Source organism: Desulfopila inferna, assembly GCF_016919005.1.
Classification (GTDB): Bacteria; Desulfobacterota; Desulfobulbia; order Desulfobulbales; family Desulfocapsaceae; genus Desulfopila_A; species Desulfopila_A inferna.
The window spans coordinates 345,313-402,983 of sequence record NZ_JAFFQE010000004.1 but is presented as its reverse complement, the minus strand read 5'-3'; the positions used below and the strand labels follow the sequence as shown (position 1 = coordinate 402,983).

Genomic DNA, 57,671 nt, shown 5'->3' with positions numbered 1-57,671 from the left:
ATCGCCAAAACCTATACGAACCCCATCGATCTCACAATACTGCCAATTCTCATAAACCTTCAGATGCTTGCAGCCGACAACGCAGGTCTTTTCCAGCCGGACGGCCACTACGGAGGCATGGGAGGTCTGGCCGCCGCGTGAGGTTATCAGACCGTCGGCCATATTGATCACCTTGACATCCTCCGGCACGGTATCTTGACGGAACAGGATGAGCTGACTTTCGGGGTCGGTACGGCGCAGCTCCCGAATATTTCCTTCGGAAAACACGGCCCGGCCCGACAGAGCGGATCCCGAAACTCCTACACCCTTGCCGAGCAGATATTGCTCGAAATCCGGCGTCTCCACGAAAACGTTGAGACGCTCCTTCTTCTTGATTGTTATCATATCCCGGGTCTGCAGAAGATACAAGTCATCCGGGGAAGCTCCTTCGAAGGTGAATTCTATCTCCTGGGGATTCCAACGCTTTTCATAGACCAGATCTCTGGCGATAAGAAGAAGCTTATGGTAGATTTCCGGAAAACGCACTTCCAGCGTGTCGTCGATTTCACGGCCATCGAGTTCCGCCTGTTCCACCGATATAGCACGGCTGGTGACCAATCCGGAAACGATATCTTCACCCTGATCACCGTAGGCATAGTCTCCCCAGAGGGCGACCCGCTGCACCTTCCTGTACGGATGCGAGGTGAAAAGCACCCCGGATCCCGCCGAGTCGGAGCGATTGCCAAAGACCATTTCCTGAACAATGACAGCGGTTCCCCAGGAGTTCGAAACATCCATGACCTTGCGATAATCTCGGGCCTTACGGGTTTCCCAGGAATCGAGTACTCTCTCTATGCCGCCTATCAGCTGCAGCCATGGGTCTTCCGGGATATCGTAATCCCTCTTTCTGGCTAATTCGCGATAGGAAAGGGCCAGCTCTTTCATCTGTTCGGATGAAAACTCCCGTTTCAGTTTGACGTTGTACCTTTTTTTGGCGTTATCCATCAACTCCTGGAAGTCCTCCCTCTTCATCCCGGAAATCATGGCCCAGGACTGAACGAAGCGGCGAAAATTATCCCAACACAAATAGGCGTTGCCGTGTTCGCGGACGTGCTCTTCAATCAGCTCTTCGTTGTAGCCGGCGTTATGAATGGTGGCCATCATGCCGGGCATGGAAATGGCCCCTCCACTACGAATAGACAGGAGCAGCGGCTTGTCCGGTGAACCGAAGATCTTGCCGGTACGCTCCTCAATCTCGGTTAGCGCCGCACGTATTCGCTGCATGAATTCCTCTCGTGCTTTGGAAAAATCGAAGACGACATCACGGCAGCGAAATACTTCGGTGGTGATCACGAAAGCCGCAGGCACCGGCTTATTGTCGTTAATCAGGTTGAGAAGATTGAAACCCTTGTTGCCCAGGTGGATGAGGTTATTGGTATAGGGATTGACCTTGTAGAGCGAGGAAATGGCCTTTTCGGGATTGTAGGTCATAAGCAAATCGATCCCTTCCTTGTCGAGAATATTCCTCTGGTTCTCCAGGGTCTGCAGAATGCGGATAATAAAATTGTCGAGATGCTGCAGACCGAAAGTCGAGGCTATCAGGTCGCGAAAAAAGGCCTCCGAGAGGCGGTGCAAAGTATTGGCCTTATCATTCTCGTCGAACTTGGATCTGTATTTTGTCAGCAAATCTTTTGCGCTGATCTGCGGTATGATAATGGAAAGGTTGTTCTGATGAATGTTTGTATAGAAGGCATAGATGATATCCTTGACCCCTTCCGCCATGCCTCGGAAAATGTCAAGATACTGAGTGTAGGAGAAACGACGCACCTTCAGCGAATTCCTGAGCAGGGTCAGGTAGATGTCGAGACGTCGGGAGGTGATGCCGTCAATTTTCAGGGCCCGCAAGTAGAGTTCGATACACGTTACAACCCTGTAGAGGGTGGCTTGGGTAATGAAAGAGAGATTTACCGTTTCCGGCAGATTTTCAAGATATGTATTGGCCAGATTCTCCAGGCGAAAGGTGAGACTGAGGCTATCAAACTTGCGCTCGCGGTAGCGCCCATAGACCGAGGGAATATCAACGGCGATATGCCTTTTATAGTAAATATCCTCCTGCGCCTCGAAACACTCCTCGGAAAGTATTATTTCCTTGAGCGCCTCCAGCCTGCTCAGCATTGCCTTCAATCCGGAAATGGTATCGCTGTTCTTGAGATCATCAAGAAGCCCGTCCATACCCTCGATTCCTTCCTGCGATGCCTGGATCAGCTCAGAGCGAAGCTCCTGAATGCCGAGATTGTACTTCTTGTCCAGCAGCTTGTACATGTGGACAAGCAGCTCAAAACGGCGGCGCTCCGCAACAGACAGGTCATCCTGGGCATCGAGATACCTTTTACATTCGAGGCTGTCCCAGTCGAGAATATTGCTGATACCTTCAAAGCCTGCATCGGCAAAAAGCCGCGTGGTAAGAATATGCTGCTCGTCGATAAATCTGCCGCTGGTGGACACCTGGCTATATACCTCTGCCGGGAGGAAGGGTTTGAGCCGTTCCTTATCTTTATTTTTCCAGAAGTAAAAAATAGCCTTGATAAAGTTGACGATAAGATTTGAGCTTTCCACATGACTCTGCTTCCGCAGAAAGTGGATGAGAACGTCCTGACGCTTGTGGAGCTCGTCGAGCTCCGTCGATACATCCCTGAGTTCTCCCTCGGCTCCGATCTCGTTGAAAAATACAGGCATCAACTTGGTGAACTGTTTGGCCAGATTATAAATGGGTTCGATCGGATGATTGAGGAGTTCAGTGATGTCTCTTTGAAACAGATCGGTATCCTTGACACAGGTACCCGTAAGCTTCAGGTTGATGATAAGGGCGGAAAAGAGGGTAGAACACCATTTCGGCTCCTGCTCGATCAAATGGAGCCAGACCCGGATATTGCTCAAATGCGCCGGATTGGTCAGCGGCTGCCAGTCTTCATCGACACCGATGACATTGGCATATTGAAATCCAAAACGCACTACACTGAAAAGAAAGGCCTCCACCATCCTGCTGTTGCCCCTGTTGAACACCTCTCCGCCCAGCACCTGGATACACTGCAGGGAGGTATGCGGGTATTTATTGACATTGGCCCTGAGCAGCTCGAAGGTGGTAAGGAGAAACTCCTCAATCTCTTCAAAACTCTGCTGCCGAATCAGTTGCACCAGGCTGCGGTTAATCTCTCTGAGCGATTCTTCATGGATGAGATAAAGCCCCTCGGTGTTCATGATCTTGAAGAGAAAAAGCAGCTTCCAGTTTTCAGCAAGAGTATTATTCCCTATATCAATGGCCTCCAGCCTGCCTTCCTCCTCGGCAGACTCCGCCAGGCGTGCGGGTATTTGTTTATAAAAGCGGACAATATCGACATGAGCAGGAAGTTCCAGTATCCGTCCCAGTCCGTCATAAGGATCTTTTTCAATATCGATATCCTGCAGCTCCCGCCGGTAACGATGTATCGATTGATGGCTGATGGAATTAAAGAGATCGGCAGAGTGAAATTCATTTTTAAGAATTCCGCTGCGTGCAAAAAACCAGGGCATGGGATCATCCTCGCCGAGCCAGTAGCCGTAGTTCTTCAGCAGAACCGTGCGCATGAGTGAAGCCACAGGGCGGTAGTCGAAAGGAATCCTTTCTTGTGCAGAAGCCTTATGAAGCAGGGTTGCCAGGCGTTTCATGGGATGCTGTCCCTGGACGATATGCAGCATTATGGGGCTGTCGCCATCTTCGAGGCTCTGCATCTTCTCGAAAATTTCGTTGAGTGCACTCTCGTAGTGAAGAAGAGTTTCGGCATCCAGAAGATGTAATATCTTTTCAATCCAGGCCAGCTTCGCCTCTATAATCTGAGCGAGCAGCGCACTGTTCTTCTCTGAATCCTTTATCGCTTCAAAAAAGATCTGCCCAAAAAGACGGACGGCATGGGGTCCCTTCTCGTGACGGATAAAATGACTGAAATTTCTCAGGGCAAAGCTTCGCAAAAGAGGGATAATAATTTCCCAATTGCGAAAAGGATGGGAGATCTCATAGAGCAGACTCTCCAGGCTGGAGTGAATTCCTTTGAACTTCTTGACGATATCGAGCAGAGGCTCAAGCTCCGAGGCGATAACTACCTCACCTGCAGTCTCCAGCAGATTTGCCCGCAACGCATCCGAATCTATACCGATAGTTACCAGATGCTTTTCCATACGTTTTTCATCCATGCTTTATTTTTTTCCACTATGTATTACGGCAATTGCCGTTTTATTGCAGATCTACAAAACGCAGATTGAGCTTTTCACGAGTCCCATCAATAATGATGAATTAATCTTTATTAGGCAAGCTTAAAAGTTCGACACGGTCTTTCATCATGCGGTTATACGGATTTTTTTCGGGTATTCATTTCTTCAGATTTTTCCCCGGAACATTGACGAATCACCGCGGCATAACATATTATTGAAGCATCAGGAGACTTCTCCCCCAGGAGACAACCCTGCCGGGACACGCCATCCTCTTAAATAGGTATTCCTGTATGCTGCCTCCTGGCGGCAACGAGAACCATTGCTTCTCTCTTCGGGAGCATTATCTACAGCCCGATTATCCGGGATTTTCGAACTGCGTTTACTTTTTCTAGCTTCGATATGACATCATAAGATTGTTTTCAGATCCATCAACTATGCGGTGGCCGTAAAAGTCACCAGCTCTGGTATGGCTTTAAACTTCTTTACCGGGGGCCAATTGGAGAGGTGCCGGCAACACCTGTTCGGCATATTCACGACACCACATCCTTCTGCAGACAGGAGGCTATTTTTTTCAGCAAAAATAATCAGTAAGGTTAACTGATGGCAATTTGATCCGGCTTGTTTTTTCCTGATATCGTGATATAGTTTATAAAACTCATCGCGATGACGTTGTACCGATATAATAGTGAGATAGTGTGCCTCATCGTTACCATGGCTCATTCAGATGTCTACCGGCATCTCTCGCTTCGTTTCGGGATCCATCACCGAATTAAATTATCTTCATCAACAAGAGCAAACTATGCCTCAAACAAACATTGCCGACCGGGAAAATACCGAAAGAAAGGGGTCGACATTCCCCTTCGTCGGGCTGGGGGCATCCGCAGGTGGGTTGGAAGCATTGAAAGCCTTCTTTGCAGAAGTTCCCGAGAACAGTGGCATGGCCTACTTCGTTGTAGTACACAGGAGTCCGGATCAACCAAGCATGCTGCCTGATCTTCTCCAGAAGGTTTCGTTCATTCCGGTCACCACCGCGGAAGACGATCGGCCGGTTCAATCCAACCATGCCTATGTGGTTCCCTCCAACAAAGATATCGCAGTGTTCTCGGGCAGGATAAAATTGCTGGAGCGCAACAGCAAGGCGGCCACCCTTTCAATCGATCTGTTTTTGCGATCTCTTGCCGAAGATCAGGGGAAAAACAGCGCCGTGGTCATTTTATCCGGAACCGGAAGCGATGGGACCATGGGTGTAAGAGCGATCAAGGCGGCTGAAGGACTGGTTCTGGTGCAAAGTGTGGAAACGGCAGCCTATGACGGCATGCCCCGCAGCGCCATCGACACCGGCCTTGCAGATTTCATACTGCCTCCGGAGAAGATGCCCGAACAGCTGATGCAATATTTTGCAAGTCACAGAGCAGCCTTCAAGCCTGAAAATGACAAAGTCGAGCGGGATGATGTGGATAAGATATTCAGCATACTGCGCAGCCGCATCGGCCATGATTTTTCCGACTACAAGGATAAGACGATTCAGCGCCGTATCAGCCGCCGCATGGTGGTTAATCAGATTGACAGCCACAAAGAATACGTCGACTATCTCCAGAAAAATCCCAATGAGGCGGAAACTCTGTTTCGTGAACTGCTTATCGGTGTAACCCAGTTTTTCCGAGACGCCCAAGCCTTCGAGGTTCTGAAAACCGAGATTTTGCCCGAGTATCTTGAATCGCTGAAGGACGGTGATACCTTCCGCGCCTGGATCCCCGGATGTTCGACGGGCGAAGAGGTCTATTCACTGGCCATGATCCTGCATGAGTGTCTCGATCAAATATCCAGGCGTATCAACCTGCAGCTCTTTGGAACCGACATCGACGGCCGGGCCATCACTCTGGCCCGCAAAGCGGTGTATCCGGATAGTATCCGGGCCGATGTCGGCGCCGAAAGGCTTAAACGATTTTTCGTCAAAGAGGACGATACCTTCCGCGTCCGCAAGGAACTGCGGGATGATCTGGTCTTCTCTGAACAGAACATACTCAGGGATCCGCCTTTCCTGCGCCTGAACCTGCTAAGCTGCCGTAATCTGCTCATCTATCTGAACAACGAGGCTCAGAAAAAACTTATACCGCTGTTCCATTATTCCATGGTTCCTCATGGTATTCTGCTACTGGGACCCTCCGAGACGATCAGCCGCTTTTCCAGTCTCTTCAAGGCCCGTAACAAAAAATGGCGAATATACCTTCGCCGTGAAGTAACCTCCCTCCAGCCCGTTGAATTCCCCAGCAGACAGATACTTACCGCACAACAAGACCGCACACCCACTGCCGCCGAGCACAAACGCAACGTGGCAGAAAGTACTCGAAAAGCGATCATCGACCAGTTCGCTCCAACAGCGATTCTTGTGGATTTTGAAGGAAACATCAAGCACGTGCAGGGCCGTACCGGTAAATATCTCGAGACCCCCAGCGGAGCGCCCACCAGCAATATTCTCAATCTGGCCAGAAATGGTCTGCGCATTGAATTATCTGCCGCCATCCGCAAGGCGGTATCTTCGAAGATCGCGGTAACCCGTCGTAATATCGGGGTCAGAACCAACGGGGATATGCAGATGATCAACCTCCATGTTGCTCCGCAGCATTCCGGTGATCTTAAGGATCATCTCCTGGTGGTTCTCGTCGATATCGATGATAAAGTAAGCACCTATAAGGGTAAAACGGAAAGCAGCCACGAACAGCAGACCGACTCCTCGCGCATAACCGAGCTGGAGGAGGAGTTGCTCAATTATCAGGAAAACCATAAGGTGACCATAGAAGAACTGGAATCCGCCAACGAAGAGCTCAAATCCACCAATGAGGAACTGCAGTCAGCCAACGAAGAGCTGCAGTCAGCCAACGAAGAGCAGGAATCCACCAAGGAGGAACTACAATCCCTGAACGAAGAGCTGCAGACCGTCAATGCCGAGCTGGAAAGCAAGGTTGCCGAACTTTCCGAAGCCCACGACGACCTGCGTAATTTGCTGAACGGCACCCAGATAGCCACTATTTTTGTGAACAACGAGTTGCGCATCCGCCGTTTTACCGAAGAGGCGACTACCATCATCAACCTGATCCAGTCCGACATAGGCCGCCCCCTCAAGCACGTGGTTACCAACCTGGAATACGCCGACGTGATCGACGACCTGACGGGGGTTATACAGAAGCTCACTCCCAAAACAGCTGAAGTCAAAACCATCGGCGGCGACTGGTACGCCATGAGAATTCTACCCTACCGCACCCGGGACAATCGCATAGACGGTGCCGTGCTTACCTTCTCGGACATCAATGAACAGAAAAAGGCGCAGGTCATCATTCACGATGCCAAAAAGCAAGCTGAAGGAGCCTGGCAGCTGGTCCGTTATGTTTTTGACATGAATAGTTCCCCTATTGCCGTCCTTGACAAAAACGACAAACTGGTCATTGCCAACAGTGTGTTTTCGACATTGTTCAATATCAGCCAGAAAGAGGTGAGAGGCCTCGACCTCATCAATCTGCAGCACCGCGTCTTTAAGGGAATAGATTTACAACCGATGTTGGCAAAAGCACTGGAGCAGAAGAGTGATTTCACCTCTCCCGTCTTTGAGATACATTCAACCGACGGCAACCGCGGATTCTTCATTCACGGCCGGATCATCAGAGAAGATGATGATTTCCCCTACCACCTCCTCCTCCATTTCAGAGAATCACCAGCAAAGGACTAAGTCATGCCTCACCGGTCAGGCCAAAATGATAAATTCGATCAACTGCGGCGACAGGCGGAAATTTTGATCCGGGGGCAGCCGGAAAAAACGACTCCGGCCGTCCCCGACATTCTCAGTCTGATCCATGAACTGAGGCTCTATCAAGCGGAGCTGGAAATCCAGAATGAGGAACTCCAGTCCGCGCAGCAGGAAATCAGTGAATTGCAGATCAAATTTGAGAACTTGTATGAGTATGCACCCTGCGGTTACTTGACTCTTGATGCCCAGGGCTTTATCAGCGAAATAAACAGCACCGGAACCCGACTGCTTAACACCAAGAAGTCAATCCTGACGCACTCGACCTTCAGCCGCTTCATTGAAAAGGGTTGGGAACATGCCTTCCTGGCCGCGCGGCAAAGGGCTGTTATGAGCCGGGAAAAACAAAGCACAGAGCTGCCTCTGGCTCGCAAGGAAGAGATTCCCCTGTGGGTTCAGGCGGAAATTGAGGCGCACCAGAAGCCTGGCGGCGAGGAACTGCAGTGGCGAATTATCCTGATCGATATCAGCGCCAGAAAAGCGGCAGAGATTTCCCTGGAAGAGAAGGAGGTAATGCTCAAGGAGATCCACCACCGGGTCAAAAACAATATGCAGGTCATCTCCAGCCTTATTTCCCTGCAGTCCGATGAACTGCCGGAAGGTGCGGCACGTGAGGTCTTTCAAAACATACACCACCGGGTGCGCTCCATGGCACTGGTGCATGAGAAACTCTACCAGTCTGACGACCTGGCCCGGATCCAGTTTGACGACTATGTCCGCAGCCTGGTGAGCTATCTGCTTCAGGCGCATCAGACAACAACAAAGATCAGGCTCGAACTCGATCTTGAACCGGTGCAGCTTCCGGTAAATACGGCATTGCCCTGCGGCCTGATCCTCAATGAGTTGGTCTGTAATGCACTCGAGCACGCTTTTAATGGCGGAGAAGGGTTGGTGAGAATCTCACTGCACCCCGACAGCCTTGAGCGTGCCCGCCTGTCTGTCAGCGACAATGGTAAGGGGATGCCCCAGGAACTGAACTGGAAAGAGACGGATACCCTCGGCCTCCGTCTGGTGCGCATGCTGGCGGGGCAGATACATGCCGAAGTTCATATTTGCAGTGAAAATGGAACCACCTTCACTATAAAATTTTGATGGACTCGTAAAAAAACTCGATCTACGCCGTTGTAGACCGAGCTTACTCGATTTTGCATTTGTCGCAGTGCCCGTCCCGGCAACTTCAATGAATTTCTACGATTTCATTTTATAAAAGAACACGGTCTCCAGATCCCGGTGTGCATCCAGGGGTAAGGCACTAAATCGCCCTGTTGGTATGCATATGGAGAATTAAATCCAGCATTCGGTTGGAATATCCCCATTCATTATCATACCAGCTCATCACTTTGACATTGTTGCCGATAACTTTGGTTGAGGGACCATCGACAATCGATGACCTGCCGTCACCCTGAAAATCGATGGAAACCAGGGGGAGATCGGAATATCCCAGATATCTGTTGGCAGCCTCTTTCAATACCTGGTTCACCTCTTCAACCGTGGTGGTTTTTTCCACTTGCATCACCGCATCGACCAGAGAGACATTGGGCGTAGGCACGCGAACGGCGAGACCGTCAAACTTGCCCTTCAGTTCAGGAATCACCAGAGAAACCGCGGCAGCCGCACCCGTCTTTGTCGGGATCATGGATAAGGCGGCAGCCCTTGCTCTGCGGAGGTCTGAGTGGGGAAAATCAAGAAGACGCTGGTCGCCGGTATAGGCATGCACCGTTGTCATCAAGCCATTTTTGATTCCAAAATTATCAAGAATAACTTTGGCAAAAGGAGCCAGGCAGTTGGTCGTACAGGAGGCATTGGAAACAACATGATGTTTTGCGGCATCATATTCGTCTTCATTGACGCCCATCACAAAGGTTTTGACATCACCCTTGGCCGGAGCTGAAATGATGACCTTCTCCGCACCGGCGTCAATATGCGCCTTTGCCGACTCGCCATCTCTGAATATTCCTGTACATTCAGCCACATACTTGACCTTGGCGTCCGCCCAGGGGATATCAGCCGGGTTCTTGTGGCTCGTCACCTTGATAAGCCTGCCGTCAACGATTATGCCTTCATCGCTGCTCTCGATTTCCGCGGGATAAATACCCATGATGGAGTCATACTTGAGCAGATGAGCCAGGGTTTGGGTGTCGGTCAAATCATTGATTGCGGTTATTTCTATATCCTTAAAGACCGGATCCTGACTCACGGCACGAAAGACGCTCCTGCCAATGCGGCCAAAGCCGTTGATACCAATTCTTACAGTCATCGGTGTTCCTCCTGTTAAGCTTATATGAAGCTACTCTGTTATTTTATCCGTAATTACTTTCTTGTAGAGCTGCAGGTAATGGTTTTTGACTTTTTCCCAGGTAAATTTTTCCTGGATGACCCGCACTGCCTCCTTCTGCATGGAGCGCACCAGCTTCTTATTTTCATAGATCTGCATCACCCGTCCCATGGCTTCGGCAAGAAAAGCGGGATCGTTTTTGACATAGGTAAATCCAGTCCGGTTATCAAGAACCTTCACCAGCCCCCCGACATAATGAACAATAGGTATGTTGCCAAAAAGCTGAGCGATGAAGTCCGTCAGTCCACAGGGTTCATAGCGTGATGGTACCAGAAAAAAATCACCGGCGCTGTACACCTTGTTGGCGAGCAGTGGATTGTAACCGGCCAGAAAACATACTCTGCCTGCACTCTTTTCCGCCCCTGCCAGAGAGATCATTTCCTTCTCCAGCCGTGGTGTGCCTCCGCCCAGGATGACTATCTGAAAATCGACATCATCTACCGGCATTTCCAGCATTCTCAAAACGGCACCATGCAAAATATCGACACCCTTTTGCTCGCTCAGACGTCCGATGAAAGTAAACAGCGGGCCGTGATGTTCCGGTTCCAGAAAGCCATACTGGGCAATACCGTCAACCGGTTCTTCGGCAATCAAAGACCGGACCAGCGCCTCCCTGCAGCGTAACTTGCCCTCAATTAACCGATCATCCGCTACATCAAAAGATGCGGCCAGACCAATCTCTTCGCCCCGTCGCGGATCGTAGGAATGCATATCCACGCCGTTGGTGATGCCTTCAAGTATCACTCCCATATCAAGCAGACGATGACCGAGCATACCGGTCTGTTCATCTTCCACCCCGTCCTGAAGCTCCCGGGCATAATTTTCACTGACCGTATTGACCGCGGCATAATGTCCGGCTGCGACAAAAGGGTCAAACGCGCCCCGCAGAATGCTTTTATCAATTACATTCCCGGGCAGTCCCGTCATTGCCCGGGCATAAGGAAGGTCGAAGACTTCCTGATGATAGCCTATGCCGGCATTGTGCATTGTCACCAGGCAGCCGGTGCTGCGAAAATAGCTCTTCAACCATAACGTCTCCTCGATGATTGCCGGCAGGACAGCGGTATGGCCGTCGTGACAATGAATAACATCAGGAAATTCCCGCAGGAGAAGGATGAGCTGGATGGTTCCTTTCTGCAGGAGGAGATTCATGGCAAAATAATCTATATGGCCTTCTCCCTGGCTCTTAGTTGCATCCTCGGCCTCCTCGGCCGCAGTATAGGTATAGACGTCTTTTTTTTCACGGAACCGGTTGGAATCAAGAAGATAAATATTAACCTCCGCCACCGTGGCATGCCACACCCGCAGTTTTTCGCGGCGTTCCTCGTCGGCATAATTCATATCGACTTCATATTCCAGGAGCGACTCCTCGGTATGGGGATCATGCAGCAGAGAAAAGCCCCTGGCTTTCGGATCGATAAAGCCATAAAGCGGCAGCACCACGCTCACCTTGCGTTCGCCTCCCTGGGCCAAGGCCCTGGAAAGCTGATCCGCAACATCCTTGACCCCCCCGGCACCGGCAAGGTCACCATACTCCCGGGTCAGCATCCAGATGTTTACGGCTGATCCATAATCCTTCATAAATTCCATTCCTTCATTGAACGTCTGCCTCCTTTTCCGCACCGGACAATGCCGGATATGCAGAAGAATTCTTTACCTGCTGTTTTGAGAAAGCAGTTGTCTGATCTGCTTAACCGCCTGCGCTATCCCATTTTTGCCGGTGTCAATTTGATAATGAGCCGTTTGCCGATAGAGCGGAATCCGCTCCCGCAGCACTTCGGCAATCTCTTCGGCCGCGGCACGATCGGTCAAGGGCGGACGCTGCTCACTCCCGGCCATATCATTCTCCAGCCTTTGCTGCAACACCATTTCGTCTGCGCTAAGCCAGAATATGAGTCCTGCATCCTTCAACTCCAGCCATTGGGTTTGATGCAATATGGCACCGCCTCCCGTGGCCACCACAGTTTTTTCGCGATCTTTCAGCGACTGCAGCACCTCTTTCTCGTATTGTCTGAAGGCCTGCCAGCCTTCCCTGGCCACTATTTCCACTATCGAGGCTTTATGCAGTCGCACCACTTCGTCATCGGTATCACAGAAATCATAGCCAATGGAGTCCGCCAGCTCTCTGCCTATCGTGGTTTTCCCTACTCCCCTGTAGCCCACGAGAATAATGAGATTACACATACTCCTTCTCCAGGTTTGACCAGATGAACTCTGCGATAAGCGCAGACCAGGAATAAGCTCGATATATCAGGCGTAGCGTCTAAAACGGCGATTTGGCAGTACATGCAGTAAGGCAAATCGCCGGTTCGGATCTACAACGACATAGATCGGGCTTATCACGGCTCCATCAAGGGTTAAATGTATGACTCATATACTATGTGTCAATTTGAAAAACAGGTGGAATCACAAAGCGGACCCTACTGTCTGTCCAGCTTCCCGTTCCTTTAATTTTCAGGCAAAATCTGCCTTGATCAATTCGTTCATTCGGCCATATCATCTTTGAAACAATTGACTGTCACCGGAAAAGAACATATAGTGCTGTAAATACGTTACGACTATTTAAAAGTAACTGAGCCAGACAAATCAGCGGGCTTTCGAACTGCTGCAGCACACGACTACGACGAGAGGAAAAGCATGGTATCCGGCAGATTATCGATATCCACCAGAAAGCACATGGAACTTGTAGACATCACCCAGCAGATCAATGAGAAAGTGGAAGACTCAGGAATCATATCCGGAATCTGTCTGCTCTTCAATCCCCACACAACTGCCGGTCTCACCATCAACGAAGGTGCCGATCCCGCAGTACAAGACGATATCATAGCCGGATTGCAGAAAATTGTGCCGATGACATATCCCTTCAAGCATATGGAAGGGAATTCCCCCGCACATATCATGGCGTCTCTTATGGGATGCACCCTGACGGTGTTGATTGAAGAGAACCAGCTTGCTCTCGGTACCTGGCAGAAAATCTTTTTTTGTGAATTCGACGGACCGCGCTCTAGAACGTTAAAATGGCGCATATCCAATTTAGATTAACATTTTTGCTTAATAATATCAATGACTATAGAACCAGATCAAATGTGCTTCGGCTTGACTGAAGACCTCGACAGAAAATCCTTTGCCTGCTTTCTGCAGCTTGCCGGTGAGAAAAAGTTTGCCGAAGTACTGGCGGAGAGAACCAGTAGCGAAGAGATACTTCATTTTGTCGACGCCTTTACTCATCTCCTGCGCGAGCATCTTAACGAAAACGAGTACCACTCGCTCTTTCTCAAGGACGCGTCTCATGGCCACCACGACCACCACAGCGGGAGTGATGAGTAATGAGCAGCAGTCCTCTAAATGACCTGCAGAGCTATGTAGATCTGCTGCAGCGCGAAAACAATCTTCTTGTCATAGAAGAGGAGGTCGATCCCTATCTGGAAATCGCCGAAATCCATCGACGCGTTATTGAAAAGCAGGGACCTGCCTTATTGTTTACCAGGGTAAAAAACTCCACCTTTCCGGTGGTAACCAACCTGTTCGGCACCAACAAACGGCTTGAGCTTGCTTTCGGCAGAAAGCCGCAACAGTTTGTCAAGGATATCGTCCACCTGGCCGAAACCATCATGCCTCCGACCCTGGGAAAGATCTGGGAGAACCGCAATATTTTCAAGGATGCCATAAAGATCGGCTTGAAAAAAAGTTCAGCTGCTCCGATTCTCGATACCTGCATTAAGCCGGCCAGGCTGAGTGAACTCCCCATGCTGACCTCCTGGCACAGCGACGGCGGACCTTTCGTTACTCTTCCCCTGGTTTACACAGAGCATCCGGATGGACGGGGCCACAATCTGGGGATGTATCGGATCCAGCGGCATGACGACACTACTAGCGGAATCCACTGGCAGATCCATAAAGGTGGAGGATACCACTATTTCGAGGCTGAAAAGAAGAACCAGGCCCTGCCGCTGACCCTTTATATCGGCGGTCCTCCTGCCCTGATGCTTGCCGCCATCGCCCCTCTGCCCGAGGATATACCTGAGCTTATTCTCACTTCCCTGCTGATGGGAGAGAAGCTCAAGATGATCTCTGACCCGCTGGGCGGGCACGATTTGGTCGCTCATGCCGAGTTTGCCGTTAAAGGCATGGTGCCGCCGCACCTGCGTCATCCCGAGGGGCCCTTTGGCGATCATTACGGCTACAATTCCCTGGAGCACGATTATCCGGTGTTTCAGGTCAGTCATCTGTACCACCGCAAGAATGCGATATATCCGGCCACCGTGGTGGGCAGACCGAAACAGGAGGATTATTTTATCGGCGATTTTCTCCAGGAATTGCTCTCCCCTCTCTTCCCCCTGGTCATGAAGGGCGTCAAGGAGCTGAAAACCTTCGGTGAAACCGGTTTTCACTGCCTGGCCGCCGCACGTGTTGCCGACCGCTATCCCCGTGAAGCTTTCGCCTGCGGTCTGCGTATTCTGGGCGAGGGGCAACTCTCTCTCACCAAATTTCTGATCATCACCGATGGCGACATCAATATCGCCGATTTCGGCAAACTCTGGAGCCACGTCCTCGAGCGGGTACGGTGGGACAGTGATCTTTTTGTTTTCGCCAACGTCTCCCAGGACACCCTTGACTATACCGGCCCATCGGTCAATAAAGGCTCAAAGGCTATGATCATGGGGCTGGGCCGGGAGAAATTACGCTCGCTGCCTACTTCCTTCAGCGGCGATCTGCCGCAGGGTACCTCCCATCCAGTGGCCTTTCTTCCGGGAACCCTGGTACTGCAGGGCCTTAGCTACGAGGAGGAGCCGGATCTGCCCGGACGAATCGCTCAAGCAGAAGGACTGAGCAGCTGGCAGGTGGTCATTCTGGCCGACAACAGCAGAGAGGCGACACTTTCCATGCAGGAATTTCTCTGGACGATATTTACCCGTTTCGAACCGGCCGCCGATCTTCATGGAGCAGCACAGCAGGTCAAAAGGTTTCACGTCGGCCTTGAACCTCCCATTGTTATAGACTGCCGGATGAAGCCCTGGTACACGGAGGTGCTGGAAGTGGATACTGCTACCCGCAAAAAGGTGGATGAGAAATATCACAGGATCATTCCTGCCCAATGGCGATGAGTGAACATATCCGGCTGCAGAAGTACCTGGCACAATGCGGAATCGCCTCACGCAGAAAGGCCGAGACCTTTATAGCTGCAGGCCGCATCAGAGTCGACGGCAAAGTTGTGGTCGATATGGGTTCCAAGATCGATCCTCTTCGGCAAAGGGTCTCTTTTGACGGCAAGCCCGTTAAAAAAGAAGAGGAAAAGGTGTATATCCTGCTCAACAAGCCAAAAGGATATGTGACCACCTTAAGTGATCCGCAGGGGAGACCCATTGTGACCACTCTGATTAAAGATATTTCAGCCAGGCTTTTTCCGGTGGGCAGGCTGGACATTGATACGGAAGGTGCTCTGATTCTTACCAACGACGGTGATTTTGCCCAGAGAATACAGCACCCCAGCTTTGAAGTGACCAAAACCTACGAGGCGCTGGTTTCGGGTTTTCCGAGCAAAACCGATCTCCAGGCGCTGGAACGGGGAATACTGCTGGAAGGAAAAATGACGGCACCGGCATCAATGAAACTGCTGAAGTCAACTTCCCGGTCATCCCTTGTCAACATCATTATTCATGAAGGCCGCAAACGCCAGGTGAAAAAGATGTTTCAAGCCATAGGCCATCCTGTCATAGATCTTAAGCGACTTGCTTACGGCAGGCTGCAGCTGGGAAAATTGCCGAGAGGGGGGTATCGTAGTCTAACCCCAAAGGATTTAAATAAAATATTTAAAAATATTCCTTTACAAAAGGAAAAATAGCTGATTAAATCTAGTCAGTTACATATTAAGCAGATTTGATGAACAAGTGTGACTCCAGCTTTGCCCTTTCAGCAAGGAAGCGCAACGGAATTCGCAAACCAGATATGTAACTGTTTTTATTGTTTTTACGCACGTGGCTGTGCTCGTACTTTACCTCACAAAACTGGATCGCATGAAACCCTGGGGCAGGTAGCTGCACGGAATTTCTTCTAAAACAAGACGAAATTTCCAGGGTAAAACTTCCGTCCCAGTGAACGACACATTAGGACCAACCCAGCTGAGCTGGACAAGGACCTTTAGACAGATTATTTTCTTGGAAAAGACCAGAGAACAGTCTGTAAGGTACTAAAAAACTTACGGGAACAGGAGCAAAGCATGAATAAATCGGAACTCATTGAATCTTTGGCACAGGAAATAAATGTACCTCACCGCGAAGCTGCTGCAATCACCAACACCGTTATTGAAACTATGACAGAAGCACTTGCCAAAGGAGAGAGCATCGAAATCCGTGGGTTTGGCAGCTTTGTTATCAAGAACTACGAAAGTTATGAAGGTCGAAATCCCAAGACCGGCAAGAAAATCAAGGTCAAGCCCAAAAAGCTGCCTTTTTTCAAAGTAGGCAAGGATCTCAGGGAACAGGTCAATTCCAACAAAAGGTAAACCAGCGAGAATGGTCAGGTCGAATCCCTCCCCTCACCTGACCGTTGCTCTCCGCAGCACACTCTCGCTCTGCCTTCGTAATCAGACAATCGCTCCAACAAGGTCATAGATCTGTGATTCACAGATCTTTACCTGAACAATATCACCCGGAGCGGCATGACCATCATTAATATACACGCAGCCATCAATGTCAGCTGCCTGAAAACGGGTGCGCCCTTCCAGCAACAGGTCGGTCTCCCTACTGAGGCCCTCCACCAATACCGATTCCACCCTTCCCAGATATTTTTGCTGTATTTTTCTTGAGATTTCCGACTGCACCGAGAGGATATGATCGACTCTTTCCAGCTTCTCCTTCTCTGAGACCTGTTGCTCAAAGAATTCGGAAGGACAGCCCTCTTCATTGGCATAGGGGAAAACTCCGACATGATCGATTTTACAGGCCAGAAGAAATTCTTCCAGTTGCTTGACATCAGCATCTGTCTCCCCCGGGAAACCTAGGAGAAAGGTGGTTCGCAGAGCAACTTCAGGAAGGTATCTTCTGGCTTTATCTATCAGTTCGTATATTTTATCCGTCGTATATCTTCTGTTCATTCTGCGCAGAAGATCATTGCCGACATGCTGAAAAGGTATGTCGAGATAAGGCACGATGCGGCTGTTTGCCGCCATAAGCTCAAAGAGATCATCATTGATGCCCGAAGGGTAGAGATACATGAGCCTGATCCAGGGGATTTCGGTGTGGCGCAGCAAAGCCTCAAGGAGCGGTACCAGCGTTGACCTGCCCTCCCCTTCCGTACCAAAGGCGGTCAAATCCTGAGCTATCAGACTGAGCTCTTTGACTCCTTTGCGTTCAAGCACACCTGCCTCACACACCAGATCCTCAATCGACCTGCTGCGTAGTTCGCCGCGGAGAGAGGGGATCATACAGTAGGAACAGCGATTGTTGCACCCTTCAGTGATTTTCAGCCATGCCCTGAAAAAAGGCGTGGCTATCGTTCGCGGCGTCGCACTGCTCATAAGAAAGGGACCGGGAATGTGAGGGGGAACAACCCCATTGCCACTGCAGATCTGCCGCAGCAGACGAACAATGTCGCCGACGCCTTCGGTTCCGACCAGCAGGTCGATCTCCGGTAGTTCTTCCAACAGTTTCTGACGATACCGCTGGACCAGACATCCTGTGACTACCAGTTTTCTGGCAGTTCCTTTTCTGGTAGTATCTTTTTTATGGGCTGCCAGAGTAAGAATTTCCTCAACGCTCTCTTCGACTGCAGGTTGTATAAAACCGCAGGTATTGACAAGAAGAACCTCAGCCTCTTCCGGCGCGGAGACGACCTGCCAGCCATCCTGGTCAAGCAGGCCGATCATCACTTCGGAATCGACAAAATTCTTGGGGCAGCCAAGACTGGTTATATGTATGGTTTTCATAGTCTCTTACAACGCATCATTAAGCAAACAATCGAGCAGCCGCGTGCAGCGCTCTCGAAATATCGTATTCTTAAAACCCGGGTTCCATTTACTGCTCCAGAGCTCATCGGAGACAATCAGCACCGCGTTGAAATCAATATTACGAAAAGAAGCGACACTGCAGAGTGCGGAAAACTCCATATCGACACCGACGACATGCTCTTCCCTGCAAAGTTGCTGCAAAAAAGCCCTGCTTTCTCTATAGGGTGCATCGGTTGACCAGATATCGCCGTCTTTCCAGGGTAACTGTGCGGCTGCAAGCATCCTGGTTAAGGAGTTGCGGCCCTCACTTGAGGATTGCGGCCGTTTCACATCACCATAATACTTCGAGGTGCCTTCACCGCTGACAGCCCCTTTCGGTACGATAATATCCCCAATGGAAAAATCGGGATCTATCGCTCCACACCAGCCCATCATTATAATGCGACGGGCCCCGAGTGCGATGAGTTTCTCCATAACCAGGACGGCTGCCGGTGCTCCAATGGCTGGACCGGCGACAAATCTACAGCTGTCACTGCTGAGCGAAAGGCGGGAATTGTGAAGAAAAAGCTCTTCCCCTCCGCTTTTTACAGTCGCTGCCAGAGCTCGGTGCGCTTCCCCCGGATTGACGAAAAACATGCCGGTAGGGGGAATTTCTTTGTCTTTTTTAGTCTTTAAAGGATGGATGATGATATCATCAATAGTGCTGTTCATTTCGGCTGAATGCTCTTTTCTCTGTTCCATGGAAAGGCATAATATATCTTTTCTCTTGAATTGCACAGAGTATCGGAAAAAATTTTTCGAGCAGTTGCAAATGGTGCAGCTTTCTTTGCCGCCGCCAAACGCAAAAAGGCCGCAGATTTCTCTGCGGCCTTTTTCGATCAGCTTCTGATCTCTTCTCGTATATCAGCTACAGCAATGGATTAGCGTAGAGCAGAATCAGAGAGATTACCAGTCCGTAAATAGCGATGGACTCCGCAAGTGCCATACCGAGGATCATGAAAACCATCAGTTTCGGCTGTACTTCGGGATTACGTGCCAGTCCCATCGTAGCGCCCTGACCAACTGAACCGATACCAATACCTGCTCCAAGACCGGCCAGACCGATAGAGAGAGCCGCACCCACACAAATTAATGCCAGTTGAATATTACCTTCCATTATTTTACTCCTTTAAATGTTTTTTCTTAGGCCTTCTTCCGTACTGAAAACTTCTAAAATGAAACTTCAAAAAATCGTGAACGACCGTCTCAGAAGATCGTTCCTATTATCTATTATCAGTGGGCGTGTTCCTGAGCCTGGGCAATATAAACAACGGTAAGAAGCACAAATACCATTGCCTGGACCAGCGACACCAGAACACCGAGAACCATGATCGGCAGAGGTGCGAAGAATGCACCGGCCAGCATGAACAGGATCCCCAGCAGGGTCTCTTTTGCCATTATATTTCCGAAGAGACGAATGGAGAGCGAAAGCAGCCGGGCGAAGTTACTGATCAGCTCGATGGGCAGCATCAGCGGAATGAGCCACCACATCGGCCCGATGAAATGTTTATAATAGTTCAGACCATGGGCGCGAAAGCCGATGACATGATGGGTGATCCAGACGATGATGGTCAGCGCAAGTGTAGTGTTGATACTAGAAGTGGGCGACATGAAACCGGGGATAAGGCCAATCAGGTTGGCCACCGCAATATATAAAGCGAATGTTGCAATCATCGGGAAGAGCTTGTCGGTCATCTCCCTGCCCATATTATCGGCAAAGAAATCATCCATGCCGCCAATGACGATTTCCCAGAAATTCTGGCCGCCGCCGGGGATCATTTCCAGGTTCCCTACGGTGAGTTTGGAAACCACGAACAGAAATACCATGACCAGCCAGGTATAGGTCATATACGGGGCGGTGAGCTGCTCCAGAAAAGAATGGCCGACAAAGCCATGAGTGACCGGCAGACCCAGTTTTTCCAGAATAATTGAAATGAATAGAATCGGATGTTCCATAACCCTTCTTTACCTCCTCCCACTGAAAAAATAGCGTTTAGCCACACCTAACGCTGAAAAAGTGATCGTAAACACCACCGTTGACAAACCCAGAATCAGCCCAAATACATTTGCCCTGCCGCTCTTGATGAGGAGAAACAAAACAATGCCGATGATACCGATCCGGAACCAAAATTTAATCAGAAAACCAGTCTTGCTCTTCTTAACCTTTTTTGTATCCTCTTCCGTAACCTCCGCCTCGGTCGGCGTCAGTGTTTCGAAGAATCCGACAACATCCCGGTGAGATACGGTAAAACTCAGGATCGAGATAACTCCGCCTGCAAAAACCGCCCAGGCAAAGGACCATGAAACAATCAACCATGATCCGGCTGTGATAATCAAAAGATATATCCAGCCGGAAACCTGCATCTTCTGCAGGGAAATAATGTCATCCGTCACGCTATCCTCAATCTTCTTTCTTTCCACCCTTGTCTTTATTTTGCCAGAGGATACCGAACAGCGTCTTAAAACCGGCTGCTATACCAAAAGCCAGGCCGATGAAGGTAAACCAGGGGGCGGTTCGACCTTCAAAGACTTTCTGGTCCAGCAATATTCCGCCGCCCAGACCGATAAAGATGCAGGCAACGAAGGTAAATCCAATATGACCATAATTGGCCAGCAGGTGGATCATCTCTTTTTTCACACCGGACATGACATCCTCCTTAAATGACCTTCACCGCCAACTGTCATACTATCACGGTTTGGTAGCATGCCCATCATCCAAAGTCAACGGATTTTTTAACTTTCCAGCAATTTTTTGAATGACCATTCAGTCATTTTCACCAGATTTTTCAGCTCATCGGTGGTGTGAGCGGCTGAAATAAAAGCAACTTCAAACTGCGAAGGAGCAAGGTATATTCCCTGGGACAGCATCTGACGGAAATGGGCGCCATAACGATCGGTGTCCGATCGCATGGCTCCGTCAAAATCCGCCACCTCGGCTTTTGTAAAAAATGCTGTCATCAGCGAACCGATGCTGTTCAACTGCACGTCTATGCCGACGCGGCGCACGACATCCCGCAGCTGGTCAGCCGTTTCCGCGCTCTTTTCATTGAGCTCTTCGTAGAAACCGGGGCGTTGCAGGATTTTCAGGGCAGCTATGCCCGCTGACATCGCCAGAGGGTTGCCTGACAGGGTCCCAGCCTGGTAGACCGGACCATCTGGTGCGATATGGTTCATTATTTCAGCCTTGCCGCCGTAGGCGCCAACGGGAAGACCACCACCGATGATCTTCCCCAGACAGGTGAGATCCGGGGTGACATCAAAGTATTCCTGGGCACCGCCATAGGATAATCTGAAACCGGTAATCACCTCATCGAAGATAAGAATAATGCCCAGTTCCCGGGTAAGCCTTCTCAGAGTCTGCAGAAATTCCGGCTGAGGCGGTATGCAGCCCATGTTGCCGGCGACCGGCTCGATAATGACACAGGCAATATCCAATTTCTCATCCCGCAGTGTCCTCTCCAGAATCTCCACATTATTATAGGGAATCGAAGCGGTATTTTTGACAACATCATCCGGCACTCCCGGACTGCCCGGGATTCCCAGGGTGATTACACCTGAACCGGCTTTTATCAGGAAAGAATCGGCATGGCCATGATAACATCCATCGAACTTTATCACGGTATTCTTACCCGTGTACCCCCTGGCGAGCCGAACGGCGCTCATGGTCGCCTCCGTTCCGGAATTGACAAAACGAACCTTTTCCACGGAAGGTACCGCCTCGACCACCATCCGGGCCAGATCGACCTCGGAAGGCGTGGGTGCGCCAAAACTGGTGCCCGCTGTTGCACTCCTCTGTACCGCCTCGACAATATCAGGATGTGCGTGTCCCATTATCATCGGTCCCCAGGAACAGACAAAATCGGTATATCTGTTGCTATCCACATCGTAAACAGTTGAGCCCTCAGCTCTTTCGATAAACACCGGTTCACAGCCCACGGATCGGCAGGCTCTGACGGGGCTGTTCACCCCGCCGGGAATATATTTCTGTGCCTCTTTAAACATTTGGCCGGATCTGACTGTATCCATGGAATCTCCTTGTCTGTATTCTATCTGAAAATTTGGTCTCGAATTCTGTACATCCGCACTCTTCGCTTGTTCGGATGCCCTAAGTTTCCCGGCACCGACACCTCAACCTGCAACTTCGATGACTTTTCCGAGATCATCAGGTTAAACTTAAGACTATAGCATGGGGAAAGAAACAGTGTCAAACAGCTTCCAGCTCCTTGCTGTTAAATAGTGTTTACTGTTGACTATCTATCTTTCAAGTTTACATTATCAAATTCAATTTCCGTGACAATTTTACTTGTCACGGAAAAAGGCAACAGGTAAACTGAAGTCGGGATCGTAATCATTTGAAGCCGGTTTACTATTACTTTCCAACTATCATTATTATCACGTACTTTTTAAGGAGAAGAAAATATGGCAAGCGATAAAGTCCAACAGATAAGTGATGCAGATTTTGATTCGATTATTGGCTCTGACACACCTACTCTGGTAGATTTCTGGGCCCCATGGTGCGGACCCTGCAAAGCAATCGGCCCAGTCGTTGAAGATCTCGCTGAGGAGTTTGACGGAAAGATCAATATCGCCAAAATGAATGTCGATGATAATCCTGCAACCCCGGGGAAATTCGGGATACGAGCCATACCGACACTGATTATGTTCAAGGGAGGTGAGGTTGTTGATCAGATCACCGGAGCCGTCGGTAAATCTCAGCTCGTCGATCTCATCAATAAAGCCATTTAACATGTATTGCTTTGCTCTCCGGCAAACCGTATCTCAGCCAGGATACGCCAGCGGAGATCTTCGTTCATTTTAGCCGGAATCTGTTTCTTTCGGCAAAAACTGGTGTTTCTTAATTTCGTCTCTTTATTTCCTTATGAACTTATTACTTGGTATTTCACCCCGTCATCCCCTGCACCTCGTTTTTATTATTGCTCTTTTAGCTCTTCTGGCGGGCTGTTCGGCATCAGGAAAATTTTTCGAGGATACCGCCCCGAAAGATATGGACCTCAGTATGGCCCCGCAGATCCTTGCCCAGAAAGGCATGGAGGAATATAACCGAGGGAAATATTTCGTAGCTCTTGAATATTTCAACACAATCCTCGATAACCACCGCTTTACACCAGAGGCGCTGCTGGCCGAACTGAAAGTGGCGGACTGCCACTATTATATGGAAAAATACACGGAAGCATATGTGTATTACGAAAAATTTGAGGAAATGCACCCTACCAATGAGGCTATTCCCTATGTGATGTATCAGAAGGCAATGTGTTACTACAAACGTATTGATACCATTGACCGGGATATTTCAAATGCAAAGAAGGCCATCGAACGATTCCAGCTCCTGGTAAAGGCTTATCCTGAATCTCCTTACATCACAGATGCCGAAGCCAAACTTAGGGCCTCCAGGGAATTTTTGGCAAATCATGAATTCAGTGTAGCGAAATTCTACATCAGGACCAAGGAACCGGGTCAAGCCGTTGTTCGACTTAATTATCTGCTCGCCATGTATCCCCAGACTGAGATTGTCTCCCAGGCAAGAGATCTGCTCAGTGAGGTTGAGGCAAAAAGATAAATCCTAAAACTATCGCCCCGCCGTTCAGATGAACGGCGGGGCGATAGTTATCTAGTGCCCTTCCCGCAATTTGGTTTTTGGCAAAAGGAAGTAAACCTTTCAACTACAGCAGGAATCTTCCCTGAGCATCTGTTTTCGGACCGAGAAGCCTGAGGTTCGGGAATATCTTGAAAGCAATATAAAAAGACAGAATAATGGCCAATATCAGCAGAATGAGCTTAAGCAGGCCGAAAAGGGTTACGAATTTTGCCAGAAGGAACCATTCCAGCAGATCGAAAAGGCACCAAAAACCCAGCAGTCTGTAAATACCCCCATGAAACTGGTAGACGAAATAACTGAACACCAGCGGAAGGCCGATTCGGAGGAAAATAAAGATGGTGGACTGCTGGAAATCGATGGGTAGCTCCTGGAGAAATCCCATTATCGACACACCGACTAAAATAAGGAACAGAACGCTATTCAGGCGGAGATATCTTGTACGCATCTCCTGTTTCGGTATGGACGCTATGGCAAAAGCGACTTTGGAAGCATCCTGCGGATGAGCGCTGACCCGCCTGTTGAAAGCCTCCTCACGCGCCATTCCGCTATCCAGGTCTGCCATAATTTCATTTCTGAGATCAAGAAGTCCCATAACACCTCACTACAAACTCTATTTATTTTCAATAATAATTAGAAGAAGAGCAATCATGATAGTTCCGTAAAAAGTCATTGAAGGAGCCGGGATGGACTCTGCGATAAGCACCCATACGGGCATAAACTCCGACTTCGAAAAGCTTGATGCTAGGCCAGTATCTGAAACGGCGAGCATTACATGTGGTTGGGCAAATCGCCTTTTCAGATCTACAACGACAGATTGAGCTTTTTTACGACTCCATCAATCATGACTTTACAGGATATTGCTCTTCTCCCAGGCAGACATCCATGGCACGGACGGGACAAATAGTGACACAAAGACTGCAGCCGGTGCACTTTTCCGGATCAAAAATAACCGCCATATCCGATCTTCTCATAAATAGTGCACCGGAAGGGCATATTCCCGTACAGGCGCCGCATTGGAAACATTTTTGTTCATCTCTGCTGATTCCGGCGGCAAGTCGCTCGACTCTGACCTCGAAGCTCTTTAGATATTGAATCGCCTCCTTGACATTATTCCTGACGCCCCTGAGCTCGAGTACCATCATTCCTTCCCTATGTGGAAATATGTCGGCCTTGAGTATATTTGATTCTACATCGAATTTTTTTACCAGATTATAAATAAAGGGCTTATCACTGGTATCTTTAGGAAACCGGAGAATATAAATCCGTGCATACATGATTGTCTTCCTTGATTAATATAGAACAGAGAAGTACTTTTTTCAAAAACCAGGGCCTATATATACACTATTTTATAGAGGCAGGCCACCTCACATTGCCTTCCTCCGCTGATTCTATGGCCTGCTCCCCCTGCACCCTGTTCCCCGGGGTATCCGGTAACTAAAAATACAGCAGAAATTCACTGCAGTCTTTCTTGTCCTCCCCCGATGATTGACACTGGCTATCGATTGAGTATCATGCTACATTGGCGATGAGACGACATTGTCATTTGCCGAGGAGAATGAGAATCATGAAAACACTACTGGAAATACTCACCAGTGTAAAAAATGGACAGTGCGACATCACTGAAGCCCTGCAGAAAATTCAGGCACAGCCAGCCGAAACCATCGAAGATGCCTGTCTCGACCATCAGCGGGCCATGAGAACCGGGATACCGGAGGTGGTTTTCGGTGAGTCAAAAAGTGCCGAACAGATTACTGCCATCGCCACCTCCTTGCTGAAAAAGAAGGACCTTGTCCTGGTAACACGGGTTGAGGAAGAAAAAGCAGTTGCGGTTCAAAAGCACCTGCCACAGCTCGGCTATCATCGCAAGGCCGGCATTCTCTGCGGCAATCCTCGGCCGGCGATAATGGAAAAATGCCACGGCAAGGTTGTCATAGTCTGTGCCGGAACATCCGATATTCCTGTGGCGGAAGAGGCCAGAGTCACCGCGGAAAGCCTGGGCCATCCCGTCGAGAAACTCTATGATGTTGGGGTTGCGGGTCTTCACCGTCTGCTTGTCAATCAACCGCTGCTTTCCACCGCCTCCGTAATTATTGTCGTGGCCGGTATGGAAGGAGCACTTCCCAGTGTTGTCAGCGGTCTGGTCAGTGCTCCGGTAATCGGCGTGCCTACCTCCATCGGCTATGGCGCAAATCTTGGAGGATTCACCGCACTTTTGGGTATGCTCAACAGCTGTGCACCGGGGCTTGCCGTTGTCAATATAGACAACGGGTTTGGTGCCGCCTGCATGGCGGTAGCCATCAACACGGCACACAACACCTTGCCGTAAACCTTTTTTATCGCTTTTTTGACCATAATCTTTGGCAAACCTTGCAAGATTCAGGCATTGCGTTATAATCGCCATGCTATTTTGATGGCGGATCGTGTTGTCACCAAATATCTTTTTCAAAGTTAACTTGCGCGGCACCTGCAAATTTAAACGCAACCAGAGGCATAAATGAATACATCGCTGAAATTAAAACTTGGCCTGCTCATAATTTTGATCATAGGCTCCATTACCACTGTAGTCCCTTCGTTTTACAAAGGCGCACCGGACTGGTGGAAAACATATATGGCTCCTGAAGGCCTTCGCCTTGGCCTGGATCTTCAGGGCGGCATGCATCTGGTCCTCAAGGTTAATCTAAAAAAGGCCGTGGAAAACACCCTTGAGCTGGCCGCAGACGACCTCAAGAACCGCCTTGCCGATCAATCCATTACCGCGGTTCGGACTCAATCAACCACCCCGAATATCATCATCTTTACATTGCCCAACACCAGTGCAGTGGCAATGGTCGAGAAAATAGTCGCCGAAGATGAAGACATTGCAGCTACCGTGGAGAGCAAAGAGGGAAGTTTCCCCCGGATTAAGATACGCCTGACCAAAGAGAAATTGAAATTTATAGAAAATAATGCAGTTGACCAATCTCTTGAAATCATCCGCAACCGCATTGATCAATTTGGCGTGGCAGAACCTGTTATCATCCGTCAGGGTGAGGATGAAATCGTTATTCAGCTACCGGGCATCAAAGATCCGGAACGCGCCATAAACCTGATCGGCGACACCGCTCAACTTGAGTTCAGGGCTGTTGCAGATGCCACAGGTACCAATCTGAACGAAATTATAGGCAAAGCCGTCGACGCCGGCCAGTGGCAGGAGGGTGATTCCATTCGGCTGCTTAACCGTGCAGTTGGGAGCCTGCTGCCTGCCGAGACATCCGTCTATTTTGAGAAAGAAGTGGACAAACAGACGGGCAGGGAATATCTCCGCCCGATTCTGCTGGAAGACAAGGTTCTGATGACCGGCGACATGATTAAAGACGCCCAGGTCAGAATAGGCGGAACCTTCAATGAACCCTATGTAAGTCTCGACATGACCAGTAGAGGCGGCCGGATATTCGCCAATGTAACTGAAGAGTATACCGGGGAAAGGATGGCTATTGTTCTCGATGATATTGTGCGCTCAGCTCCGGTAATCCGCGAAAAAATTCTTGGAGGATCGGCGCAGATCACCGGCAGTTTCAGTCACGAAGAGGCCTCCGATCTGGCAATCGTCCTGCGCGTCGGCGCCCTGCCGGCACCGGTTGACATCATCCAGAACATGACGGTGGGAGCAAGCCTGGGGCAGGATTCCATCGACAAGGGTCTGACTGCCGGTATCTTCGGCGCCATCATGGTCCTGGCCTTCATGGTCATCTATTATCGCCTGTCGGGAGTGATCGCCAACGGTGCGCTTATACTCAATATCCTCTTCCTCTTTACCGGTCTGGCGGTTCTTAGTGCAACCCTGACTCTGCCGGGTATTGCCGGTATCGTTCTCTCCATCGGTATGGCTGTTGACGCCAATATCCTCATCTTTGAGAGAATACGGGAGGAATATACACTGGGAAAATCGGTCAAATCGAGCATTGACGGCGGGTTCAGCAAAGCCTTCTCGACCATCATCGATTCCCAGGTGACCACGCTGATAACGGCCATGGCTCTGTTCCTTTTCGGTACCGGACCGATCAAAGGTTTTGCAGTTACCCTTTCTCTTGGTATTATTTTTAACCTCTTTACCGTGTTATTCTGCTCGCGTCTCTTCTTTGACAGTCTCGCCGCGAAGAAGAAGATCGGCCGTCTTAAATTCATACAGATTGTCAAAAACTCAAATCTCGACTTCATGCGCCTCAAAAACATCACCTTCGTTCTCTCCGGTATTCTGGTGGCAATCGGCTTAATTTCTTTTATTCAAATTACCCGCGGCAGTGCCAATCTGGGCGTTGATTTCACCGGTGGTTCTTTGCTGCAGTACAAGACGCAACAGGAATTTTCCATGAACGAAGTGCGCAACGTTTTTGACAGTAACGAGATGCAGGGCGTAGATCTGCAGAAGGTTGAAAACGAAAACCGTCTTATCGTCAAGATCAAAAAATCAGAAGAAGTCGTGGCTAATCTCGGCGAAACCGTTTCGCGGATTCTAGATCGGGACCTGCCGCAAAACAAATTCAATCTCGAAAGTCAATCGGAAATAGGCTCTTCAGTCAGCGAGGTGCTGCGTAACAAGGCCCTGCTCGCTATCTTCATCTCCCTGGTCGGTGTCATTATTTATCTGGGCCTGAGGTTTGATCTACGATTCGGCCTGGCCGCCGCCATTGCCACTTTCCATGACGTTCTTGTGGTTCTCGGCATATGCTGGTTACTGAATGTGGAGATTACCCTGTTAATCATCACCGCACTGCTCACCCTCGCGGGATACTCGCTTAATGATTCCGTCGTCGTCTTTGATCGAATCCGCGAAAATATGCACAAGGACGAGAAAAAGAACCTGCCGGGTTTAATCAATGTCAGCATCAATCAGGTGATCAGCAGAACCGTTGTTACCTCATTGACATCTGCCATGGTTCTGCTTGCTCTATTTCTTTTTGGAGGATCCGTTATTCATGATTTCTCCTTCACCCTGCTGTGCGGCGTCATTGTCGGAACATACTCATCCATATTCATAGCAAGCCCGGTTCTGACGTTATGGAAACCCAGCAAAAGTTGAAAAATAAAGAGATGAAACTTCCGATATTACCAAAAAATATCAGGCGTATTGCCGATGACGAGAAATTTGCTTTTGCCTGCCATACCGGGGTAGACTGCTTCACCCACTGCTGCCGGCAGCTGGAGCTGTCCCTGACCCCATACGACATGCTGCGCCTAAAAAATGCGCTCGGACTGGATTCAAGTGAATTCCTGGAAAAATACGTCATTACCGAACAGGACGATACAGATATCTTTCCACGCTTCTACCTGACCATGGTCGATGACGGCAATGCCAGCTGCGTTTTTGTGACGCCGAAAGGTTGCACCGTCTACACAGATCGCCCCGGAGCATGTCGCGCCTATCCGCTCGGCAGGGCCGCCATGCGTAAAGCAGATAACAGCATTGAAAGTTTTTTCGTCCTGCTCAACGAGGAGCACTGCAATGGGTTTGGGGAATCTTGCCGCCAGACCGCCAGGCGATACAGCGAAGAACAGGGTCTAGATACCTATAACCGCATGAATGATCTCCTCGGAACTCTTCTCCAGCATGAAAGAATTCGTGGCGGCATGCGCCTTTCGGACGAGCAGGTCACACTCTTTACCCATGCTCTTTATGATCTGGATACTTTCAGGAAGAGGTTGTTTTCAGGTCAAGCCGGGACTGATGTCCCCCCTCCGCATATACAGGAGGAACTTGCAGATGATGAGAAACTGCTCCTCTACGCCATTGAGTGGCTCAAAGAGCGCTTCTTTGCTGAAGAGGATAGAGTATGAACGTGCTGAAACTGATCGTCTTCGACTGCGACGGCGTCCTTTTTGACTCGCGCCGGGCCAACCGGGAATATTACAATCATTTACTCAAGCATTTCCGCCATCCACCTATGGATGAAAGCGAGCTGGAATATGCCCACATGCATAGCGCCTCCGATTCCGTTCGTCACATTTTCCGGAATTATCCCGAAAATTCATTTGAGGAAATTGAAGCTTTTCGCCGCGAACTTGGCTATGAACGCTTTCTTCCCCACATGAGGATGGAAGAAGACCTCATGGATTTTCTGCACATAGTAAAAGATAAGTTCCATCTGGCCATTTCCACCAACCGCGGCAACACCATGGAGCCACTGCTGCGGATTTTCGGCCTGCAAGAGTTTTTCGCCAAGGTGGTAACCTCGCAAACAGCGGTCAGATCGAAACCTGCGCCCGATGGTCTCATAGAAATTCTCAATCATTTTCAGTGCACCGCTGCAGAAACGATCTTTATCGGGGATTCCATTATTGACAGCGAACATGCATCATCCTGCGATGTTCCGCTTATAGCTTTCAAAAACAAAGACTTGCCAGCTAAGTTCCATGTTTCCTCCTTTATGGAAATCCTGACACTGCCGCCGTTGCGGAGCTAGCCAGAACAATTCATGAAATAGTCATTTCTTATAAGATATTTTATTATTAATGTTTTTACATGAGTATGAAATTTTTTTCAGAGTACAAAGTATCACCATAAGCAAGTAACATCTATTTCAGCCTACGGGCAAGCCTCATGAAACATCCGGGCCAAAGGGAGTTCTTTATCCTTCGTCACCTCTTTTCACTCCTTCCATAAGGAGCATCATAAAATCGCCGATAGCGGATTGCTGCATTTCACGATCCGGTAGACCGGAAGTAAAATTATAGACCCCCTCCCGCTCGACCAGAATGGCAAAGACAGCATCCTGACCGCTTTTACCGGCATAGTTGGCCACAACGATTGAGCCCTCCAGAAAAGAAACCTTAGCGTTGCCCCTGGGCAACTCGAGGCTCAGGACTCCTGTTTTCTGGTGCATGTGAAAAACCTGCAATAATTCGGCAGGGGCCATTTCATTTAATTTTCCCTGCATACTGGAGCCGAAATCACTGGCCCGCCTGGAATTGGCCCTCGATAATCGTTCAGCCAATAGACGGGCCATATGCATTTGCACGGCATCTGATTTTTTGATGAGTTTGCCGAAATCCTTGCCGCTGATGGCAAGAACCCTGGTTTCCTCAAGAGCACGCACGGAGGTGCTGGCAATACTGTCACCGAAGTAGCTCATCTCTCCGCATAATTCGCCCTCACCCAGTCGGCTGATGGGAACTTCACCATCTTCTACCATGACCTCACCCGAGAGCAGAATGTAGAGATGTTCATTCAATTGACCCTTGGTGATCAACAGACTCTTCTCTCTTACAATTTTCCCCTTGAAGCAACTTATGGATTTCTTCAGATGCTTGGCGGGTATGGCTTTCAGCAGTGCATAATTCCGAATTTTATCAAAAAGTTTCTGCTCTTTTTCAGAGAGCAGAGATTCCTCGCTACCTTGCAGGGTTTTCTCTTCGCCCTGGACCTGCTGAAACTTAATGAGGCCGGTACACCCGCTGCAGGTATATTTTTTCACAAAATCAGGCTCACCGTTTTCCTCGAGGAGCTGAAACAGGAGTTGAGTCAACTCTCTCACCAAAATCAGGCAACTCTCTTTTCCCTCAGGAAAGGAGAGCGATTTCTGTGTCAAAGTAAATATGTCCTCCGACTCATAGAGAGGGCAATTATTATTATCAATGATCTGGAAAACGGCGCGAAAGGGTTTCATTCAAGTCTGATAATCACCTAAAAATTTGCCACATAGCTCGTCAGATAGCTGGATAAGAACCTCCGATATACAAGACGCAGTTTTTTTTGGGGCAAGCCAAAACCTGCAACGAGGGAGATCGCGTTTTTTACAACGTCCTCAGTTAAATACCATGATTCCATAAATACGGCAAAAGGTAATGGCTCATCACCTGCAGCTGATATGGTTATCCTTAAGCTGAGGCTCCGATTTTATCAACTTTTACCGCCTAAATGAAAGTTAAAAAACATTTATCTACATTTTAGGCCGCTTCTCTGTTATTCTGGTGCAGTCTAATCAAGCAAAGCAAGGGAGCATAATTTTTTGCTTAATTACTAACTCAGCACTTTTTCGTACCGAAATCCTCTAGGCGTATGGCTACCCCAAACGAACAGCTACGAAATACTCTTCAGGAAATAAAAGCCGCATTCAAAGCAAATCCATATATTCAGACTATCCCTGCTGATGGCGACCCTCCTGAGAAATATGAAATACGATACAACATTCTCGGGCTGGCGCGGGATGAAGATGGAAATATAATAGAAACCAGGAATCATATCGTCTTTATCAGTATTCCTTTCGGGTTCCCGCATTTCCCTCCCAGCTGTTCTCCGAGATCGGGTACGTTTCATCCCGATTTTGATCAGGCCGCCATATGTATCGGCGAATTCTGGACCAAAGACAAGACGCTAACGGAGTTGATTGTCCATATCGGCAAAATGATCAGCGGTGAAGTCTATTCCAGAGAGAATGTCTTCAACGATGCCGCCCTGGCCTGGTATAGGAAAATCGCCGGAAAATTACCCTTCGAAAATATCGATCTCTCGCTGCCGCCCTTAGAAAACACTGTTTCTCCCGCCCTCTCTGAAGAGTTGATTCAACCACCGGGAATTGATATTCTCAACAACGATGATTTTACCGACAGTACGGATTATCTTGACGATGAATGGGAGTCCGACCTTGAAAAGCAAGAGGAGAGATTGACTCCCTCCACCCTTCGGAGTTCAGGCAAAAGCTCCGTTAATCGTATACAACTGCTCATCCGGCAGAAACGCTATTACGAGCTTTCTATTTTTCTCAATGAGCTCTCAGAAACGGAACGACCTGAAGATCTAATCGATATTGAGACAAATGTAGAAAGTGTTCTCAAAAATGCCCAAAACCTGCAACGTGAAGCTGATGAATTTGAGCATCGGGGGGATCCTCAGAAGGCACTCGAGCTCTTCGAAAAAGTGGCGCATCTTGTTCCCGATTTCCCCAATATTGAGGAAAATATAGAGCGAACCAGAAACTCGGTTGAACTCTCAGGCGATGATTGGACAACTGATGAGTGGGCCGCAGATGACGGCACGTCTGACCAGCCAGGGTCTCCAGATGAACCACCTCCGGGAAAGCCGAAAAAGCGTGTTGCCTTCTTTGAGGAAACCACTAAAGTCACTATTAAATACCTGCCTCTGCTTGGCGGCATTATTGTTCTCGCTCTGGCAATGTTTTTTATCACACCTCTTATCACCGCGAAATCGCATCTGGAGAAAAGCCTCCACCTCTACAATGATTGTGCCCAACTTATTGATCAGGGGCAGTTTAAAAAAGCCCAGATCGAGTGTGATGAGGCGCTTTCTACCCTCAAAAAAATCAGTATTTACAAAAATGACGAACGCGACGCTCTGCAAAAACAGATAAAGCTGACACTTGCCTCTGAGGATATGATTCAGGGCCTCTCCGGACGCGTCCTCTTTGAGGGAAAATATGTCAGAAAAGCAGATATGGACAGAGTGTCTGACTTCAATGCCCTCAGGAAAGAAGGGGACGCCCTGTATGATAAATCTTTATGGCTCAACGCAGTGGATAAGTACAGGTCGGCATTAAAGAATGTCAAACCGATACAAGAAAACATCGAGGAGAGTTACCTTCGTGACATCTCGGAAAAAATACGCATAGCTGAAATTCATATCACTGCGAACAAAGGCTCCGCCCTGATGTCCAGAGGCGAACTGGAGAAAAGTCATGAAATGTATGCCTCGGCACTCAGTGAAGCCGAGGCTCTTCCGGAGGAACTTGGGCGAGACCTGGTTACAATGATAGAGCCCAAAATCCACGAAATAGAATACTTACAACACCTTGATCTTGGTGAGAAATTTTTCAACACCGACGATTGGGAGAGTGCCGTAAAACAATATGAAAAGGCACTGCAGCTGCGGGTTAACTCTTCTATATCCGACAACCGCCGTGACGTCGATTCACTTTATGCCAATATGGCGGAAGCGGAACTCTTCTCCTATATCAGTGGTGCCAAAAACGCCTTTTCCCAGGCGAAGCTTGACCAGGCCATTGGGAAATACCAGGAGGCAATCAGGCTGCTCAACTCTAAAAAAGACCTGCTTCAGCGTATAAACCCCGACGAGATCAAACAACAACTCGAACGCATCATACTGCGGACCCGTATTGTGCAATACAAGCAGATGGCCGATGTACATCTGCAAAATGAGCGGCACAGCGAGGCGATAACCACACTGGAAAAGGTAATCAGCGCTGTAAATCTCAATAACTTGCAGGACGATATGGAGTTCAAGACGATCATTGAGGGAACCCGGCAGACCATCACCGAAACACGCGATAAAGCAACAACCGCTCGACGTATCGCCTATCTGAAAGACAACTACAAAGAAATTTTCGAGACCAATTACAGTGCCGCTATTCCGGAGTATCTGAGTGATCCGAAAGTCACCTTTCTCCGTAATATCGAGGGCAAGGAACTCTATGAACTCCAGTGTCTGGAGAGTAACCGGGGCAGAAAACTGCGTCTTCTCATGCTCTATCTTTATGATCCCATCCTGAAGACCTGGCAGTTCTATAGCGAGTCCAACTAGGAGTGTATCGGAGAATTGTAATTTTTTCTCAGATTAAGTCAGAAAATCAAGCAAAGTCGTATACTTAATATCGGAGTCTGCGCCCTGCGAGCATTGGTTCTTTCTGAAAACAACGCCGGGATGGGCGGTAAGCAAAGACTCGAGAAAGTGCTTTCTCCGACAGGTCCCAACTAGACAAAAATCTCCTTTGCCAAACAGCCGGAGGGGTATTTCCCCCTCCTCTGACCGACCAAACGACTCCGGATAATTCAATTCAGATACAGATTCAAAGCCTTCAGTCGTGATGATGATGAGTATGAGAATGAGATTGACCGGAGGAGGAAGAAGGTCCGCCGGCTTCAAGCAGGGCTTTTTCCAGCAATCTGTCGGCCTCTTTCATAGCGGTGACCGCATCCTCGATATATTTGGCAACCTTGTCCCAGCCCTCACTCCTGGCAAGCTCAGCCCACCTTATGCATTCGGTCTCATGCCCATTGTTATGCTCTATCCAATGGGGCAGAAGCACTCGCAGTTTTTCAAATTCTTTCATTGTATCAGCCTATGATGAGGTTAATGTTTTTCGAGTATCACCCTTCCACCGGAAAAGTCAATATATTTCAGCATCATGTCAGTATAATCAGCAGGCCCTTCGAATAAGGTGGTTATGCGGAGCCCCTTCTCCAACACCTCTATTTTGGTGACATTTTCTTTGAGAAGCTCATCCTGTTCGCCCTTTTTAACATAAGCGCTTACCTGACACATATTACATCCTCCATCGTAGTGTTAAACCAAAAACCGGAATTCTCCCTTACCGAGCAGGTCGTGCAGGTGCAGCATTCCGGCAAGTTTCCGTTGATTATCAATGATAGGCAAAATTGTAATCTCATGGCGCTGCATAATGCTCAAGGCATCAGCGGCAAGCATCTCCCCGTCGATACACACAGGCTCCGGAGTCATTACCTCCCCCACCGACCGGCCGCTGAAACTCCGTTGCTCTGCGATATATCGGCGAACATCGCCATCGGTTAAAATCCCCACAATTTCATTGCTATCATTGACAATGAGAACCGCCCCGAGGTTTTTTTCGTTGAGTATCCGTACACCGCTGACAGCGGATTGATTATCAAGAATCATCGGAACTCTGCTTCCGGATACCATAACCTCTCGAACCTTGACCTTGAGACGCTCGCCCAGGCTGCCGCCCGGATGATTATAGCGGAAGTCGGAGGCCTGAAACTTTTTCCTGTTGAGAAGAACAACAGACAAGGCATCTCCCATGGCCAGTGTTGCAGTGGTCGAGGCGGTCGGGGCCAGGCCTAGAGGGCATGCTTCTTTAGGAACACCTATATCGAGCACGATATCAGCTGCCCCTGCAAGAGGAGAGTCGAGTCCTCCAGTCATGGCAATAACGGAAATACCTCTTTTTTTCAAGCTCAGCAAAAGGATATTAAGCTCTGCGGTTCGGCCCGAATAGGAAATAGCAATGACAATGTCGGTTGCAGCGACCATGCCCAGATCCCCGTGCATTGCCTCTACGGGATGGAGAAAAAAGGCCGGTGTACCCGTGCTGTTCAAAGTCGCGGCTATTTTCTGTCCGATAATCCCTGATTTACCAATACCGGTAATCACCACACGGGTCGGGCATTCCAGGATAGCCTCAATTGCCTTCTCAAATTCAGCACCAATTTTCCGGCGTACGGCGGAAAGGCCCTGCTCTTCAATAAGCAGGACATTCCGGGCTTCTTCTATCGACATGGAATTCCTTTCAAATTTTATACCCTGCAACTGATATTTCCCTGTGTTTTTTTGCAAGGAAATAACAAGCCTGAAGGTTCTTATACCCCTCAAGGGGGTAAGAGTCCAGCTGAGCTGGGTTAGATAATTGATACTTTCCTTTCCCTTTTTCAAGGGAGACATTCTGAAAAACTGCCCGTGGAAACATGAGGGCCTCTGTATCTTAATCACTCGGGCATCATGATCAAGAAAATTCCATTTGTTTTTACTACCATTTTCATTGAAAAAAAATTTTATTCCACTTTTACTTCTTTTCTCAATGGCACCAATGTTCAGAATGCTTTATTATAGAACGTTATTTCCAAACCTGCGAAGCCGACTCCTAGCATTATTCTCTGAGTCTATCGCTTACCTGAGACTTGCAGCCTCACGAGCATTACCTTCTTGTAATATCGGGAAATGTACTTCCACAGGTGCAAATAGCTTCCACTTACTCTACTTTAAATGATTTTCCTTGAATGGAGCCGATTACATGCCTAATTATCTTTTTACTTCTGAGTCTGTTTCCGAGGGTCATCCCGATAAGGTCGCCGATCAAATCTCAGATGCTGTACTTGATGCAATATTGACTCAGGATATACATTCACGTGTGGCCTGTGAAACCCTGGTCACCACCGGCATGGTCCTTATTGCCGGTGAGATTACCACCAGCGCCTGGGTTGACATGCCGGATGTGGTCCGTAAAACTGTTCGTGAGATAGGTTATAATTCATCAGAAATGGGTTTTGACTGGCAGTCCTGTGCTGTCATGACTACCATAGACAAGCAATCCTCCGATATTGCCCAGGGTGTAAACGAAGGAACAGGTCTCGATCTTGATCAGGGTGCCGGAGATCAGGGATTGATGTTCGGCTACGCTTCCAACGAAACCGAAGTCCTGATGCCCCTTCCCATTACTCTAGCCCACCGTTTAACCCAAAAGCAGGCATTTGTCCGCAAGCAGGGCAAACTATCCTGGCTGAGGCCTGATGCGAAGAGCCAGGTTACCGTTGAGTACCAGGGTGGCTCACCGAAACGTATCGAAGCAATTGTGCTTTCTACCCAGCATGACGAGACTATCGGTTATGAAGATCTTCAGGAAGCTGTGATGGAAGAAATCATCAAACCCATCCTGCCTACTTCCATGGTTGACAAGAACACCAAATATTACATCAATCCCACCGGGCGTTTTGTCATTGGCGGACCAGTTGGCGATTGCGGCGTTACCGGACGCAAAATAATAGTCGATACTTATGGCGGTAAAGGTTCACATGGCGGCGGAGCCTTCTCCGGCAAGGATCCATCCAAGGTCGACCGTTCATCATCCTATATGGGAAGATATGTCGCAAAGAACTTAGTTGCCGCCGGCATTGCCACCGAGGTGGAGGTGCAAATTGCCTACGCCATCGGTTTATCCAAGCCTGTTTCAATTAACGTTAACTCATTTGGCACCGGATCAATTTCCGACGACAAGATCAAGAAGGTCATTATGGAATGTTTCGATCTCAGACCAAAGGCCATCATCCAGCATCTCGATCTTCTCAGACCGATTTATCAGAGCACTGCTTCCTATGGTCATTTTGGCAGGGAGCTTCCGGAATTCACTTGGGAGAGAACCGACAAAGCCGAGCAATTGAAGGATGTTGCCAAACATATCAAATAAGCTCACTCCACCGAAAGAATTGCGGCCCTCCTTAAACAGCGGCCGGCTTTTGATGATTAATGAAATTCGAGGAATACACAATGACTACAACCACAAACGATTATAAAATCGCAGATATTTCCCTGGCTGACTGGGGAAGAAAAGAAATAAAAATTGCAGAAACCGAAATGCCTGGGCTCATGGCCATACGGGAGCAATACAGTAAGGAACAACCGCTCAAGGGCGCTCGAATCGCCGGTTGTATCCATATGACCATTCAGACCGCAGTGCTGATGGAATCCCTGGTGGCTCTTGGTGCCGAAGTGCGCTGGTCTTCCTGTAATATTTTCTCCACCCAGGATCATGCCGCTGCCGCCATGGCCGCAGCTGGGATCCCAACCTTTGCCTGGAAGGGAGAGACTGAAGAGGAATTCTGGTGGTGCATCGACCAAACCATTTTCGGTCCCGATAACTGGCGTCCCAATATGATCCTGGATGACGGCGGCGATCTTACTTTAGTGATGCATGAGAAATATAAGGATGATGTGGTCAATATCCGCGGCATCAGTGAAGAAACAACGACAGGGGTGCACCGACTTAATGAGATGGCGGCGGCAGGGACATTGATGTGCCCGGCCATCAACGTGAATGATTCCGTGACCAAATCCAAATTCGACAACCTCTACGGCTGTCGAGAGTCGCTGATCGACGGGATCAAAAGGGGAACTGATGTCATGATCGCCGGCAAAAATGCTGTTGTTGTCGGCTATGGCGATGTTGGCAAAGGATGCGCCCAGGCACTTCGGGGAATGGGGGCAAATATATATGTGACGGAAATTGATCCTATCTGCGCCCTGCAGGCAGCCATGGAAGGATATCGCGTGGTCACCATGGAAGAGATTGCTCCTCTGGGCAATATTTTCGTTACCTGCACAGGCAATCTCAAGGTAATTACCCGCGCCCATATGGAGGCAATGCCGAATGAGGCTATAGTATGCAATATCGGCCACTTTGATTCAGAAATCGATATCGCCGGAATCAGAGAACTCCAATGGGAAAATATCAAGCCCCAGGTGGATCATGTCATCTTTCCTGACGGCAAAAAAATTATCATACTGGCAGAGGGGCGCCTGGTCAATCTGGGCTGTGCCACCGGCCATCCCAGTTTCGTGATGAGCAACTCCTTTTCAAATCAGGTACTGGCCCAGATAGAGTTGTGGCGCAATGGCCATAACTATGAAAACAAAGTGTATTTTTTGCCTAAAGCGCTTGATGAAATGGTGGCCAAACTGCATCTGATGAAAATCGGAGCCAATCTCACTACCTTGAACGAAGAACAGGCTAAGTATATCGGAGTCAAGGTCGAAGGACCATATAAACCCGAATATTATCGTTACTAATCCAGATGATTTTTCCTGCGAAATCAGCCCCTCTCGGTGGAGCCAGCGGCTCTTGCCCGGGAGGGCTAATGCGCCTGCGCCCTACCGCCCTGCCCTCGGACCTTTCTTAGCAGATCCGCCAGAGCCCTTTACGCCTGCCCATTCCACCCTGCAATCTGCTACCTTCGCTACTGGCAGGGATCCTGAAAACTTCATCGTCACTGCTCGCCTGCTGAGACAGTTATGGATCTCTTAGCGTTATGTAATGTTTGATTTTTAAGAGAAGTGAAAGGGAGGCTCAAGGGTGGGGAGCAAAAAAAAAGTGTAGAACCAAAACAGGCCCTACACTTGAAAAACGACACAATCAGCTCTATGTAATTTCTATGAGCTATCGCTACTTCTCTTCATTCTGGATACGAGAAGGGACGGCATACATTGTGGTGGATCCGGAAGACCAGAACATCAATGTTCCCTCACGAACCATCTCATTGGCAAGATTTTTTATGACGCGAGGCTTTGACTCGGGATCACATTTGTAAAAATCTTTGATGTATAATTGCGGTTTTGGAGATTTTGTTGCTTTCTCCAGTATTGCTGCTTTGAGCTCATCTTTACTTAAGGCCATGATAAATCTCCTTTAAAGAATTATAGAAGAAAGCATCTCAGTGTCGGGCTGCTCCGCCAACCGGTGCAGCCCGAATATCACGCTTAATTACTTGATGTGGCTTGTATACTTGAACTGCGTAGTAGTACGCCAGGTGTCGTATGCAAGGCGATAGTCATCGATGCTCTTTTCAGTAAATGGGATATCACATTTCTCAAAGAATTTCTCCCAGCCAATTCGCTCAGCCCATTCCCCGACACGCTCATATTTTCTGGCATCTGCGGAATATGCTTCCAGAATCTTCTTAACCGCCGAGACAGTCTCAGGCCAGCGTGGAGTATTGTTCGGCAGGAAGGGAATAACCAGTTTGGAAAATTTAGGGGCGGATTTGCTGTTTGAAACCTTACCACCTACCAAAATCGCAATACCATCGCCGTCCGGATCTGCCATCGGCATCGCAGGACACATGGTGTAGCAGTTACCGCAGAACATACAGCGCTCAACGGTTACTTTTACTGTTTTGATTTCCTTGCCATCAACTTCCACCTTGGCTGGTTTGACGGCCCCCAGAGGACAGGAGGAGATGGCCAGAGGAAGCTCACAGACACCGGTGATACGCTTGTGATCGATCATCGGCGGCTTGCGATGGACACCAAGGATGGCGATATCGGAAGCGTGAACAGCACCACACATGTTGAGACAGCAGGCCAGGGCAATACGTACCTGGGCCGGAAGCTTGTGTGATCCGAAATACTCGAAGAGCTCATCCATAACGGCTTTTACTACGCCGGAGGCGTCAGTAGCAGGAGTATGGCAATGTACCCAGCCCTGGGTGTGAACGATGTTGGTTACACCGGCTCCTGTACCGCCTACAGGATACTTCGTTCCATAGGTTGCCAGAGTATCGAGCAGAGGCTGGACCTTATCTTTAGAATCAACCATGAACTCAATGTTGTTTCTGGTGGTGAAACGAAGATACCCGTCACAATGCTTATCGGCTATGTCGCAGACTTCGCGAATGTATTCGACTGATACCAGCCGGGCACAGCCCACACGAACGGAATATACTTCAGCACCGGTCTCTGATTTATGCATCAGAACACCAGGCTTGACTATTTCGTGATAGAGCCATTTTCCCTTGTTTTCTTTTATGACAGCAGGCTGAAACTGTGCATAATGTGGTGGACCAAGATCAGATATTCTTCCTTCCATCGGTTTTTCTGGATTATAACCCATGATAGAAATCTCCTTATATTTTATTCAAATAAATTAGTTCAATTGCTCTATTACGCCTGGTGCTTCGCCCGGAATTCATCGATATCCCGAGCAAATCCACCTTCTACCTCTTCTTCATTCCAGAAAACATATGGGTTGGAACGAGGTTCCTTGATCATCTGTGGAATCGGTTCGAGCTCCATAACCTTGACAAAGGTCGGAAGGCCGACACGCTGCATGGTTTCACCAACACGCTCGCGGTTCTTTCCTTCTTCCATCCAATAGTCCCATACCTTCTCGATAAAATCAATGAGCTCTTCGAATTCATTTTCTTTTTCGATTTTCATGAAGGGAACCATCAGAGTTGCAAACTGTGCTCCATCGAGAATCGGTGCCTTGGCGCCAACAAGTATGGTTGCGCCCTTATCAAGACCGGGACGCAGCGCACGGGGCAAGACGTTAATGCAGTGCATGCAGCGGGTGCATTCTTTGTCGTCAATCTTCAGCTCGTCGCCTTCTATCCACATACACTCGGTGGGACACAGGTCGACAACTTCTTTCTGCAGATCAAAGGCACCCCAGTCTCTATCACTGTGAGCACCACCGTTTGCCGGGTAATTTCCGGCAACATACTCTTTTACGGCGGCCTGATCAATGCGGATCTCATCTCTCCAGGTACCGATTACGGAGATGTCGGAACGGGCGATAGAGGCAACACAGTCGTTTGGACAACCGGAAAATTTGAATTTGAACTTGTATGGGAAGGCCGGACGGTGAATCTCATCCTGATAGTGCATGGTCAGATGATGACAGACCTCTTCCGTATCATAGCAGGACCATTCACAGCGTGACTCTCCCAGACAGTTTGCGGGAGTACGCAGGTTTGATCCGGAACCGCCAAGATCCTGTCCCATTTCATGGGTCAGATCCCAGAAGAAGGGCTCAAGATTTTCCGTACGGGTACCGAGAAGAATGATATCACCGGTAGAGCCATGGAAGTTTGTCATGCCGGAGCCGTGCTTCTCCCACAAATTCATCAATCCTCGCAGATTCTCAGTGGAGTAGTATTTGGATGCAGGCTGTGCAACACGAACGGTATGGAAATGCTCAACACCTGGAAACTGCTCCGGAACATCTGCATAACGACCGACGATACCACCACCATAGCCGAAAACGCCGACGATGCCGCCATGTTTCCAGTGGGTGATTCTTTCTTTGTAAGATAATTCTAAAATACCTAGAATATCCCAACACTCAGGCTTGGTTTCAGCCTGCTTTTTAATGTCGGTCACGAAGCTCGGCCATGGGCCTGTCTCCAACTGATCCAACAAGGGCGTCTCATGTTTTGCCATGATTTCCTCCTTTGAATTTCTGTTTATACTGCAACCTTACCAAATTAAATATTTATTGACGGATTTCGTTTCGTAACCGACGGGTGAGAGGGGAGAGCTGCCATCAAATAAAACAGCAGTCACCTGCCTGTCCTAACAGCGTTTCGCCGACAACCTCCGCAGCCTCAAAACACTCCGAAACACTCAACCAGTGAATAATCATTCAGCAGCTGAGAATATCTCTGTATAATGATTTTGTCAACAAAAAACAGTACTCAGCAGATCCATAAAATGAACAGCTATTCACTCTCTCTCGCCCCAAAAACTATACTATTCCCGCGGTCTTCAGAAAGCTCTTCTCGAAGTCTTCCTCTTCGCCTTCGGGGTCAATCATGGCCTCCAGGAACCTGTCGGCAAGGACCTTACCCAGTTGCACGCCCTCCTGATCAAACGAGTTGATGTTCCAGGCGAAACCCTGGAAGACGATTTTGGCTTCATAGAGGGCCAGAAGAGCACCCATTATCTCCGGGGTCAGCCTTTCTGCGAGGAGAACACTATTCGGTCTGTTTCCGGGAAAATACTTATTGGGGTTATCACTCTTCCGTCCACAGGCAAGGGCCACCGACTGCGCCAGCAGATTTGCCACCAGCTTCTGCTGTGACAGTGTCTCCTGTACAACGGCATCGTAACTATATTGCGATTTGCGAAAACCGATGAATTCGCAGGGAACTATCTCGGTGCCCTGATGCAGAAGCTGATAAAAGGCATGCTGCCCGTTGGTTCCTGGCTCACCCCATACCACGGGTCCGGTTGGATACTTTACCCATTCGCCATCCCTGCCGAGAGATTTCCCATTGCTTTCCATGTCGCACTGCTGCAAATGTGCAGGGAACCGGTGTAGTGCCTGGCTATAGGGGAGGACTGCCAGAGTTGCCATATTCAGGTAGCTGTGATTCCAGAGTCCGAGCAAGGCCAGCAACAAAGCCGGGTTGTTGCGGATATTACTCTCTTCGGCTTCATAGTCTACTATCGAAGCCCCCCGAAGAAACTCAATAATTTGCCCGTAACCCAAATAAAAACCGAGCATTACCAGGCCCACCATTGAGGTAGAACTGTATCGTCCTCCGATATAATCGAACATATAAAAGGTTCGCAGGTATTTTGCTGGATTGTCCATGGGGCTGCCTTGACCTGTGACTGCCAGAAAATGCCGGGCTGGATCGAGGCCCGCGGTCAAAAACGCCTGCCTTACCAACTCCTCATTGGTCAAAGTTTCCAGAGTCGTTCCGCTTTTTGAGACAATATTGACAAGACTCCGGCGCAGATCGACTTTTTTTAAAATCGCCGCAGTATCATCCGGATCGACGTTGGATATAAAAAAAACCTGACGATCACCACTGCCGAAAGGCTTTAATGCCTCATACACTGAGCGGGGACCCAGGTCTGATCCACCGATGCCGACATGAATCAAGGAATGAAAACTTTCACCGTTCTCATTGCGAATGGTGCCGGCGCCAAGTTCTTCGAGAAAAGTTCTGAGTTTGTCAAGCTCGGCTGCGGCCTGATCTGTTGCCTCCTGACAGTATGGCTGTTTCGCAAATATATCCCTGCAGGCTGTATGAAGTGCCGGCCTTGCCTCGCTTTCCACGCCTTCTACGGCATTCATTACAGCACCTGCTTTCATCTCTTTGTATTGACCGATAAGATCACATTGATCAGCCAGTTCCTGAAGGACGTCCAAAATTTCTTCATCAACGCGCTGCGGCCAGTAATACAGGGAGAAGTGCTGTGATTCAGCGATATAGCGGTGCAGGCGTGAGTGGCGTTCTTCGTGATTTATCTCAGACAGATCAAAAGGAGATAATTTTAATTTCTCGAGTTTTCGATGGGCGTCGCTTTCTCGATAGGCAATACGTTTTTTCATGTCCGCCTCCATTTTTTAGTGCCCTACTCCTGAAAAACTGCCGCTCATTTCTGTGCCCTCTTGAGGGATGCAAAAAAATAAGAAACCGAAGATATTTTTTAATCCGTGAGTTGGGTTCGATAATCGAAGATATTTTCATATATCATGAAAAATCATCAGATAAAACAAACATCTTTCCCTGAGTTAGAGTGGTAATCAATTCAGATGATGTCTTAAGAATTCATTGAAGTCGCCGAGCCGGGCTCTGCGGTAGCAATTTACCTGGTATGCTTTGATCTTGACAGGATACCACATTTTTTCGAAGTACCATAAATCAATAAAGCATACTCACTGAAACATGGCAATGCAGCGATTGAAGGAGTGGTGTTCTCGGGCACGTGCAACCTGAAGCAACCGGGACGGAATGAACCGCCGGCTGCATTGGTTAGTTGCGGGCAAGGATATCAGGAAACGCTTCGCTTGCGTCTGGCTTTGCCATCGGTTGCTAAACTTCTGAGATCAGCTATTATGTCGGTATAATCGTCACTGCCATAAACAGTCGATCCGGCCACAAATATATTGGCACCGGCCTCAGCAATCATACTTATGTTTTCCCGGGCTACTCCGCCGTCGATCTCAATACCAACGTCAAGATCAAGGGTTTCGATGCGGGTTCGCAACTGCCAGGTCTTCTCCAGCGCCGAGGGAATAAAGGACTGGCCGCCATATCCGGGATTGACGCTCATCAGCATTACCAGATCGACTTCCTCCAGAATATAATCTACTGCACTAAGAGGAGTTGCCGGGTTGAGGACGACGCCGGCCTTTTTACCCAGTTCCTTTATCCTGGTGACAGTCCTGTGCAGATGTGGACACGCCTCTACGTGGACAGTGATCCAGTCAGCACCGGCTTCCGCAAAAAGATCTATGTAGCGGTCGGCGTCGGCAATCATCAGATGAACATCAAGAGGCTTGTCGGTCACTCTGCGCACTGCTTCAACCACCAGAGGTCCTATGGTGATATTCGGTACAAAATGGCCGTCCATGACGTCGATGTGAATGACGTCGGCTCCGGCTTTGTCGACAGCACGGACTTCACTGCCCAGGTTGGCGAAATCGGCAGACAGTATTGAGGGAGCTATGGTAATATCTTGCATGTTATTTTCCTTTTGTAGTTGTTTCTTACCTCGTCAGTCAGGGCCGCGATTTCATAGGATCTCAAGAATACTTTAAAAACACGCCACTTTTCTGCAGTTGATATTTCATTTCAGGAAATTCGGCGTATTTCATTTCCGGGCAGAACTTCGATAAGCCCTTCAAGCTCCAACACCAGCAGATATTCACTAATCTCGGAAATCTCCAGTCCGGATTTCTGCACAAGATCGTCCCTGGGCAGGGCATAACTGTCGAGACAGCGAAGAAGCGCCTTCGCCTTTTCCTCGAGAGAAGAAGGTATTGCTTTACCGTAAGGTTCGTTGTCGCTCTGCAGGGCGATGCCGGCAAGGCCAAGGTCTTCGAGGATATCATTTTCCGATTGAACAAGTGTGGCGCCCTGCTGCAAAAGCCAGTGCGTTCCCTCACTCTTATAGGAATCAACCTGTCCGGGAACGGCATAGACCTCGCGGCCTTCATCGATGGCAAGCTGAGCGGTTATGAGAGAACCTGATTTCTTGGCGGCCTCAACCACAACCACCCCCCTGCTTATTCCCGCTATTATACGATTTCGTGCAGGAAAACGAAAGCCTCCGGGGGTAGTACCCTGAGGATATTCACTGATTATCAGCCCTTTTTCCGTGATTTCTTCAAAAAGTTTGGCATTCTGCCTTGGATAGACCACATCAAGACCGCAGCCAAGCACAGCTATGGTCTTGCCCTCGGCGGCGAGTGTTCCGCGATGTGCCTCTGCATCGATACCCAGAGCCAGTCCGGAAACAATTGATACTCCGCGGGCCGCCAATTTCCTCGCAAGGTTGAAGGCGGTTCGGCTACCGTAGCTGGTTGACGCCCGTGAACCGACAATGGCGACACAGCAGCTTTGCAGCACATTATGATCTCCCAGAATATAGAGTACTGGCGGCGGGTCGCTGATCTGTCTGAGATTATCGGGGTATCTGGGATCTGCAAAGGAGAGACACTTTCCACCGAGTTTTTCGAGATCCGCGGCCTGTTTGAGACACCGGTCACGGATGATGTCTTTCTCACTAAAGCTCTGAAAACGGTTTTTCCTTATCCTCACTCCAGCCTGCAACTGCGACGGGGAACGCTGCAGCACCTCGGAGGGACTGCCAAAATGCTCAACAAGAGACCAGAAACTACCTAAACCTATCCCGGGAATCTGACTCAGTACCATCCAGTCAACGGTTTCTTCCATTTTCGGTGGATTTCGTTTAAGGATTCAAACCCGGTGGAAATTGAATAGCTGTAATTTCCGTCGGAGTCTATCGTCACGCCCGTCTAAATGCATAAGTACCTTGGGATAAAATACTCATGCAAAACATGGACAATTAAAGAAGATACCAGGGCAGGGCGCCAGGAAACTAGTGATCAACCATAAAAACCCGCAGTTCTTCGATTCGTGAGGGATGCTTCAATTTCTGGATTGCCTGCGCTTCAATCTGCCGTATTCGTTCCCGGGTTACGGCAAAGCATTTACCAACCTCCTCCAGCGTATGATCGCAATCCACGTCTATGCCGTAGCGCATTCGTAAAACCTTTGCCTCTCGCGGAGAAAGAGAAGACATGACATATTTCAGACATTCACGCAGGCTGGTCACCATCGTAGCTTCATGCGGACTCAGCTTGCCGCTGTCCTCAATGAAGTCACCAAGGAAGGTTTCCCCGTCATCTCCAACCGGTGTATCCAGGGAAATGGCGTCCTTGGCGATCTTTAAGGCGGATTTAACCTTGGCGACTTCGGTGCCGAGCTGCTCTGCCATTTCTTCAGGAGTCGGTTCGCGATGCTCTTCGAGCATAAAGTCCTTGGAAACCCTGAGCAGTCTGTTTATCGTTTCAATCATATGAACCGGAAGCCGGATTGTCCTGCCCTGATCGGCAATCCCGCGGGTAATGGACTGGCGAATCCACCAAGTGGCATAGGTGCTGAATTTATAGCCGCGATGGTAATCAAATTTTTCGACAGCCTTCATCAGTCCAATATTGCCTTCCTGGATCAGGTCGGCAAACTGCAGGCCCCTGTTGACGAATTTTTTCGATACTGATATTACCAGACGCAGATTGGCGCGCACCAGCGCTTCTTTCGCCTCTTTGCTCATCTGGCGCCCCTCTTCGATCTCATAGAGAAGCTCTTTCAGAGTCTGGTTGGTGACGCAGGACTCCTCGAGAAACTGCAGGTTGACCTTTGTCTCCAGAGCCTCCGGATTTATGTCTCCACCCGCATCCGCTGCGCGAATTTTATATTCCCGCAATATTTCCATGAGAACATATCTGAATCTTCTTGAAAGCTCTTCGAGACCTGAGGCAACGGCATTGACACAGGGTGAGCAGATAATCTTTTTCTCAAAATGCGCCGCTATCTCCCTGCCGATATTAACAATTGCTTTATTTATCTCCTCAACTTCCCGCAACTCTACGGGATGCATGGAAATAAGCTGCTTGCGCAGGAGCTCCCGCTTCTCATCAAGCTTCAGAGCGGCTTTCACTGCCTTGAAAAACTCCTTCCTTTCTCTGGCGACAAGGGATGGTTGATTTTCGGGAACACCATTAATCACCTGGTGTACCTTCTTTTTTCCCGTTTCCAGCTCATCCGCTATCTGCCTGATTGCCGGAATAGCAAGAGATGTAGAAAAAACAGCATTCTGTATCCTTCTCTTCCCGTCTTCCATCTTTTTGGCGAGCTTGAGTTCTTCTTCGTGACTCAGCAGTGTGAGCGAACCCATCTCACGCAGGTAAATATTCATCGGATCCACCGAATGCTTCCCCTCTTTTTCATAACTTCTGGATAATCGGCGCCGGTCTCCCCTTCTGCGGTCTCCAGAAGAACCGCGACGGCGGTCTTTTTCCTTGGAACGGCGATTTTCAGACACATCTTCTGGAAGAAATACAACATCTTCTTCTTCCGGGGAAAATATGCCTGTTAAATCATCAACATCTGAATCCTCCTCAGATATTTCCTCGGATTCTTCATAATCCTGATCAATTTCGTTTATGCTGTCCTGAGTTTCAAGACCCATATTCTTCCCCTTTACCTCGAAACGGCAATGCCTTCAGGTTTGTAAATTTGAGTAGAATTTGGTGGCAATCCTGCCAACACAACTACTGAAACAGTATATCAAAATTTATTTAATGCGCAATAAACACTTAAAAATCTGCACAAAAACATCCTTTCGACATATTCCATCACCTATTCTCCGTATCCTCTCATCTCCCTCTCAATGGTTTGTTTTTGCAGTAACAGCTTTTCCAGGGCGACAAAATCATTTTCTTTTTGCGCCTGTTCTATCTGTAAAGTCAAGCTCCTGGAAAGATTACGTTGATTCTGCCCATCCAGCCACTCAAGCAACTCCTGCAGTTCCTCCTCCGCCTGGTCAGCAGCGCTGCCGATAAAATCGGAGCGGGAGGCATTAAAGAGCATATCTGCCACGATATTTCTCTCGGGGCCTTCAGGCAAGGCCGAAAAAATCTCTTCCGGCTGCACTTCGGAGTTTGCTGCCGTCATCATTTTGATCTGTAGAAAAAGTATCTCTCCAACTCCCCCTCGCAGTGTTTCGCGCAGATTCTTCTCTTCAAGCTCCTTGAAGTAGCGTGGATTCATAACCATAAATTCAGCTAGCCTTTTTTGTGCAGGAGAGAGGGGCTGCAGTCTGATTTCCTCTCTTTCCTGTTGAGGCCGCGCCACTTCCTTCATCCGCTGAGCTCCATTTTCCTCCGAACTCACTGATTCTTCAAGTCTTTGCGGGTCAACCCCTAATCTATCGGCAAAATGGGCAATGATGACCGAACGCTGCAATGGAGAGTGGGCCGCAGTGACCAATGGTTTTATCTCCTCAGCTATCCTGCTTTTCCCTTCAAGAGTGAGACCATGTTGCTGTATAAGGTGTTCCACCAGAAATTCGGAGAGATCCCCGGCTCCTGCAAGAAGAGCCTGCAAAGCATCCAGGCCTTTTTGTCGCACAAATGTATCAGGATCGTGGCCCGGTGGAAGCAGCGCCACCCTGGCATGAACTTTCTCCGCCAGAAAATACGGGGCCGCCCTCACCGCCGCCTTGACCCCTGCCTCATCTCCGTCAAACAGCAGAATCATCTCCTCGCTGTATCTGCTCAACAGGCGAATCTGGGAAGCGGTGAGCGCTGTTCCCAACGGGGCAACAACGTTGGTGCAGCCATGGGTAACCAGAGATATCAGATCGAAGTTTCCCTCGACGATAATCGCTTTTCTACTTCGTCGGATTTCCTCTCTCTGTTGATAGAGACCGAGTAAATTTCTGCTTTTGTTGTAAATAGGACTTTCCGGAGAGTTCATATACTTGGGCTGCCCCTGCCCGACTATGCGGCCGCCAAAACCTATGATCCTGCCCTTGGCATCAAAAATAGGAAAAAGAATTCTGTCTCTGAACCTGTCATAGCGCCCACCTTTCTCGCCTCGGGCCAGAAGGCCTACCTGCTCGGCTATTTCAGCTTCGGCCGAGGACAGCCGGGTCTCCAGAAAATTCCAGCCGGCCGCCTCCTTGGCCGGAGCATATCCTATTTGAAAAAGGGACTGGATATCCTCAGGGATTTCCCTTTCTCGCAGATATAGCCGGGCGGCACCATCCTCCTTCTCGTCGTGGAGTTGCTGTCTATATATACGTGCGGCCTTCTCCGTGACATCGTACATCCGCTGAAGTTTTTCCTCTCTTTCTTTTTCCTTTCTGGTGACTTTTTTCCGAGGAAGTGCAATATTAAACTTATCGGCAAGATATTTCAGGGCTGTGGGAAAATCGTAATTGTGATACTTCATCAGGAATGAAAAAACATCGCCGGACTCATGACAGCCGAAACAATGATAAAACTGCTGAGGCCCATGCACCGAAAATGAAGGAGTCTTTTCGTTATGAAAGGGGCAGCATCCCAGATAGCGAATTCCGCTTCGCTTCAGTTCGACATATTCACCTATAATTTTAACGATATCGGCCTGTTCCTTGACGGACGCAGTGATGTCCTGACGTGTTTCAATAAATCCCATAACCGTACCTTATAAATGTCATGACATGCTCTTTCTCTTTTCACCTGACAAAACATAACGACGATTTGCCGATATTCAATATCATAATACAGTTACCTGCCCCGTTCACTGATAAAACAGGGAAAGGCATGACCGCCGAACCTCAATTTTCCAGAAAAACAGGTAGATGGATAGCATAGAAAATATTTTTGCCCTCGAGGTAAAAAAAGAGATTGCAGAAAGATATTTCGGCTTCCGTAAAATTATAGAGGAAGATACCGAGAACTATCTTCATCAGATCCAGATGGTCTCCACCGCATTACAAGAAACTCTCGGTCACGACCTCCTCTGCATCTACTCCCTGCTTTGCCGAAAAAGCCTTATCGATGAGTTTTTCGAGATCACCGGTCTGCCTCACGGGCTGTTTCTCGATTCTTTCACAAATTCACCTCCGGATAAAGAAAAAATTTTCTCCAGCCGGCGCTGCAGAGGACTTACCAGAAAGGGGTGTCTGCAGAATGTGTTATTTGACGCCTACGAGGGCGCCGAAAAACACATTCTCGACTATAGGAAATCATACCGGGAGCTTGATGAAGACCATGCCACAATATGTGCGCAGATAAAGCTGTTCTACCAGAAAAATGACATCCATACCATTCTCGATTTTCTCCGCGGCCTTGATGGAAATTCTACCTCGAATGGTTCAATTGCCGGCATTGAAGAATCGCGCAGAAAACTCGAGGAAAAGATGCGGATACATCCACCTCCGCCCGTGCATGAACTGCTTATCGATATACCGGCGATTCCGCCACGGAAATCCATCCGCAAAAAGCTGAAAAATCTGGCAGAAGAAGCAGGCAAACAGCAGCCTCTGCTGGACCTCCGGGAACTGAAGTCCAAGCCCAGCTGACATCCTCCGAGGGAGCCATCCGCTCAATTTCTTGCGAATGCAGGGAAACCTCACTGACTTTCCTGAAAGCTTTCCGAAGATACCGGTTCTCTGATCATTCTGAAAGGGAGAGCACCTTTCTGCTCCATCATGCCGGCCAGGATGACATAATTATTCCGAATGAGTTCAGCCTCCGGTATTTCTTAAAAAAATCATGCCCTCAAAGAATATTCTGACGGAATTTGCCGATAACGCCGCTAACAATTCGTCTCACTGGTGTGCTTAAACACATTGATGTCGTCAAAGAAAAGGGTATACTGGGAGGAAGATCTTGAAAAACAAAAATACGGATAAACTTCCCCATAAAGTGAAGACACCTCTATGTCGCAGGCTCACCTTGATGCAATCTACAGCCGGATCAATTCTTTTCCTTCTCTGCCGGCAACTGTCTCCAATGTGCTGAAGGTAACCGGCGATCCGGAAAGCTCCGCCAATGATCTGATGATAGCTATTCTTCCCGATCAATCAATGTGCGCTGCTCTTCTGAAAATCGCCAACTCCGCATTTTTCGGCCTGCCTCGACAGGTCTCCACTGTTGAAAAAGCCGTTATGGTGCTGGGTTTTGATGAAATTAAAAATATTGTTCTGGGAAAAGCAGTCTTCAACTCTTTCAAAGAACTCCAGAGCAGCAACAAACAGAGCATCGAACAATTCTGGTCCCACTCTTTTACCTGCGGACTGGCCGCAAAAATCATTGCCGAACGTGTTGGACTGTCCCCCAGCGAGATGTTTATCGCCGGCCTGATTCATGATATCGGCAAACTTGCCATGCTGATTACCTTCCCAAATATTTATTCCCATTTACTCAGAAACTCGGAAGAAAACTGGCTGCAGAGCTGCGACAACGAAAGAGAACTCTTTTTTATCAGCCACGATGAGGTGGCCCACAGGATTCTGAAACGCTGGCTCTTTCCACCCAGGCTCCTGAATTCGGTAGGCTTTCATCACAGGCCGGGCGAAACGGGCAAGATGCAATTGTTTTCCTCGGCAATTCAGATAGCCGACGTCATCGCGCACATCTTCCATGCCCCATGGGGATCTTCGTCCACTGCCCACAGGACGCTGATCCTCAATATGCAGGCTGACATTTTCGATATCTGGCATGAGCTTGAACTTCCATGCAGCAGTGAAGAGATTCAAATCTGGTTCGATCTCCTGCGAATAAGCCGGGAAAGGGATACCGCCATCCTCTCTATTTTCACTTCCTGAACAGCGCGTAAATGAAAATCCATTCTCTGAAAAGGACCATTCAAAATACCAAAAGACTGGCAGAAATTCTTTCCGTTCTTACAAAATTCGGTTTCCGCGGTGTTATCGTCGATACCGGGCTTTCACGAATCTTTGACGTAAAGAAAGAAGATGCCGGTGAAATACACGAAAAAGCTCTGCCGAGATCCATACGCATACGCAGGGTCCTGGAGGAACTTGGGCCGACTTTCATCAAGCTTGGTCAGATCCTCTCAACCCGGCCGGACCTGATTCCACCCGAGTGGGCCGAGGAATTTAAAAAACTCCAGGATCGTTGCACTCCGGTGTCCTACGAAGAGATTCAAAATGTGCTCACCGTTGAATTTGCCGGCAGGCTCGAACTCCTGTTTTCCTCTATCAGCGAGGAACCCCTTGCCGCTGCATCCATGGCGCAGGTTCACAAAGCCAGGCTCATAAGCGGCAAGGATGTGGTCATCAAGGTTATTCGTCCCGGCAACCGTCAGATTGTCGAGGAGGACATGGGCCTTCTGCAGAGTCTGGCGCAACTGGTCGAACAGTATTTTTCCAATCTCGGCTACAGTCCGATGCTGGTGGCCAAAGAATTCTCCCGCGAGATTCTCAAAGAGGTCAATCTCATCTATGAAGGCCAGGCCACTGACAGACTGCGCCGCTATTTTGAAGATGATGAAAATATCAGCTTTCCCTTAGTGTATTGGGAAGCAAGCACCCGCAATGTCCTCACTCTGGAGGAAATTAAAGGCCGGAGGCTTTCCACCATCTCTCCCGATCAATTGGGTGCGGCAGAGCGCAGGGATATCGTGGCCAAGGGAACTGACGCGGTTTTCAAACAATGTCTTGAGTTCGGCTTTTTTCACGCCGACCCCCACCCGGGCAATATTTTTTTGTTGCCGGAAAACAAGCTCTGCTTCATCGACTGCGGCATGACCGGTCAGCTGGATAAAAAGACCACAGATCTGCTCATCGATCTGGTAGCCGGCATCATCCGCGGGAATCTCGACAAACTCAGCAGGGTCGTTGTCGAGCTGACCGACGCCGATCCCGCCATTACCGCAAGCCGCGATTTCCGCTCGGAACTGCAACATCTGGTAAGTCAGGTGCAGGAAAGCAACCTGCAACGAGTCGACATCAGTACTTTATTGAAAGATTTTTTCGCTCTACTGCAGCGCTTTCATATCCAGTGCCCGGGTGAGCTTCTCCTGCTCACCAAAGCTCTGACCGTCATCGAAAGCGTCGCTGAATATTTTGATCCGACCTTTGATGTCCTTGGCCATGTCGAACCGCAGATACGCAAGGTGGTCTCACGCCGATACAGCTACAGCGCCATCCGGGACAGAATGATGAAGGCAGCGGGGAGCTACCTGGAACTGCTGGAGGGCATACCTTTTGATCTCCAGCACTTTCTGGATCAAATCCGCCGCAGCAGCTTTACCCTCAACCTTGAACTGAAACGCATTGAAAATCTGGCTGAAAAAATAGACCTGGCCAGCCGGGTCATGGGATTGGCCATGATCATATCGGCACTCATCGTGGGATCATCCATACTCATCCTGGCCGATCATATCTCACAGGAGCACGGTTTTCTGCGGACCATAGGGCTTATCGGCCTGGTCCTTGCCGGCGCTTACTCCTTCGGCTTCGTCGTCTCCATTCTTCTCCCCAAAAAGAGAAGGTAGCAGCATCACTTATTCATTGTGTGGCAGACGGCCTTGAGAATGGTATGAAACGACTGTGCTTCAAGACTTGCCGAACCGACAAAGAGTCCAGCTATTCCCTTGATATTCGCATACTCGTCGACGATATCGGGATTGAGGGCACCGCCGTAGACAATAGGCCATTTGGGATGCACCTGCGAGATGAACTCGGCGGCCTCTTTGATCTTCTCCGGCGTCTGCGGAATCCTGAAATTCAGAGATTCCACCGGGCCATAGGCGATTATCACCGAGTCGGTCTCAATATCGTTTAAGGAGGTCAGCTGAGACATGGCATAGGGCTGATCGACACAAACGATCGGCGTGAGCCCGGCATCAATGGTTTCACTCACCTTGTTGCCGACATCCTGAGAGGTCTCGTGAAAATATCGTCTCCTCTCCGAATGGCCGACAATCACATATTCCGCCGTCCCTTTGAGCAGATCAGCTGCTATTGCGCCGGTATATGGCCCCTTGGGAAAAGGTGACACATCCTGGGCGGCCAAGGACACGTTTTTCAAATCAAGTGATCGCAGATACTCTCCGGTTTTTTCGAGACAGAGAAAATTCGGCGCTATAATTACCCGCACATCATCGTGCGGCGTATAGAGTCCGGCAAAACCATCGAGCCAGATCTTCGCCTCTTCAAAACGTTTATACGACTTCCAGTTGCCGATGACAAAACGTTTTTCACCCATAGTAACTCCTTAATTTTGCAAAAAGTTGCCACGACACTCTAAGATGGCGGGTAAATAGTTCGATATACAGGACGCAGTCTTTCCGCTCCTTTTTTTATTGGCTTACTCCTGAGAATCCGTCATAAAAATAAGCAATCGAAAATGTATTTAAATCCGTGATCGGCCCTATAGCCAGGAACTTATCAGGCTCGGCTGGGTTAGTAGAAATACGACACATTCGCCAGGTTATAAATATGGCGTTATTTTTTTTCTGATTTTATCTGCATCAAGATCACCCAGAAGACAGGTTTTCTTGCGTGAATGTTCACCACGAAGAATAATAACTTCCTTTTTTTTCAGCTCAAATAAATCCGCAAGAAATGCGACAACCTCTCTGTTTGCCTTTCCATCCACCGGCGGTGAAGCCACTGCCAGCTTGAGCATACCGTCGTGCAGCCCTACGATTCCGGTCTTGCGGGCTTTAGGCTGCACGATTATCTTCAGCGCAAACCTGTTATTTCCTGAGGCGCTAATAAACACCTGTCACTCACTCAATCACGGTTATCTCTGTTTTCACCCATCTCATCCTTCATGGAAAAGATATCATCGGTTCTATTTTCTTCCGTTCCGGGCAGATCGAAGTTCATGCTGATGGCATCGAGATCGACACCTTCGAGATTGGTGTTGTTCAGCTTGATTTTCTGGAAAAGTTCGCCGTAGTCATCGGCGCTGTCCTCTTCCGTAAAAATATCCAGGTTCTCAAGACATAACTTCAAAACTTCCTCAAGATCTTCCCGCACCCTGTTTCTCATTTTTTTGAGCCTGTCTATTTCAGCAGGATAACTTGCCAGTTCGGTAAATGTCTCCTGTCTGAGCTGCTCGGCATCTGCCTTGGCCTTGTTGATAATCGCCTGGGCCTCCTGCTCGCTTTTCATTTTCAGATCATTGGTGAATTTCTGCGCGGCTACCAGAGTGGACTTGAAATCAATTTCCTCGCTACGCAGCATTTCATTTTGTTTCTCCATGTCCTCAAGTTTAACAGCCAGCTTGTCGTTTCTGTTCTTTTCCACCTGGACAGCCTGCTCTCTCTGCTTGATCCGGGTCTGCGCTTCAGCGATTTCATAGTCTTTGCCGCTGTTTTCTTTTTCCAGAATAGCTATTTCTTTTTTGAGTTTCTCTATCTCGTCACGCAGTGCGGCCATTTCACTATCCCGCTCGGCAACCTCCGATCGAATCACTTCCGAACTGCCGCGGGTTGAGGCTATCTCCTCCTGCAGCTTCCTCTTATCAGCCTGCAGGACATCCCTCTCTTCAACGATAACGTCAAGCTCATCAATCTGCTGACGAACCTGCTCGAGCAGCTCAAAGAACTCTTCTGCAATAAGCTCCAGGTAGGCCTTTACCTCGACAGTGTCATACCCTCTGAATTTTACCTGAAACTCTTGATCCTTGATAGCCTGGGGAGTAATAGCCATGACAATGCTCCATTAAGTAGTAGTGTCTTGAAAGTTCACTTTCTTACAAGAAATCTATTTTCCAGAAAGTCCTTCAGTGCTGCTTGGCTGGACTTTAAAGATGACTTCATGCCGTACAGCAGATTACATTGCGAGTTGCTTGAGAGTAGGGACAAGGAAACTCTGCAAAAACATTATTGCCATAATGAGAATCAACGGAGAGAAATCTATTCCTCCTACGCTAATCGGCAACACTCGCCGAATTCTTCCAAGCAGCGGTTCGGTCGCCTCATAGAGAAACCTCACTATCGGGTTATAGGGATCGGCGTTTACCCAGGAAATAATAGCTCTTCCTATTATAATCCAGACATAGGCCGTTAAAACAAAATCAATCAATTGGGCGATGGCCATTAGAAAATTCTGCGCCACAAACATATTCTTCTCCTCTTAGGCGACACTGCTGCCATTTGGCACCGGAGCGCTCACTGTCGTCAGGACCAGGCGTTCCCTGCCATTTTCCACTGATTTTGCGGCAAGGAGCATGCCCTCCGACCGCAATCCCATAATTCTGGCAGGCTTCATATTGGCAACAAGAATTACCTGCATACCGATGAGCTCATCCGGACTGTAATGTTCAGCAATTCCGGCGACGATGGTACGCTGCTCGTGTGCCTGCACGGTGAGCAGCATCAATTTATCTGATTTTTCAACTGCTTCGGCGGAGATGATTTCAGCAACCCTGAGTTCGGTCTTTTTAAACTGCTCAAAGGTTATCAGTCCCTCCTCAGCCGTTTTTTTCGTTTCAGGCCCTGCCTTTGACGAATCCGTTTTTTTTATTTTTTCGCCCACATCAACTCTGGGAAAAAGCGGAGCTGTCTGAGCCATGCTGACTCCGGCGGGAAAGAGTCCCCACCTGCCGCCGGAAGTCAGGCTCAGGGTAAGATCCGTTTTTTCCTGCAGCCCCAGCCCACGCACCATCTTTTCAGCGGTCTCCGGCATCACCGGAGAAATGGTCAGTGCCAGAAGACGCAGAGATTCAAGCAGATTATAGAGTACGGTATCAAGCCTTACTCTTTTCGTTTCATCCTTGGCGAGCGCCCACGGTTCGTTGACAACAATAAACTTATTAGCCTGGCTGACAAGTTCCCAGACGGCCTGCAGCCCTTTGTGGAACTGGAATATCTGCATATATTTGCG

At 48.9% G+C, this 57,671-nt stretch carries 49 protein-coding genes (2 of these 49 only partly in view); 19 read left to right on the top strand and 30 right to left on the bottom strand.

Features of this window, described 5'->3' with window-relative positions:
• Positions 1 to 4,206 carry the 5' portion of a PEP/pyruvate-binding domain-containing protein gene (locus tag JWG88_RS12690; protein ID WP_240194424.1) on the bottom strand. 84 nt of this gene lie to the left of the window's left edge, so 4,206 of the gene's 4,290 nt are visible here — the first part of the coding sequence; it begins with the start codon at positions 4,204 to 4,206; the stop codon falls past the left edge of the window.
• 817 nt (positions 4,207 to 5,023) lie between these two features.
• Between JWG88_RS12690 and JWG88_RS12685 the strand changes: the two genes are divergently transcribed.
• Positions 5,024 to 7,948, top strand: a complete 2,925-nt coding sequence (locus JWG88_RS12685; RefSeq protein WP_205234143.1) for a chemotaxis protein CheB — start codon at positions 5,024 to 5,026, stop codon at positions 7,946 to 7,948.
• A 3-nt stretch (positions 7,949 to 7,951) separates the two neighbouring features.
• Positions 7,952 to 9,115, top strand: coding sequence for a sensor histidine kinase (locus JWG88_RS12680; protein ID WP_205234142.1), 1,164 nt, complete (start codon positions 7,952 to 7,954; stop codon positions 9,113 to 9,115).
• Between the two features lie 160 nt (positions 9,116 to 9,275).
• Here the strand turns inward: JWG88_RS12680 and gap are convergent, their stop codons facing one another.
• The 3 genes from gap to aroL form a co-directional block, all read right to left on the bottom strand.
• Complete coding sequence (gap, locus tag JWG88_RS12675) at positions 9,276 to 10,280, bottom strand: type I glyceraldehyde-3-phosphate dehydrogenase (RefSeq protein ID WP_205234141.1); 1,005 nt, start codon at positions 10,278 to 10,280, stop codon at positions 9,276 to 9,278.
• Between the two features lie 30 nt (positions 10,281 to 10,310).
• The gene (locus JWG88_RS12670; RefSeq protein ID WP_240194423.1) at positions 10,311 to 11,939 is read right to left on the bottom strand and encodes a glycogen synthase; all 1,629 of its coding nucleotides are present in this window, start codon (positions 11,937 to 11,939) and stop codon (positions 10,311 to 10,313) included.
• A 72-nt stretch (positions 11,940 to 12,011) separates the two neighbouring features.
• Positions 12,012 to 12,542 (bottom strand): shikimate kinase AroL, encoded by a 531-nt coding sequence (gene aroL, locus JWG88_RS12665; RefSeq protein WP_205234140.1) that lies wholly within the window; start codon positions 12,540 to 12,542, stop codon positions 12,012 to 12,014.
• A gap of 453 nt (positions 12,543 to 12,995) precedes the next feature.
• Between aroL and JWG88_RS12660 the strand changes: the two genes are divergently transcribed.
• From JWG88_RS12660 to JWG88_RS12640, 5 genes are all read left to right on the top strand, one after another.
• Positions 12,996 to 13,400, top strand: a complete 405-nt coding sequence (locus JWG88_RS12660) for a secondary thiamine-phosphate synthase enzyme YjbQ (RefSeq protein WP_205234139.1) — start codon at positions 12,996 to 12,998, stop codon at positions 13,398 to 13,400.
• A 21-nt stretch (positions 13,401 to 13,421) separates the two neighbouring features.
• A complete protein-coding gene (locus tag JWG88_RS12655) occupies positions 13,422 to 13,685 on the top strand; it encodes a hypothetical protein (protein WP_205234138.1) in 264 nt (87 codons plus the stop codon).
• Positions 13,685 to 15,463, top strand: a complete 1,779-nt coding sequence (locus JWG88_RS12650; protein WP_205234137.1) for a UbiD family decarboxylase — start codon at positions 13,685 to 13,687, stop codon at positions 15,461 to 15,463. The genes JWG88_RS12655 and JWG88_RS12650 overlap by 1 nt, the downstream gene beginning before the upstream one ends.
• Positions 15,460 to 16,200, top strand: a complete 741-nt coding sequence (locus tag JWG88_RS12645) for a pseudouridine synthase (RefSeq protein WP_205234225.1) — start codon at positions 15,460 to 15,462, stop codon at positions 16,198 to 16,200. The genes JWG88_RS12650 and JWG88_RS12645 overlap by 4 nt, the downstream gene beginning before the upstream one ends.
• A gap of 375 nt (positions 16,201 to 16,575) precedes the next feature.
• On the top strand, positions 16,576 to 16,860 hold the full coding sequence (locus tag JWG88_RS12640; protein WP_205234136.1) for an HU family DNA-binding protein: 285 nt from the start codon (positions 16,576 to 16,578) through the stop codon (positions 16,858 to 16,860).
• A gap of 81 nt (positions 16,861 to 16,941) precedes the next feature.
• Here JWG88_RS12640 and rimO read toward each other — a convergent pair whose 3' ends face one another.
• The 7 genes from rimO to hemL form a co-directional block, all read right to left on the bottom strand.
• Positions 16,942 to 18,282 carry a 30S ribosomal protein S12 methylthiotransferase RimO gene (gene rimO, locus JWG88_RS12635; protein WP_205234135.1) on the bottom strand — a complete coding sequence of 447 codons (1,341 nt, stop codon included), beginning with the start codon at positions 18,280 to 18,282 and terminating at the stop codon, positions 16,942 to 16,944.
• A 6-nt stretch (positions 18,283 to 18,288) separates the two neighbouring features.
• Complete coding sequence (locus tag JWG88_RS12630; RefSeq protein WP_205234134.1) at positions 18,289 to 19,014, bottom strand: nucleoside phosphorylase; 726 nt, start codon at positions 19,012 to 19,014, stop codon at positions 18,289 to 18,291.
• A 196-nt stretch (positions 19,015 to 19,210) separates the two neighbouring features.
• Positions 19,211 to 19,459 carry an ATP synthase F0 subunit C gene (gene atpE, locus JWG88_RS12625; RefSeq protein ID WP_205234133.1) on the bottom strand — a complete coding sequence of 83 codons (249 nt, stop codon included), beginning with the start codon at positions 19,457 to 19,459 and terminating at the stop codon, positions 19,211 to 19,213.
• Positions 19,460 to 19,575: 116 nt separating this feature from the next.
• Positions 19,576 to 20,298: a F0F1 ATP synthase subunit A gene (gene atpB, locus JWG88_RS12620; protein WP_205234132.1), complete on the bottom strand. Its 723-nt coding sequence runs from the start codon at positions 20,296 to 20,298 to the stop codon at positions 19,576 to 19,578.
• Positions 20,299 to 20,307: 9 nt separating this feature from the next.
• A complete protein-coding gene (locus JWG88_RS12615; RefSeq protein ID WP_205234131.1) occupies positions 20,308 to 20,736 on the bottom strand; it encodes an ATP synthase subunit I in 429 nt (142 codons plus the stop codon).
• Positions 20,737 to 20,743: 7 nt separating this feature from the next.
• Positions 20,744 to 20,989, bottom strand: coding sequence for an AtpZ/AtpI family protein (locus JWG88_RS12610; protein WP_205234130.1), 246 nt, complete (start codon positions 20,987 to 20,989; stop codon positions 20,744 to 20,746).
• Between the two features lie 86 nt (positions 20,990 to 21,075).
• Positions 21,076 to 22,368 (bottom strand): glutamate-1-semialdehyde 2,1-aminomutase, encoded by a 1,293-nt coding sequence (hemL, locus tag JWG88_RS12605; RefSeq protein ID WP_205234129.1) that lies wholly within the window; start codon positions 22,366 to 22,368, stop codon positions 21,076 to 21,078.
• Positions 22,369 to 22,761: 393 nt separating this feature from the next.
• Between hemL and trxA the strand changes: the two genes are divergently transcribed.
• Both trxA and JWG88_RS12595 read left to right on the top strand, forming a co-directional pair.
• Positions 22,762 to 23,088 (top strand): thioredoxin, encoded by a 327-nt coding sequence (trxA, locus tag JWG88_RS12600; RefSeq protein ID WP_205234128.1) that lies wholly within the window; start codon positions 22,762 to 22,764, stop codon positions 23,086 to 23,088.
• 133 nt (positions 23,089 to 23,221) lie between these two features.
• Positions 23,222 to 23,920, top strand: coding sequence for an outer membrane protein assembly factor BamD (locus JWG88_RS12595; protein ID WP_205234127.1), 699 nt, complete (start codon positions 23,222 to 23,224; stop codon positions 23,918 to 23,920).
• Positions 23,921 to 24,023: 103 nt separating this feature from the next.
• Here the strand turns inward: JWG88_RS12595 and JWG88_RS12590 are convergent, their stop codons facing one another.
• A complete protein-coding gene (locus JWG88_RS12590; RefSeq protein WP_205234126.1) occupies positions 24,024 to 24,551 on the bottom strand; it encodes a hypothetical protein in 528 nt (175 codons plus the stop codon).
• Between the two features lie 247 nt (positions 24,552 to 24,798).
• On the bottom strand, positions 24,799 to 25,233 hold the full coding sequence (locus JWG88_RS12585) for an NIL domain-containing protein (protein ID WP_205234125.1): 435 nt from the start codon (positions 25,231 to 25,233) through the stop codon (positions 24,799 to 24,801).
• A gap of 290 nt (positions 25,234 to 25,523) precedes the next feature.
• On the opposite strand from JWG88_RS12585, the gene larB reads away from it, so the two are divergent.
• The 4 genes from larB to JWG88_RS12565 all read left to right on the top strand — a co-directional run bounded on the left by larB (position 25,524) and on the right by JWG88_RS12565 (position 30,399).
• Positions 25,524 to 26,285, top strand: coding sequence for a nickel pincer cofactor biosynthesis protein LarB (gene larB / locus JWG88_RS12580; protein WP_240194420.1), 762 nt, complete (start codon positions 25,524 to 25,526; stop codon positions 26,283 to 26,285).
• Positions 26,286 to 26,453: 168 nt separating this feature from the next.
• Positions 26,454 to 29,018 carry a protein translocase subunit SecD gene (secD, locus tag JWG88_RS12575; RefSeq protein WP_205234123.1) on the top strand — a complete coding sequence of 855 codons (2,565 nt, stop codon included), beginning with the start codon at positions 26,454 to 26,456 and terminating at the stop codon, positions 29,016 to 29,018.
• A gap of 11 nt (positions 29,019 to 29,029) precedes the next feature.
• Entirely contained in the window at positions 29,030 to 29,773 is a 744-nt protein-coding gene (locus JWG88_RS12570; protein WP_205234122.1) for a YkgJ family cysteine cluster protein, read from the top strand.
• Positions 29,770 to 30,399 (top strand): HAD family hydrolase, encoded by a 630-nt coding sequence (locus tag JWG88_RS12565; RefSeq protein ID WP_205234121.1) that lies wholly within the window; start codon positions 29,770 to 29,772, stop codon positions 30,397 to 30,399. The genes JWG88_RS12570 and JWG88_RS12565 overlap by 4 nt, the downstream gene beginning before the upstream one ends.
• Before the next feature lie 165 nt (positions 30,400 to 30,564).
• Here the strand turns inward: JWG88_RS12565 and JWG88_RS12560 are convergent, their stop codons facing one another.
• Positions 30,565 to 31,602 carry a DUF4388 domain-containing protein gene (locus tag JWG88_RS12560; RefSeq protein ID WP_205234120.1) on the bottom strand — a complete coding sequence of 346 codons (1,038 nt, stop codon included), beginning with the start codon at positions 31,600 to 31,602 and terminating at the stop codon, positions 30,565 to 30,567.
• A 392-nt stretch (positions 31,603 to 31,994) separates the two neighbouring features.
• Between JWG88_RS12560 and JWG88_RS12555 the strand changes: the two genes are divergently transcribed.
• Positions 31,995 to 34,490, top strand: coding sequence for a hypothetical protein (locus tag JWG88_RS12555; protein ID WP_205234119.1), 2,496 nt, complete (start codon positions 31,995 to 31,997; stop codon positions 34,488 to 34,490).
• Between the two features lie 274 nt (positions 34,491 to 34,764).
• Here JWG88_RS12555 and JWG88_RS12550 read toward each other — a convergent pair whose 3' ends face one another.
• Genes JWG88_RS12550 through JWG88_RS12540 form a run of 3 tightly spaced genes read right to left on the bottom strand, consistent with a single transcriptional unit; the run spans position 34,765 to position 36,224 of the window.
• Complete coding sequence (locus JWG88_RS12550; protein ID WP_205234118.1) at positions 34,765 to 35,019, bottom strand: DUF8180 domain-containing protein; 255 nt, start codon at positions 35,017 to 35,019, stop codon at positions 34,765 to 34,767.
• A 20-nt stretch (positions 35,020 to 35,039) separates the two neighbouring features.
• Complete coding sequence (locus tag JWG88_RS12545; protein ID WP_205234117.1) at positions 35,040 to 35,231, bottom strand: CooT family nickel-binding protein; 192 nt, start codon at positions 35,229 to 35,231, stop codon at positions 35,040 to 35,042.
• Between the two features lie 21 nt (positions 35,232 to 35,252).
• Positions 35,253 to 36,224, bottom strand: coding sequence for a KpsF/GutQ family sugar-phosphate isomerase (locus JWG88_RS12540; protein WP_205234116.1), 972 nt, complete (start codon positions 36,222 to 36,224; stop codon positions 35,253 to 35,255).
• A 511-nt stretch (positions 36,225 to 36,735) separates the two neighbouring features.
• On the opposite strand from JWG88_RS12540, the gene metK reads away from it, so the two are divergent.
• Together metK and ahcY are read left to right on the top strand one after the other, a co-directional pair.
• Entirely contained in the window at positions 36,736 to 37,905 is a 1,170-nt protein-coding gene (gene metK, locus JWG88_RS12535) for a methionine adenosyltransferase (protein ID WP_205234115.1), read from the top strand.
• 80 nt (positions 37,906 to 37,985) lie between these two features.
• Positions 37,986 to 39,284: an adenosylhomocysteinase gene (gene ahcY / locus JWG88_RS12530; protein ID WP_205234114.1), complete on the top strand. Its 1,299-nt coding sequence runs from the start codon at positions 37,986 to 37,988 to the stop codon at positions 39,282 to 39,284.
• Positions 39,285 to 39,657: 373 nt separating this feature from the next.
• Here ahcY and JWG88_RS12525 read toward each other — a convergent pair whose 3' ends face one another.
• The 8 genes from JWG88_RS12525 to dnaG form a co-directional block, all read right to left on the bottom strand.
• Positions 39,658 to 39,888, bottom strand: a complete 231-nt coding sequence (locus JWG88_RS12525) for a dissimilatory sulfite reductase D family protein (RefSeq protein ID WP_205234113.1) — start codon at positions 39,886 to 39,888, stop codon at positions 39,658 to 39,660.
• Positions 39,889 to 39,975: 87 nt separating this feature from the next.
• Positions 39,976 to 41,103: a dissimilatory-type sulfite reductase subunit beta gene (gene dsrB, locus JWG88_RS12520; RefSeq protein ID WP_205234112.1), complete on the bottom strand. Its 1,128-nt coding sequence runs from the start codon at positions 41,101 to 41,103 to the stop codon at positions 39,976 to 39,978.
• 50 nt (positions 41,104 to 41,153) lie between these two features.
• Positions 41,154 to 42,434 (bottom strand): dissimilatory-type sulfite reductase subunit alpha, encoded by a 1,281-nt coding sequence (gene dsrA / locus JWG88_RS12515; RefSeq protein WP_205234111.1) that lies wholly within the window; start codon positions 42,432 to 42,434, stop codon positions 41,154 to 41,156.
• 304 nt (positions 42,435 to 42,738) lie between these two features.
• Positions 42,739 to 44,337, bottom strand: a complete 1,599-nt coding sequence (locus tag JWG88_RS12510) for a glucose-6-phosphate isomerase (protein ID WP_205234110.1) — start codon at positions 44,335 to 44,337, stop codon at positions 42,739 to 42,741.
• Between the two features lie 443 nt (positions 44,338 to 44,780).
• On the bottom strand, positions 44,781 to 45,473 hold the full coding sequence (rpe, locus tag JWG88_RS12505; protein WP_205234109.1) for a ribulose-phosphate 3-epimerase: 693 nt from the start codon (positions 45,471 to 45,473) through the stop codon (positions 44,781 to 44,783).
• A gap of 110 nt (positions 45,474 to 45,583) precedes the next feature.
• Positions 45,584 to 46,687 (bottom strand): DNA-processing protein DprA, encoded by a 1,104-nt coding sequence (dprA, locus tag JWG88_RS12500; protein WP_205234108.1) that lies wholly within the window; start codon positions 46,685 to 46,687, stop codon positions 45,584 to 45,586.
• 166 nt (positions 46,688 to 46,853) lie between these two features.
• Positions 46,854 to 48,506 carry a sigma-70 family RNA polymerase sigma factor gene (locus tag JWG88_RS12495; RefSeq protein ID WP_205234107.1) on the bottom strand — a complete coding sequence of 551 codons (1,653 nt, stop codon included), beginning with the start codon at positions 48,504 to 48,506 and terminating at the stop codon, positions 46,854 to 46,856.
• Positions 48,507 to 48,676: 170 nt separating this feature from the next.
• Positions 48,677 to 50,497 (bottom strand): DNA primase, encoded by a 1,821-nt coding sequence (dnaG, locus tag JWG88_RS12490; RefSeq protein ID WP_205234106.1) that lies wholly within the window; start codon positions 50,495 to 50,497, stop codon positions 48,677 to 48,679.
• 166 nt (positions 50,498 to 50,663) lie between these two features.
• On the opposite strand from dnaG, the gene JWG88_RS12485 reads away from it, so the two are divergent.
• The 3 genes from JWG88_RS12485 to JWG88_RS12475 all read left to right on the top strand — a co-directional run bounded on the left by JWG88_RS12485 (position 50,664) and on the right by JWG88_RS12475 (position 54,328).
• Positions 50,664 to 51,386 (top strand): hypothetical protein, encoded by a 723-nt coding sequence (locus JWG88_RS12485; RefSeq protein ID WP_205234105.1) that lies wholly within the window; start codon positions 50,664 to 50,666, stop codon positions 51,384 to 51,386.
• Between the two features lie 360 nt (positions 51,387 to 51,746).
• A complete protein-coding gene (locus tag JWG88_RS12480; RefSeq protein ID WP_205234104.1) occupies positions 51,747 to 52,634 on the top strand; it encodes an HDOD domain-containing protein in 888 nt (295 codons plus the stop codon).
• A gap of 11 nt (positions 52,635 to 52,645) precedes the next feature.
• Positions 52,646 to 54,328: an ABC1 kinase family protein gene (locus JWG88_RS12475; protein WP_205234103.1), complete on the top strand. Its 1,683-nt coding sequence runs from the start codon at positions 52,646 to 52,648 to the stop codon at positions 54,326 to 54,328.
• A 5-nt stretch (positions 54,329 to 54,333) separates the two neighbouring features.
• Here the strand turns inward: JWG88_RS12475 and JWG88_RS12470 are convergent, their stop codons facing one another.
• The 5 genes from JWG88_RS12470 to metG form a co-directional block, all read right to left on the bottom strand.
• The gene (locus JWG88_RS12470; RefSeq protein WP_205234102.1) at positions 54,334 to 55,041 is read right to left on the bottom strand and encodes a triose-phosphate isomerase; all 708 of its coding nucleotides are present in this window, start codon (positions 55,039 to 55,041) and stop codon (positions 54,334 to 54,336) included.
• Positions 55,042 to 55,266: 225 nt separating this feature from the next.
• Positions 55,267 to 55,560: a DUF167 domain-containing protein gene (locus JWG88_RS12465; protein ID WP_337833125.1), complete on the bottom strand. Its 294-nt coding sequence runs from the start codon at positions 55,558 to 55,560 to the stop codon at positions 55,267 to 55,269.
• A gap of 11 nt (positions 55,561 to 55,571) precedes the next feature.
• The gene (locus JWG88_RS12460; RefSeq protein WP_205234100.1) at positions 55,572 to 56,495 is read right to left on the bottom strand and encodes a DivIVA domain-containing protein; all 924 of its coding nucleotides are present in this window, start codon (positions 56,493 to 56,495) and stop codon (positions 55,572 to 55,574) included.
• Positions 56,496 to 56,618: 123 nt separating this feature from the next.
• Complete coding sequence (locus JWG88_RS12455; RefSeq protein ID WP_205234099.1) at positions 56,619 to 56,909, bottom strand: YggT family protein; 291 nt, start codon at positions 56,907 to 56,909, stop codon at positions 56,619 to 56,621.
• A gap of 12 nt (positions 56,910 to 56,921) precedes the next feature.
• A protein-coding gene (gene metG, locus JWG88_RS12450; RefSeq protein WP_205234098.1) for a methionine--tRNA ligase crosses the window boundary here: on the bottom strand, positions 56,922 to 57,671 show its end. Its footprint extends 1,182 nt past the window's final position; the window shows 750 of its 1,932 coding nt (coding positions 1,183-1,932); its start codon lies beyond the right edge, outside the window — the gene reads right to left on this strand; its stop codon occupies positions 56,922 to 56,924.

Bases quoted from the DNA above. Each gene is read 5' to 3' on its own strand.
- hemL (WP_205234129.1), bottom strand. From the start codon at position 22,368: ATGGATACAGTCAGATCCGGCCAAATGTTTAAAGAGGCACAGAAATAT.
- JWG88_RS12540 (WP_205234116.1), bottom strand. From the start codon at position 36,224: ATGTCGATAGAAGAAGCCCGGAATGTCCTGCTTATTGAAGAGCAGGGC.
- rpe (WP_205234109.1), bottom strand. From the start codon at position 45,473: ATGCAAGATATTACCATAGCTCCCTCAATACTGTCTGCCGATTTCGCC.
- JWG88_RS12455 (WP_205234099.1), bottom strand. From the start codon at position 56,909: ATGTTTGTGGCGCAGAATTTTCTAATGGCCATCGCCCAATTGATTGAT.
- dprA (WP_205234108.1), bottom strand. From the start codon at position 46,687: ATGGAAGAAACCGTTGACTGGATGGTACTGAGTCAGATTCCCGGGATA.
- JWG88_RS12510 (WP_205234110.1), bottom strand. From the start codon at position 44,337: ATGAAAAAACGTATTGCCTATCGAGAAAGCGACGCCCATCGAAAACTC.
- larB (WP_240194420.1), top strand. From the start codon at position 25,524: ATGAAAACACTACTGGAAATACTCACCAGTGTAAAAAATGGACAGTGC.
- JWG88_RS12655 (WP_205234138.1), top strand. From the start codon at position 13,422: ATGACTATAGAACCAGATCAAATGTGCTTCGGCTTGACTGAAGACCTC.
- JWG88_RS12645 (WP_205234225.1), top strand. From the start codon at position 15,460: ATGAGTGAACATATCCGGCTGCAGAAGTACCTGGCACAATGCGGAATC.
- JWG88_RS12650 (WP_205234137.1), top strand. From the start codon at position 13,685: ATGAGCAGCAGTCCTCTAAATGACCTGCAGAGCTATGTAGATCTGCTG.
- ahcY (WP_205234114.1), top strand. From the start codon at position 37,986: ATGACTACAACCACAAACGATTATAAAATCGCAGATATTTCCCTGGCT.
- JWG88_RS12660 (WP_205234139.1), top strand. From the start codon at position 12,996: ATGGTATCCGGCAGATTATCGATATCCACCAGAAAGCACATGGAACTT.
- JWG88_RS12685 (WP_205234143.1), top strand. From the start codon at position 5,024: ATGCCTCAAACAAACATTGCCGACCGGGAAAATACCGAAAGAAAGGGG.
- JWG88_RS12495 (WP_205234107.1), bottom strand. From the start codon at position 48,506: ATGGGTCTTGAAACTCAGGACAGCATAAACGAAATTGATCAGGATTAT.
- JWG88_RS12565 (WP_205234121.1), top strand. From the start codon at position 29,770: ATGAACGTGCTGAAACTGATCGTCTTCGACTGCGACGGCGTCCTTTTT.
- JWG88_RS12525 (WP_205234113.1), bottom strand. From the start codon at position 39,888: ATGGCCTTAAGTAAAGATGAGCTCAAAGCAGCAATACTGGAGAAAGCA.
- JWG88_RS12485 (WP_205234105.1), top strand. From the start codon at position 50,664: ATGGATAGCATAGAAAATATTTTTGCCCTCGAGGTAAAAAAAGAGATT.
- dsrA (WP_205234111.1), bottom strand. From the start codon at position 42,434: ATGGCAAAACATGAGACGCCCTTGTTGGATCAGTTGGAGACAGGCCCA.
- JWG88_RS12480 (WP_205234104.1), top strand. From the start codon at position 51,747: ATGTCGCAGGCTCACCTTGATGCAATCTACAGCCGGATCAATTCTTTT.
- JWG88_RS12545 (WP_205234117.1), bottom strand. From the start codon at position 35,231: ATGTGTCAGGTAAGCGCTTATGTTAAAAAGGGCGAACAGGATGAGCTT.
- JWG88_RS12560 (WP_205234120.1), bottom strand. From the start codon at position 31,602: ATGAAACCCTTTCGCGCCGTTTTCCAGATCATTGATAATAATAATTGC.
- rimO (WP_205234135.1), bottom strand. From the start codon at position 18,282: ATGAAAACCATACATATAACCAGTCTTGGCTGCCCCAAGAATTTTGTC.
- atpB (WP_205234132.1), bottom strand. From the start codon at position 20,298: ATGGAACATCCGATTCTATTCATTTCAATTATTCTGGAAAAACTGGGT.
- JWG88_RS12550 (WP_205234118.1), bottom strand. From the start codon at position 35,019: ATGAAAGAATTTGAAAAACTGCGAGTGCTTCTGCCCCATTGGATAGAG.
- JWG88_RS12570 (WP_205234122.1), top strand. From the start codon at position 29,030: ATGAAACTTCCGATATTACCAAAAAATATCAGGCGTATTGCCGATGAC.
- JWG88_RS12475 (WP_205234103.1), top strand. From the start codon at position 52,646: ATGAAAATCCATTCTCTGAAAAGGACCATTCAAAATACCAAAAGACTG.
- gap (WP_205234141.1), bottom strand. From the start codon at position 10,280: ATGACTGTAAGAATTGGTATCAACGGCTTTGGCCGCATTGGCAGGAGC.
- JWG88_RS12470 (WP_205234102.1), bottom strand. From the start codon at position 55,041: ATGGGTGAAAAACGTTTTGTCATCGGCAACTGGAAGTCGTATAAACGT.
- JWG88_RS12555 (WP_205234119.1), top strand. From the start codon at position 31,995: ATGGCTACCCCAAACGAACAGCTACGAAATACTCTTCAGGAAATAAAA.
- aroL (WP_205234140.1), bottom strand. From the start codon at position 12,542: ATGTGTAATCTCATTATTCTCGTGGGCTACAGGGGAGTAGGGAAAACC.
- atpE (WP_205234133.1), bottom strand. From the start codon at position 19,459: ATGGAAGGTAATATTCAACTGGCATTAATTTGTGTGGGTGCGGCTCTC.
- secD (WP_205234123.1), top strand. From the start codon at position 26,454: ATGAATACATCGCTGAAATTAAAACTTGGCCTGCTCATAATTTTGATC.
- JWG88_RS12640 (WP_205234136.1), top strand. From the start codon at position 16,576: ATGAATAAATCGGAACTCATTGAATCTTTGGCACAGGAAATAAATGTA.
- dsrB (WP_205234112.1), bottom strand. From the start codon at position 41,103: ATGGGTTATAATCCAGAAAAACCGATGGAAGGAAGAATATCTGATCTT.
- JWG88_RS12590 (WP_205234126.1), bottom strand. From the start codon at position 24,551: ATGGGACTTCTTGATCTCAGAAATGAAATTATGGCAGACCTGGATAGC.
- JWG88_RS12585 (WP_205234125.1), bottom strand. From the start codon at position 25,233: ATGTATGCACGGATTTATATTCTCCGGTTTCCTAAAGATACCAGTGAT.
- dnaG (WP_205234106.1), bottom strand. From the start codon at position 50,497: ATGGGATTTATTGAAACACGTCAGGACATCACTGCGTCCGTCAAGGAA.
- JWG88_RS12680 (WP_205234142.1), top strand. From the start codon at position 7,952: ATGCCTCACCGGTCAGGCCAAAATGATAAATTCGATCAACTGCGGCGA.
- JWG88_RS12630 (WP_205234134.1), bottom strand. From the start codon at position 19,014: ATGAACAGCACTATTGATGATATCATCATCCATCCTTTAAAGACTAAA.
- trxA (WP_205234128.1), top strand. From the start codon at position 22,762: ATGGCAAGCGATAAAGTCCAACAGATAAGTGATGCAGATTTTGATTCG.
- metK (WP_205234115.1), top strand. From the start codon at position 36,736: ATGCCTAATTATCTTTTTACTTCTGAGTCTGTTTCCGAGGGTCATCCC.
- JWG88_RS12460 (WP_205234100.1), bottom strand. From the start codon at position 56,495: ATGGCTATTACTCCCCAGGCTATCAAGGATCAAGAGTTTCAGGTAAAA.
- JWG88_RS12595 (WP_205234127.1), top strand. From the start codon at position 23,222: ATGAACTTATTACTTGGTATTTCACCCCGTCATCCCCTGCACCTCGTT.
- JWG88_RS12670 (WP_240194423.1), bottom strand. From the start codon at position 11,939: ATGAAGGATTATGGATCAGCCGTAAACATCTGGATGCTGACCCGGGAG.
- JWG88_RS12610 (WP_205234130.1), bottom strand. From the start codon at position 20,989: ATGTCCGGTGTGAAAAAAGAGATGATCCACCTGCTGGCCAATTATGGT.